The 52,668-nt window shown below is 72.0% G+C and carries 45 protein-coding genes and 1 tRNA gene (1 of these 46 cut by a window edge); 19 read left to right on the top strand and 27 right to left on the bottom strand.

Annotated features, from left to right (window positions below):
• On the bottom strand, positions 1–205 hold a 205-nt coding region (locus I003_RS0118520; protein ID WP_199784319.1), incomplete at its 3' end, for a transposase.
• Between the two features lie 44 nt (positions 206–249).
• Here I003_RS0118520 and I003_RS0118515 point away from each other — a divergent pair.
• Together I003_RS0118515 and I003_RS36940 are read left to right on the top strand one after the other, a co-directional pair.
• Complete coding sequence (locus I003_RS0118515) at positions 250–2,724, top strand: SpoIIE family protein phosphatase (RefSeq protein ID WP_078564151.1); 2,475 nt, start codon at positions 250–252, stop codon at positions 2,722–2,724.
• A 94-nt stretch (positions 2,725–2,818) separates the two neighbouring features.
• A complete protein-coding gene (locus I003_RS36940) occupies positions 2,819–2,944 on the top strand; it encodes a hypothetical protein (protein ID WP_486584280.1) in 126 nt (41 codons plus the stop codon).
• Between the two features lie 40 nt (positions 2,945–2,984).
• Here I003_RS36940 and I003_RS0118505 read toward each other — a convergent pair whose 3' ends face one another.
• Together I003_RS0118505 and I003_RS0118500 are read right to left on the bottom strand one after the other, a co-directional pair.
• Positions 2,985–4,583 carry a hypothetical protein gene (locus I003_RS0118505; protein ID WP_027772864.1) on the bottom strand — a complete coding sequence of 533 codons (1,599 nt, stop codon included), beginning with the start codon at positions 4,581–4,583 and terminating at the stop codon, positions 2,985–2,987.
• A gap of 5 nt (positions 4,584–4,588) precedes the next feature.
• Positions 4,589–6,799 (bottom strand): hypothetical protein, encoded by a 2,211-nt coding sequence (locus I003_RS0118500; RefSeq protein WP_027772863.1) that lies wholly within the window; start codon positions 6,797–6,799, stop codon positions 4,589–4,591.
• 451 nt (positions 6,800–7,250) lie between these two features.
• On the opposite strand from I003_RS0118500, the gene I003_RS0118495 reads away from it, so the two are divergent.
• Together I003_RS0118495 and I003_RS32625 are read left to right on the top strand one after the other, a co-directional pair.
• Entirely contained in the window at positions 7,251–8,303 is a 1,053-nt protein-coding gene (locus I003_RS0118495) for a beta family protein (RefSeq protein WP_027772862.1), read from the top strand.
• Positions 8,304–8,656: 353 nt separating this feature from the next.
• Positions 8,657–8,947 carry a restriction endonuclease gene (locus tag I003_RS32625; RefSeq protein ID WP_051368320.1) on the top strand — a complete coding sequence of 97 codons (291 nt, stop codon included), beginning with the start codon at positions 8,657–8,659 and terminating at the stop codon, positions 8,945–8,947.
• A 313-nt stretch (positions 8,948–9,260) separates the two neighbouring features.
• On the opposite strand, the gene I003_RS32620 is transcribed toward I003_RS32625, so the two are convergent.
• On the bottom strand, positions 9,261–10,010 hold the full coding sequence (locus I003_RS32620; RefSeq protein ID WP_486584279.1) for an SGNH/GDSL hydrolase family protein: 750 nt from the start codon (positions 10,008–10,010) through the stop codon (positions 9,261–9,263).
• Positions 10,011–10,778: 768 nt separating this feature from the next.
• Between I003_RS32620 and I003_RS0118480 the strand changes: the two genes are divergently transcribed.
• The 4 genes from I003_RS0118480 (at position 10,779) to I003_RS0118465 (ending at position 14,471) form a co-directional block, all read left to right on the top strand.
• On the top strand, positions 10,779–11,966 hold the full coding sequence (locus I003_RS0118480; protein WP_486584278.1) for a sensor histidine kinase: 1,188 nt from the start codon (positions 10,779–10,781) through the stop codon (positions 11,964–11,966).
• On the top strand, positions 11,963–12,631 hold the full coding sequence (locus tag I003_RS0118475; protein ID WP_027772860.1) for a response regulator transcription factor: 669 nt from the start codon (positions 11,963–11,965) through the stop codon (positions 12,629–12,631). Before I003_RS0118480 ends, I003_RS0118475 begins: the two co-directional genes overlap by 4 nt.
• 86 nt (positions 12,632–12,717) lie before the next feature.
• Positions 12,718–13,641 (top strand): ATP-binding cassette domain-containing protein, encoded by a 924-nt coding sequence (locus I003_RS0118470; protein WP_027772859.1) that lies wholly within the window; start codon positions 12,718–12,720, stop codon positions 13,639–13,641.
• Complete coding sequence (locus I003_RS0118465) at positions 13,641–14,471, top strand: ABC transporter permease (protein WP_027772858.1); 831 nt, start codon at positions 13,641–13,643, stop codon at positions 14,469–14,471. The genes I003_RS0118470 and I003_RS0118465 overlap by 1 nt, the downstream gene beginning before the upstream one ends.
• Positions 14,472–14,634: 163 nt before the next feature.
• On the opposite strand, the gene I003_RS0118460 is transcribed toward I003_RS0118465, so the two are convergent.
• Complete coding sequence (locus I003_RS0118460; RefSeq protein WP_027772857.1) at positions 14,635–15,012, bottom strand: winged helix-turn-helix transcriptional regulator; 378 nt, start codon at positions 15,010–15,012, stop codon at positions 14,635–14,637.
• 79 nt (positions 15,013–15,091) lie between these two features.
• Between I003_RS0118460 and I003_RS0118455 the strand changes: the two genes are divergently transcribed.
• Positions 15,092–15,778: an NAD(P)-binding domain-containing protein gene (locus tag I003_RS0118455; protein WP_199784321.1), complete on the top strand. Its 687-nt coding sequence runs from the start codon at positions 15,092–15,094 to the stop codon at positions 15,776–15,778.
• A gap of 304 nt (positions 15,779–16,082) precedes the next feature.
• On the opposite strand, the gene I003_RS0118450 is transcribed toward I003_RS0118455, so the two are convergent.
• Both I003_RS0118450 and I003_RS0118445 read right to left on the bottom strand, forming a co-directional pair.
• Positions 16,083–16,526 (bottom strand): hypothetical protein, encoded by a 444-nt coding sequence (locus I003_RS0118450; RefSeq protein WP_486584277.1) that lies wholly within the window; start codon positions 16,524–16,526, stop codon positions 16,083–16,085.
• A 144-nt stretch (positions 16,527–16,670) separates the two neighbouring features.
• Positions 16,671–16,744: transfer RNA gene (locus tag I003_RS0118445), tRNA-Gly, on the bottom strand.
• Positions 16,745–16,946: 202 nt separating this feature from the next.
• Between I003_RS0118445 and I003_RS36495 the strand changes: the two genes are divergently transcribed.
• Positions 16,947–17,117 carry a hypothetical protein gene (locus tag I003_RS36495; protein WP_199784318.1) on the top strand — a complete coding sequence of 57 codons (171 nt, stop codon included), beginning with the start codon at positions 16,947–16,949 and terminating at the stop codon, positions 17,115–17,117.
• Positions 17,118–17,145: 28 nt separating this feature from the next.
• A complete protein-coding gene (gene dcd, locus I003_RS0118435) occupies positions 17,146–17,721 on the top strand; it encodes a dCTP deaminase (protein WP_027772854.1) in 576 nt (191 codons plus the stop codon).
• A 38-nt stretch (positions 17,722–17,759) separates the two neighbouring features.
• On the opposite strand, the gene I003_RS0118430 is transcribed toward dcd, so the two are convergent.
• The 5 genes from I003_RS0118430 to I003_RS0118410 all read right to left on the bottom strand — a co-directional run bounded on the left by I003_RS0118430 (position 17,760) and on the right by I003_RS0118410 (position 24,991).
• Entirely contained in the window at positions 17,760–18,638 is an 879-nt protein-coding gene (locus I003_RS0118430; protein ID WP_027772853.1) for a Yip1 family protein, read from the bottom strand.
• A gap of 315 nt (positions 18,639–18,953) precedes the next feature.
• Positions 18,954–20,417, bottom strand: a complete 1,464-nt coding sequence (locus tag I003_RS0118425; RefSeq protein ID WP_027772852.1) for an FG-GAP and VCBS repeat-containing protein — start codon at positions 20,415–20,417, stop codon at positions 18,954–18,956.
• A gap of 138 nt (positions 20,418–20,555) precedes the next feature.
• A complete protein-coding gene (locus tag I003_RS0118420) occupies positions 20,556–20,909 on the bottom strand; it encodes a hypothetical protein (protein ID WP_027772851.1) in 354 nt (117 codons plus the stop codon).
• A 45-nt stretch (positions 20,910–20,954) separates the two neighbouring features.
• Positions 20,955–22,487 (bottom strand): integrin alpha, encoded by a 1,533-nt coding sequence (locus I003_RS0118415; RefSeq protein ID WP_027772850.1) that lies wholly within the window; start codon positions 22,485–22,487, stop codon positions 20,955–20,957.
• A 203-nt stretch (positions 22,488–22,690) separates the two neighbouring features.
• Positions 22,691–24,991: a (Fe-S)-binding protein gene (locus I003_RS0118410; RefSeq protein ID WP_027772849.1), complete on the bottom strand. Its 2,301-nt coding sequence runs from the start codon at positions 24,989–24,991 to the stop codon at positions 22,691–22,693.
• A gap of 398 nt (positions 24,992–25,389) precedes the next feature.
• On the opposite strand from I003_RS0118410, the gene dnaK reads away from it, so the two are divergent.
• Genes dnaK through I003_RS0118390 form a run of 4 tightly spaced genes read left to right on the top strand, consistent with a single transcriptional unit; the run spans position 25,390 to position 29,740 of the window.
• Complete coding sequence (dnaK, locus tag I003_RS0118405) at positions 25,390–27,255, top strand: molecular chaperone DnaK (RefSeq protein WP_027772848.1); 1,866 nt, start codon at positions 25,390–25,392, stop codon at positions 27,253–27,255.
• On the top strand, positions 27,252–28,043 hold the full coding sequence (grpE, locus tag I003_RS0118400) for a nucleotide exchange factor GrpE (RefSeq protein ID WP_027772847.1): 792 nt from the start codon (positions 27,252–27,254) through the stop codon (positions 28,041–28,043). The genes dnaK and grpE overlap by 4 nt, the downstream gene beginning before the upstream one ends.
• 39 nt (positions 28,044–28,082) lie before the next feature.
• A complete protein-coding gene (gene dnaJ, locus I003_RS0118395; protein WP_027772846.1) occupies positions 28,083–29,267 on the top strand; it encodes a molecular chaperone DnaJ in 1,185 nt (394 codons plus the stop codon).
• 5 nt (positions 29,268–29,272) lie between these two features.
• Positions 29,273–29,740: a heat shock protein transcriptional repressor HspR gene (locus I003_RS0118390; RefSeq protein WP_027772845.1), complete on the top strand. Its 468-nt coding sequence runs from the start codon at positions 29,273–29,275 to the stop codon at positions 29,738–29,740.
• Here I003_RS0118390 and I003_RS0118385 read toward each other — a convergent pair.
• Positions 29,737–32,991, bottom strand: coding sequence for an NACHT N-terminal Helical domain 1-containing protein (locus tag I003_RS0118385; protein ID WP_027772844.1), 3,255 nt, complete (start codon positions 32,989–32,991; stop codon positions 29,737–29,739). The two genes, I003_RS0118390 and I003_RS0118385, sit on opposite strands and share 4 nt — an antisense overlap.
• Before the next feature lie 220 nt (positions 32,992–33,211).
• Here I003_RS0118385 and I003_RS0118380 point away from each other — a divergent pair, with 220 nt between their 5' ends.
• Positions 33,212–33,529, top strand: a complete 318-nt coding sequence (locus I003_RS0118380) for a helix-turn-helix domain-containing protein (protein WP_486584276.1) — start codon at positions 33,212–33,214, stop codon at positions 33,527–33,529.
• A gap of 156 nt (positions 33,530–33,685) precedes the next feature.
• Here I003_RS0118380 and I003_RS0118375 read toward each other — a convergent pair whose 3' ends face one another.
• From I003_RS0118375 to I003_RS0118360, 4 genes are all read right to left on the bottom strand, one after another.
• Positions 33,686–34,651: a hypothetical protein gene (locus I003_RS0118375; RefSeq protein ID WP_027772842.1), complete on the bottom strand. Its 966-nt coding sequence runs from the start codon at positions 34,649–34,651 to the stop codon at positions 33,686–33,688.
• A gap of 123 nt (positions 34,652–34,774) precedes the next feature.
• Entirely contained in the window at positions 34,775–35,740 is a 966-nt protein-coding gene (locus I003_RS0118370; protein ID WP_027772841.1) for a hypothetical protein, read from the bottom strand.
• Positions 35,741–35,747: 7 nt separating this feature from the next.
• Positions 35,748–36,728: a hypothetical protein gene (locus I003_RS0118365; RefSeq protein WP_027772840.1), complete on the bottom strand. Its 981-nt coding sequence runs from the start codon at positions 36,726–36,728 to the stop codon at positions 35,748–35,750.
• 32 nt (positions 36,729–36,760) lie between these two features.
• Positions 36,761–37,762: a hypothetical protein gene (locus tag I003_RS0118360; RefSeq protein ID WP_078564147.1), complete on the bottom strand. Its 1,002-nt coding sequence runs from the start codon at positions 37,760–37,762 to the stop codon at positions 36,761–36,763.
• A gap of 890 nt (positions 37,763–38,652) precedes the next feature.
• Between I003_RS0118360 and clpB the strand changes: the two genes are divergently transcribed.
• Together clpB and I003_RS0118350 are read left to right on the top strand one after the other, a co-directional pair.
• Positions 38,653–41,259: an ATP-dependent chaperone ClpB gene (clpB, locus tag I003_RS0118355; protein ID WP_027772838.1), complete on the top strand. Its 2,607-nt coding sequence runs from the start codon at positions 38,653–38,655 to the stop codon at positions 41,257–41,259.
• Positions 41,260–41,430: 171 nt separating this feature from the next.
• Positions 41,431–42,015 (top strand): type III secretion system chaperone family protein, encoded by a 585-nt coding sequence (locus tag I003_RS0118350; protein WP_027772837.1) that lies wholly within the window; start codon positions 41,431–41,433, stop codon positions 42,013–42,015.
• 14 nt (positions 42,016–42,029) lie between these two features.
• Here I003_RS0118350 and I003_RS0118345 read toward each other — a convergent pair whose 3' ends face one another.
• The 4 genes from I003_RS0118345 to I003_RS0118330 all read right to left on the bottom strand — a co-directional run bounded on the left by I003_RS0118345 (position 42,030) and on the right by I003_RS0118330 (position 45,827).
• A complete protein-coding gene (locus I003_RS0118345; RefSeq protein ID WP_027772836.1) occupies positions 42,030–42,773 on the bottom strand; it encodes an alpha/beta hydrolase in 744 nt (247 codons plus the stop codon).
• Positions 42,760–44,187 carry a kynureninase gene (gene kynU / locus I003_RS0118340; RefSeq protein ID WP_078564145.1) on the bottom strand — a complete coding sequence of 476 codons (1,428 nt, stop codon included), beginning with the start codon at positions 44,185–44,187 and terminating at the stop codon, positions 42,760–42,762. The genes I003_RS0118345 and kynU overlap by 14 nt, the downstream gene beginning before the upstream one ends.
• Complete coding sequence (locus I003_RS0118335) at positions 44,180–45,061, bottom strand: tryptophan 2,3-dioxygenase family protein (protein WP_027772834.1); 882 nt, start codon at positions 45,059–45,061, stop codon at positions 44,180–44,182. The genes kynU and I003_RS0118335 overlap by 8 nt, the downstream gene beginning before the upstream one ends.
• Positions 45,062–45,413: 352 nt before the next feature.
• On the bottom strand, positions 45,414–45,827 hold the full coding sequence (locus I003_RS0118330) for a DUF3151 domain-containing protein (protein ID WP_027772833.1): 414 nt from the start codon (positions 45,825–45,827) through the stop codon (positions 45,414–45,416).
• Positions 45,828–46,088: 261 nt separating this feature from the next.
• Between I003_RS0118330 and I003_RS0118325 the strand changes: the two genes are divergently transcribed.
• Positions 46,089–46,496: a hypothetical protein gene (locus tag I003_RS0118325; protein WP_486584275.1), complete on the top strand. Its 408-nt coding sequence runs from the start codon at positions 46,089–46,091 to the stop codon at positions 46,494–46,496.
• A gap of 206 nt (positions 46,497–46,702) precedes the next feature.
• Here the strand turns inward: I003_RS0118325 and fbaA are convergent, their stop codons facing one another.
• The 6 genes from fbaA to I003_RS0118295 form a co-directional block, all read right to left on the bottom strand.
• Positions 46,703–47,725 (bottom strand): class II fructose-bisphosphate aldolase, encoded by a 1,023-nt coding sequence (gene fbaA, locus I003_RS0118320; protein WP_027772831.1) that lies wholly within the window; start codon positions 47,723–47,725, stop codon positions 46,703–46,705.
• A gap of 163 nt (positions 47,726–47,888) precedes the next feature.
• Complete coding sequence (gene pyrE / locus I003_RS0118315; RefSeq protein WP_027772830.1) at positions 47,889–48,446, bottom strand: orotate phosphoribosyltransferase; 558 nt, start codon at positions 48,444–48,446, stop codon at positions 47,889–47,891.
• 10 nt (positions 48,447–48,456) lie between these two features.
• Complete coding sequence (locus tag I003_RS0118310; RefSeq protein ID WP_037721118.1) at positions 48,457–49,206, bottom strand: aldose epimerase family protein; 750 nt, start codon at positions 49,204–49,206, stop codon at positions 48,457–48,459.
• A gap of 253 nt (positions 49,207–49,459) precedes the next feature.
• Positions 49,460–50,434: an SRPBCC family protein gene (locus I003_RS0118305; RefSeq protein WP_027772828.1), complete on the bottom strand. Its 975-nt coding sequence runs from the start codon at positions 50,432–50,434 to the stop codon at positions 49,460–49,462.
• A gap of 166 nt (positions 50,435–50,600) precedes the next feature.
• Positions 50,601–52,193, bottom strand: a complete 1,593-nt coding sequence (locus I003_RS0118300) for a polyamine aminopropyltransferase (RefSeq protein WP_027772827.1) — start codon at positions 52,191–52,193, stop codon at positions 50,601–50,603.
• Positions 52,194–52,307: 114 nt separating this feature from the next.
• Positions 52,308–52,668, bottom strand: the 3' portion of a protein-coding gene (locus I003_RS0118295) for a DUF2617 family protein (RefSeq protein WP_027772826.1). It continues 158 nt past the right edge of the window; the window shows 361 of its 519 coding nt (coding positions 159–519); its start codon lies beyond the right edge, outside the window; the stop codon is at positions 52,308–52,310.

Raw genomic sequence — 52,668 nt, 5'->3', positions numbered from 1 at the left:
CCCACTCCCGCGGGCGGTAGCCGTTGCGGTGGTTGACCCGCTCGTCGCTGACCTGCCCGTATTCGGCGTTGCAGAGGGCGTCGGCCTCCGCGGACATGAGCGCGTCGGCGAAGGTTTTCACCATCACGCGCAGCAGGTCGGGACTCGCCGCGGCGAGGTTGTCTTCGGTCAGGGCGTGCAGGGGCACACTGTCAGGTGCGGTCATCGTGCTGATCTCCTTCGAGCCTTCGACATCTCGAAGATCAGCCGGTGGCCGTTCGTCTATGCGGGACTCATCCCGACGCCGGAACAAACCCCCGGAACAGGTCGAACCCGTACACCACTACCGAGGACGCAACCGCCGCGATCGTGGTGGGCCCACAGGGCTTGGTGCAGTTCTGGAACGGTGGCGCAGAGGCGCTCCTCGGCTACGCTGCGTCGGAGGCGATCTCACACCCTGTCACGGAGTTCCTGGAGGTCCCCTGGCATGAGCGCTGGGAGAGAGCCGAACGGAACCTGGCCGGAAGAGGATGGACGGGGACCTTCACGGCGCACCCCCGGGACGGCAGCCGCCTCGACGTCAGGGCGCAGGCGTGCCCGCTGGGGCGTGAACAGCAGGCGAGCTGGCTCATTGTGGCCACCGACCTCGCCACCGCACAGGCGCGGGAAAGCGAGCAGGCGATCCTGCGCGAGCTGTTCACCCAGTCCCCGTTCGGGCTGGCGGTCGTCGACCCGCAACTGAGACTCGTCATGATCAACCCCGCGCTGGAACGCATGGAGGGCGTGCCCGCACGGCTCCAGCTGGGCCGCGCCCTGGCCGACACCGTTCCCGAGGAGTCCGGTCCCGTCACGGAAGCCCGCGCCCGGGAGGTGCTGGAGTCCGGTGAACCGCAGGTCGCCGTCTCCCACGTCGAACCCCCGGTCGCTTCCTCCTCCCATCTGCCGCACGTCCGCTCCCGCTCGTCCTTCAGGCTTCAGGACCTCACCGGCCACACCCTGGGCATGGGCCAGGCGGTGCTCGACGTCACCAGCTACTACCAGGTACGACGGCACCTCACCCTGATCAGCGAGGCCGGTATCCGCATCGGCAGCACGCTGGATCTCGAACGGACCGCCCAGGAACTCGCCGAGGTGCTGGTGCCGCAGGTCGCCGACTTCGTCGCCGTCGACCTCACCGCCGCCGTCATCGACGGCCACGAGCCCGACCCCGTCCTGACCGCCGGTTCCGCCGAACTGATCCGGCGCGCTCAGCAGTCCATCCGCGTGGAGCTCCCGGAATCCGGGGCCGCGCTGGGGGCACCGGTCACCTACTCCGAGACGTCGCCCCAGCACCGTTGCGTGACCACGGGCCGGCCCGTGCTGGACCCCACCGTGGACCTGTCGACCCCCTGGCTGTCCCAGGACGCCGCGCGTTCGGACAAGCTGAGGGAAGTCGGCATCCACTCCCACCTGGTGGTGCCCCTGCGCGCCCGCGGCGTCACCATGGGGGTGGTCACCCTGGTGCGCTGGAAGAACCCCGAAGCCTTCGACGCCGACGACCTGCTCCTCGTCGAGGAACTCGCCGCCCACACCTCCGTCTGCATCGACAACGCCCGGCGCTTCGGCCGCGAACACCGCGCCGCCCTGTCCCTCCAGCGCCACCTCCTTCCCAAGGACCTGCCGACCCCCACCGGCGTGGAAGCCGCCTACCGCTACCTGCCGGCCGACACCCACGCGGGCGTCGGCGGAGACTGGTTCGACGTGCTGCCCCTGTCCGGCGCACGCGTCGGGCTGGTCGTCGGCGACGTCGTCGGCCACGGCATGACCGCGGCAGCCACCATGGGACGCCTCCGCACCGCCGTCCAGACCCTCGCCGCCCTCGACCTGCCGCCCGACGAACTCGTCGCCCACCTCGACGACCTGGTCGCCCAACTCGACGAAGCGGAGACCTCGGACCGCCATATCCCCGGCGTGATCGGGGCCACCTGCCTGTACTGCGTGTACGACCCCGTCTCCCGCACCGCGGACATCACCCGCGCGGGACACCCCCCGCCCGCCATCGCCCACCCCGACAAAGCCGTCGAGTTCCTGGACATCCCGGCAGGACCCCCGCTCGGGCTCGGCGGCCTGCCCTTCGAATGCACGCACCTCAAGATCCCGGAAGGCAGCGTCCTCGCCTTCTACACGGACGGTCTCATCACCGCCTCCCAGGACCGCGACATCGATCTCGGCTTCACCCGGCTGGCTTTCGCCCTGGCGTACCCCGACCGCCCGCTGGAGGAGATCTGCGAAGTCATGGAGCGCCTGCTGCTCCCGGACCGCCCCCGTGACGACGTCGCGTTCCTCGTCGCCCGACCGCGTTCCATCAAGGAGGAGAACGTCGCGACCTGGCGCCTGCCCTGCGAACTCACCGCGGTCGGCCAGGCCCGGTCCCTCACCGCCGGGCAACTCGACGCCTGGCATCTGGACGACCTCACCTTCACCGCCGAACTGATCGTCAGCGAACTGGTGACCAACGCCATCCGTCACGCCTCCGGCCCCGTCGACCTGCGCCTCATCCGCGACGTCAACCTGATCCTCGAAGTCTCCGACGGCAGCAACACCTCCCCCCACCTGCGCCAGGCCCAGGCCGACGACGAAGGCGGCCGCGGACTGTTCCTGGTCGCCCAGTACGCCCAGGGCTGGGGAACCCGCTACACGGGCGACGGCAAAACCATCTGGGCCGAACAACTCCTCCCCCGCACGGCCACAAGCCCCTCCGCCTGACACTGACCCGGCTCGACGAGAGTCGCCCCCACACCGCACATCAACCTGCCGGACGGCTCGGCCCGGCCGGCCGAGCCCTGGGAGCCAACCCCCGGTGGAACCCCGTGATCTCCTCGGCGCACCGGGCGCCTGGTACGCGGAGCAGTGCGACGGCACCCCCCGGCTCCCCACCGGCCGGTCCCGGCGTTGCGACATGCCGAACACCGTGCTGACGCTGTGATCGCGCACGGCAGCGCCCGGTCTGCCGCATGCCCTCCGGGCTACCCGCTGGGGATGACGCAGTCTTTCGGCTGGGGAGCGCCGGTGGGCCAGCCCAGACCCACGTACTTGAGCTGGCCGCGGCCCTCCGTGCCCGGATCGAGCTGGACCACCGCGGCCGGCTTGTCGTACGGATTGCCGCTGCTGGTCAGACAGATCAGGCCGCTGGAGCCGCGGACCCGCAGCCGGGACTGCAGCAGCGGCCACTGGCCGCCGACGTCGCGGGTGCTCGGCACGTCCTCAGGGCTGCCCTGCTGCACCTGGTGCAGCGCCTGGCCGATGGTGACGAGGCCGTCGTAGACGAGCATGGTGCGGGAGTCGCGGAGGTCGGGGGCGGCGCCGAGGGAGATGTTCTCGTCCTCCACGGCCTCGATCTCCTCCTCCAGCTCCCGCAGGGCGTCCCTGGGCTCCGTGAGGTACTGGGGGAGCGGTTCGTCCCCGTGCTCTCCCGGCCACTCCGCGATCTCCGTATCCCACGCGTCCGGGTGCGCCGGCGCGGCGTACTGCACCTTCACCTTCGGCTCCCCGTCCTCACCCCGCAGGCCCTCCCAGTCCGACTCGGACATGTTCTGCCGCAGGGAGGCGGCGTCGGAGCCGCTGATGATGGTGTACTTGCGCTCGCCGCACTCCACCGCGGCGAGTTTGAGCGCGAAGATCCGCAGGTGCAGGGTGCGGCCCGCGAAGTAGACCGTGTCGGCACGGGAGCCGCAGATGCTGTTGGCGATGTGGCCGAACTGGTTGCCGGTCGTGCCGGGTTCGTCCAGGGCCGGGGACTCGAACGGGATCGCCGCCTGGCCCGCCGGGCCCACCTCCTCGATGCTGCTGAACGCATCCGCCAGCGACTCCACGTAGCTGTCCTCGCGGGAGTCGTAGACCAGCACGGTCCGCTCGTCCCTGCGGCCCTGCTCGCCGTTGAAGTCCGCCAGCGCCTGGGCGGCGGCGCCGTTGGTGGGGATGATCCGGGCCAGGCCGGGGAAGGTCAGCCGGCCCGTGCCGTCCGCATTGTCCTTGTTCGCGAGCTGATCGCCGCTGATCCGGGAGCCGAGGACCGGGATCCGGTGTTCGGTCAGGCGCTTGATGGCCGCCTCGGTGGTGTCGAGGCTGAGGTTGAAGCCGGTGACGGCGCGCAGCCGGTCCGACTTCGACCGGGCCATCTCCAGGAGGGTGTCGACTATCTGCTCCTGGTGGCGGTAGTAGCGGCCGGGGTTGGCGAGCACCAGGCGGATCTTCGGAGGCTCGCCCACGCCCTTGTTGGCGTGCCGCTGGCCCAGGTAGGCGCCCTGGAGGTCGCTGCGGATCTGCCGTCGCGTCGCGGGCGTGTCCGACTGGAGCGGGAGCATCATGGCGACGGTGACATGCGGCTTGTCCTCGATCCGCCTGTTCTCGGCGGCGATGGCGCGGGCCACGTCGCGGATCTCCGGCGTGCTGAAGTCATAACCCTCCGCGGTGACGCCGATGCATTCCCCGTCGATCTTCTCGACCCCCTCGGCGCAGGTGTCCGGCTTCTGGGCCTCGTCGTAGAGCGTCTTCGCGCCCCAGCCGGCCACCACCGCGGCGGCCACGGCCAGCAGTCCGATGAGCAGCTTCAACCACCTGGGCATCCGCGTTACCTCCTCCGGCCCATCTGATCAGTGCACGTGCAGCGCAGCAGCGGCTGCTGATTGGCCACCAGACCGGGCCAGTCGGCCGTGGCGGCGCCGAGCCGCCCCGCCCCGTCGAAGCGCATGGTCCCGAGCAGGTTCAGCAGCGAGGTCAGCGTGCGGGCCATCGCCTCCCCGGTCGGGCGGGTGCGCTCCTCGCACAGCCACACCGCGTGCAGCAGCCGGTCGACGGTGACGTCCAGCGGCTCGCCCTCCATCGGCACCCGGCCGAGAGCCCGCTGCCTGCGGGCGTCCGCCCCCAGGGGGTACGGGGCCTGGGCGATCTCGAGCAGCTCCGCGCACCACGCCTCCGGCCGGCCGGGGAGCCGGCGTACCAGGTGGCGGACCACGTCCGGTACGCCGCCGGAGACCAGGTGGTGGTTGAGGTGGTGGGCCGTGGGGGAGCGGAAGGCGGGGGGCGTTTCCTCCGGCGGCGACGGCGGCGAGGGCTGCGGGGCGGCGAGGTCGGCCGCGGCTGCCGGTTCCGGTTCGTAGTGGTCGCGCAGCAACTGATGGTCGGCGTTCCACGCGGCGCCGTCGGGGAGCAGCCCGTACAACCGGTGCAGCAGCAGTTGGCGCAGCCCGAAGTCCCCGATGAAGTGCCGCTCGCAGCGCGGCCAGCCGGTATCGACAAGCAGCCTGGAGACCTGGTCCGCGGTCAGCGGGTCGACGTGGCCGTGCTGGTAGTGGCGGAGCAGGACGTCCGCACACGCGCGGTCGTGGGCGATCGACAGATGGGTGAGCAGGTCCAGCCAGTGCTCCTCGTGCTGATCCGGCAGCTCCGTCGGCAACTCCCGCTCGATCAGCTCCTCAAGCAGGACGTCCGCGACCGGCCGCTCGACGGCTCCGCTCTCGCGCAGCGGGGCGGCGAGCAGGTCGCGGTCGTTGGCGTCGGGCGGCATCTGGAAGGACATGGCTGCGGCGGCCAGGCGCGTCACCGAGTGCGGCCGCCCGCCGCTCAGCCGCTCCACCGCGGCGTCGAGGCGCAGGGCGTTGGCGCCGCCGGTCGGCACGCCGTGGCTGCGCAGCCGCGCGGTCTCCTCGCCGATCTGAACGCCGCTGAGATAAGGCATGCGCACCTGCAGCACCCCGTCCGCGAGCACCGCCTGATCGGCGCCGCCCGGAGCGCCCGCCGTCCGCCTGGTCCACGTTGCCGGATAGCCGTCTGCCGGCCGGAACGACGCCGGCGGCTCCACCCGGTCCGAGGGCAGCCCGGCGTGCAGGAACTCTCCGCCGTCCGCACGGCGCGCCGTACCGACGACCACCGTGCGGTCACGCTGCCCGTCGCGGCGGTCGGCGAGCACGGCCCGTAACAGCCCCTGGCCGAGCGGCGCGTCGGCGTGGTCGAGGAGCAGGCCGGGGCGGCCGACGCGGCGCATATAGCCGCTCGCCGACGCGTAGTTGGCCTCCAGGTCCTCGCGCAGCACGCGGAAGAGGAAGTCCTCGGCGGGCCGGCGGTCCTCGCCGCCGGCGTGGAAGTCGGCGGCGAGGTTCATCAGCCCGTGCTTGGGCTGCCCGGCGGCCCCGGGGTACGCGCCGTAGATCCGCTCCAGCTCCGCCCGGCCGCGGTGCGCGGACTGCTTGATCAGCTCGTCCGCCAGGGCACTCAGGACGGCCGCCGGATACGGGCCGAGGGCCTGCCCTGCCAAGGTCATCAGCAGACTGCGGACCCCTCCTTGAATGACGCCACTCCAGAAGTCGCCCGCCCGCAGCCCGAGGCGCCGCCGCCGCTGGGCTATCTGCTCGTACCGCTCGACCTCCGTCGCCACCGCCCCCGCGGTGCCTTGGCGCACGCCGGTCGCGAGCACCGCCAGGCCCGGGAAGAGCCGCGGAAAGGTGAACGAGCCACCCGTTCCCCTCCACGTCCGCAGCCGCTCGGCCACCTCGAACAGCGCCTCGGTCGCCGCCGACCGGGCGTCGGGCTCGGCGCGGGCGCGGGCGGCGTACACCTCCAGGCGGCAGTCCAGGTATATCACCGGCACCTCGGTCGCGAAGCGGTCGCGCACGGCGTGCAGCAGGCGCGTCTTGTCCATGCCGGGACCACCGTTGAGGAGCACCACGGGGAGGTCGTCCTCGTAGAGCAACTTCCGCCCGGAGCCCGACGGCGACCGGCCGAAGAGGTGGGCGAAGAAGCCCCTGTCGCCCAGAAGGCCGCCGAACTCCACTTCTCCAGGCACGCCCTCTCCCCCCGGGGCTGCGGCCCCGCGTGGACGGGGCGGACGAGTGACCCATGTGGCAGAGAACGTTAGCGAACAGCATCGAACATGTCTGGCAAATACCCACCTCGACAGGGGAGTTGACGCATTCACACCTCCTTCGCCCGGGCCCGCCTGCAGGGGCGGGAAGCGGAGGGAGGCCGGTCTCACGCCGGCCCGTCGCGCAGGCAGATCCAAGGCTGCGCGTACGCCGCGCGCAGCCGCGGGGGCGCCGAAGAGGGCGCGGTCGCCGAAGTTCCCTGGTCGCGGCACATCGGACCTCGTTCGCCCCGGGTGCCTCCTGCAGCACACTATTGACCAGTAAAAGGGCGAATGACTGGTTTTCCCCCTGTCGTGCTGTTGCCGCGTCCCGCACTCTCGAACCGAGACGGCAGCCGAGGCGGCCGGCCTCATCGGTGTCCCGGGAGCGGCCATGGCGTACGTTCCGATACTCAAGGGCAAACGCGGTGAGTTCACCGCACTCGGCCACATGGGAGCGGAGGTCCAGGCAGCGGTGCGGCCCGTCATGGAGGTCGTGCCGGACAAGGCGGTGCGGGACGTCCTGGAGACGTTCCGCAAGAACGCCTGGAAGCATCTGCCGCCCGGCCTCGACCTCGCGGTGGACTGCGGAGCACTCTGGCGGCACGGGCCGGTGGGGGGAGTCTGGCAGGGCCCTCCGCTGAGCTGGCTCAGCGAGGCGTTCGGCGCCTGGCTGCTCACCTTGGTACCGGTCTTCCGGCCCTGCGATCCCCCGCGTGCGCTCGCCGAGGTACGGGACGTCCACCGCGCGCACGGGGGCGGCGCGGTGATGCGCGTGGGCGTGGACCGGCTGCCCGCCGACTTGGCGCCGGCCGACCGGCTGACAGCGAGAACCCTGCGTGGGCTGTCCCTGGCGGCCGAGGAGACCGACCTGCTTCTGGACGGGGGTTACGTCTCCGGAGACACGGCGGTCGCCGACGCCGTACCGCGGATGCTCCACGCCCTGCGCTGGGCGAGCCGGACTTCCTGGCGTTCCGTGACCCTGGCGTCCGGAGCATTTCCCCGTACACTCCGCGGACTGGCCCGCGAGCGCCTGCACCCCTTCCGCCGATGGGACGCCGCACTCTGGCGGAAGGCCGCCCATGCCTTCCACGGCCCCACGCCGCACTTCGGGGACTACGGGATCACCCACACGGCCATGAGCGTCGCAGCGAGGCGCCGCACGCCACCCAACCTCCGCTACACCGTGGGCGGGGACTGGGCGGTGTCGATGGCGCACAACCACCACGCGGGCAACGACGGCTTCTTCCTCCTCTGCGAGGATCTCGTGCGCTCCGACCTCTGGCCCGTGCGCGGAGAGTCCCTCTCCTGGGGAGACGCTCAACTCGCCGTATGCGCCCGGAGGCTGCGCCGAAAAGCCGGCGGTCCCGCCGACTGGCGCGCCTGGGCCACGTCGCATCACCTGGCTGTCGTGACGGAATCCCTGCGCACCATGGGCGTGCCGTGAGACCGGGCGGTCACTGACATGCCGAAAACCACGCAGGCCCGGTGCGCGCAGCGTGCCGCCCAGGGCAGCGATCGGGCCGTGCTCTCGCAGCCCCGGGCGAACCGGTGGAATCAGGGACTCGGGAGCCGGGAACTCACGGGTCCACCATCCAGGTCGATCTGCCCGGCACGAGCAAGGACGGCGTCACCCTTGCGCCTGATGTGGAAGAAGGCGTCGACGGCTCGTGGCTGCACAGATCCGCGGATGGCCGCATCCTGCGGGTCGCATGCGGCCCCAGGGATCTGGAAAGAGCCGTTCGTGCGGCACTGGATTTCCTCTCGACCTGAGCGCCGGGGTCCTGCGCGCGAGCGGCGATGAACACCGACCCGGTGATGAAGGGCCTGTGCATCATCCAAGCCAAGGGCACCAAGCACGTCGTGCCGTTCTGTACCGTCTCGGCGCTGGCCGGCGTCGTGGAACACAAACGTGCGGCCAAGGGCATTCTCGTCACCACCTCCTGGTTCGATCGCGCCAGCGAGGCATTCGCGAACGATCACGGCCGCCTGGAACTCCTCGACGGCGCGAACCTCGTCCACCTGTTCAAGGAGCACATGAACCTCGACGTCATCCCCGGCCCCGTGCCACCCAAGCGCAAACCGCGATAGGGCATAACGCCTGTGCGGCGTCCGAGGCCCGCCGGCGCCCGCGGGCGTGCACCTGCAACGGAGCTGTGTGGAAGCTGCGCGATGCCACTGCGACCACCTCGACGTCGGGGCGTGTGAGAGCGACGCGTCGCCATGGAGACGGCCCCGCGCGGCCGACTGTGACCCGGGGCTGAGACTCCCCTCACGGCTCCATACCCGGACGACAGCCTGATCGGCAGGCTCAACGTCCCTCCGCAAGCCTGTCGATGGAGACTGGCACCAGTTTCGCGTTCGTGATCACATCACGGGCGGTCCACCTCGTGCGGTCCCGCGGTCAGGCGCACAGCACGTGCGCAGGTGTGGCACACGCGGTCGGGGCCGCGGAGTCGCCGACGTGGCCGGGTGCCGGGAGGAGAGCGTCGTACCAGACCGTGGCCATCTTGCTGTAGCCGCCGGCGTTGGGGTGGACGCCGTCCGCCAGGTCGGCTGTGGTCAGCGCGCTGTACATGTCGACCTGGTGCACGTTCTTGCCGGCGTTGGCCGCGTTCTCCACGATTCCCGGGATCGTCGCGTTGAACGCCCGCACGACGGAGTCGTTGAAGCCCAGCGGGATGATCGTCGCCACGTAGAGGTTCGCGTCTGGCGCCTGCGCGGTGATGTGGTCGACCAGGCCGGCGAGCCGTTGCGGCGCTCCAGCGGGGTCGCCGCCGTACATGTCGTTGGTGCCGATGTGGAGCAGGATGGTGTCAGGGGTGTAAGTGGCCAGCCAGGCTGAGATGTTCTGGTCGATCTGAGAGATCGTCCATCCGGAGTGGCCTTCGTGATCCTTGTCGCCGAGGCTGTCGGGGCCGTTGGACTGGGAGCCGACGAAGTCGACGTCCTGACCGCCTGCCACGAGCTTCTCCCACAGGTCGATGCGGTAGCCGCCGGGGACCGTGAAGCCGTCGGTGATCGAGTCGCCGAGCGGCATGACCCGCACTCCGGCACCGGGCTGGGCATGGGCGGCGCCGGAGGTGGGCACCAGGGCTGCAATGAGTGCCAGCAGGGTGATCAAGCCGGCGAGAGCGTGCCTGCGTCGTAACACGTGTGGTCGCTTCCTCTCGAGGTCGGATGGTCGCTGCCCAGACGCTGTCGTCGGGGACGGTCAAGGTGATCTCGCGGCTTCGAGCGGGGCCAGTTCGTTCCACTGCTGCTGCCGGACGACCTATGCATGGCCGATGCCTCTCTGGCGGGGAGTCAGAGGGAGCGGTCGCGTTCTGGGAGCGCTCCCATTTGTATAGCGCGAAGCGATGCTTGCGTAAATGCTTCCGGCAGTGAGCCCATCGTGGAACTGGATTCTCGCGGTCGACGTACGGGGTCCTGGCGGTGGGATGATCGTCAGGACGCACATCGAAGGAAGTAAGCCTGACCTGTGTCCAGGGGCGACTTGTGTCGGCCTCGGGGTTTATGGCACGCGGATGGCACGCGGCTTCCATTGGTCCAGACAACTCATCATCCCCAGGTCGCCGACCTGGGGATTCGTTATGGAGCGGGCGACGGGAATCGAACCCGCGCTCTGAGCTTGGGAAGCACCGGACCCTTTAGCGCATCCGATGCGCTGACCAGAGAGAACGCGACTCGCCCGTGCTTGCTCGGCATGCCTCTGGTGACCGCTGTTGACCTTCGCTGACCACCCTGACGGGCACGCATCGGGCACGACCAGGCGATTGTTGCGCACGCCATGAGATAGCAACTGCGAGGACAGCTTCCACCAGGGCACGTGATCCCGGCAGGTCGCTCCTCCTGTGGTGGTACGTTCCGGCTCCCTCTGTGGGGGGACGTGCCACCGGGGGTTGCTTCCTAGCGTGGAAGCGTGAACCGGGTGGAGGCGCGGGTGGGCAGGTGGGCGCGGGTGGGGCGGCGTTTGCCGGGGTGGGTTGCCGACGCCGCGCTGGGGTTGCTGATGGGCGCCGGTGTGCTGGGCCGGGGACTGGACGAGGCGCGGAGCCCGGTCGTGCCCGTCGCGGCGCTGCTGGCCGCCGCCGGCGTGGGGTTGTGGCGCCGGTTGCCGAGTGCCGCGCTGGCGCTGGCGTGCGGCGCCGGCGTACTGGTGACGGCGCTCCGGATGGCGGAGCCGGGGCTGGTCGCGGTGGGGCTCACCGGCTACCGGGTCGGCGTCGTGAGCGGGCGGCGGACCGTGCTGCGGTCCGGCGTGGCGGCGGTCGTGGGGCTGTCGGCGGGGGTTCCGCTCGCCGAGGCGGCAGTCGGCGCGAACAGCACCGAGGGGCCACTGCTGCTCATCGCCGTGCTGGCGGCGGCTCTCGCCGGCGGCAACGGCGTGCGCGGCAGACGGGCCCTGGAGGTGGCGCGGCGGGAACGGGAACGGCGGCAGGCGGCGGAGCAGCGGCTGCACATCGCGCGTGAACTGCACGACTCGGTGGGGCACCACATCGCGGTGATCAACGTGCAGGCGGGAGTCGCCTCGCTGCATCTGCGGTCGCGGCCCGAGCAGGCGGAGGAGGCGCTGGAGCACGTCCAGCACGCCGCACGCACCGTGCTGGGCGAGCTGACGGCGGTGCTCGGGGTGCTCCGTGACCCCGACGGCCGTGATGCCGGCGAGGAGCCCGTGCGGCCACCGGCCGGGCTGGCGGACCTGGAGCGGCTGGTGGCCGACGCGAGGACGGCCGGGATGCGGGTGGAGTCGAGTGTGTCCGGCGAACCCCGGGAGCTGCCGCCGGCCGTCGGTCTGTCGGCGTACCGCGTGATCCAGGAGTCATTGACGAACGCGGGCAAGCACGGCAGCCGCCACGGGGTCGTACGGCTGCGGTTGTCGTACCGTCCGGACGAGTTGTGCATCGACGTACAGAACCGGGCTGCACGGCCTCCCGGTAGGGTGAACGGCGCAGGTGAGAGCGCGGACAGACCTTCTGGCTACGGGCTGGCCGGCATGGCCGAGCGGGTCGCCGCCGTCGGCGGCACGCTGCATGCCGGGCCGCGCGGCGGCGCAGAGTTCGGGGTGCTGGCCCGGCTGCCGACGGGCGGAGAGGAGAGCGGCGGATGACGGTCCGTGTCGTGCTCGCCGACGATCAGACGCTGATTCGCGCGGGGGTCAGCTCCCTCATCGACGCGGCCGACGGCCTTGAGGTGGTCGGTGAGGCGGCGAACGGCGTCGAGGCGGTGGAACTGGCCCGCAGCACCCGCCCCGACGTGGTGGTGATGGACATCCGGATGCCGGAGCTGGACGGTCTTGAGGCCACCCGCCAGATCGTCGCGGACGATGGTCTTGCCGGGGTCCGGGTGCTGGTGCTGACAACCTTCGAAGTGGACGAGTACGTGCTGCGGGCGCTGCGCGCCGGTGCCAGCGGCTTCCTGGGCAAGGGCGTCGGGCCGCGTGAACTCGCCGACGCGATCCGGCTGGTGGCACGCGGGGACGCGCTGCTGTCTCCTACGGCGACCCGCGGCCTGATCACCCGGTTTCTGGCCCGGCCAGACCGTACGGACGGTGCGGTCCCGGAGTTGCTGAAGGTGCTGACCCAGCGGGAGCGGGAGATCGTCGCGCTGGTGGCCACGGGGATGAGCAACGACGAGATCGCCGAGCGGCTCTTCCTCGCCGAGTCCACGGTCAAGACGCACCTCAAGCGGTCCATGGCCAAGCTAGGGGCACGGGACCGGGCGCAGGTCGTGGTCATCGCGTTCCAGACCGGCCTGGTGACGGCCTCGGGCTGAGTCTGCCCGTACCACCCGCGGGGCAGGCCCGACTGACCCCGGTGAGGGGACGCCGGCGACACCCGGCTCCCGGCACCGTGGCTCCCATGATTGAAGTCACCGAACTCACCAAACGCTACGGGTCCACCGCCGCCGTGGACCGGCTGTCCTTCAGCGTCCGGCCCGGGATCGTCACCGGCTTCCTCGGCCCCAACGGCTCCGGGAAGTCCACCACCATGCGCGTCATCCTCGGCCTGGCCGCCCCGACCGCCGGCACCGTGCGGGTAGGCGGATGCGCCCCCAACGAGCACCCGGCCCCGCTGCGGGAGATCGGGGCACTGCTGGAAGCCGGGGGCGGGCACCCGGGCCGGTCGGCGTTCGATCACCTGCACGCGCTGGCGGCCACGAACGGCATCGGCAGGCGACGTGTCTCTCAGGTGCTCGACCTGGCCGGGCTGACCGACGTGGCCCGGCGCCGGGCAGGCAGCTTCTCCCTCGGCATGTCGCAGCGCCTGGGCATCGCCGCGGCGCTGCTCGGCGATCCGGGGACCGTCGTGCTCGACGAGCCGGTCAACGGGCTGGACCCGGAGGGCATCCTGTGGATCCGCGACCTGCTGAACCGGCTCGCGGGAGAAGGCCGCACCGTCTTCGTCTCCTCGCATCTGATGCGGGAGATGGCCGAGATCGCCGAGCACGTCATCGTCATCGGCCGCGGCCGGCTGCTGGCCGACCTGCCGGCCGAGGATTTCACCGGCACCCTGTCCGGACGCCGGGTGTCGGTACGCACCCCACAGGCCGACCGGCTGGAAAAACTGCTCCTCGGCCCCGACGTCACCGTCACCACCGCCGGGCGGAACGAACTCTCGGTCGAAGGCGTCGCCGCCGAGCGGATCGGCGACCTCGCCGCCGCGCACCAGATCCCCGTCCACCAGCTCACCACCTCACAGGCATCACTGGAGGAGGCGTTCATGGAACTGACCCGTGACGCGGTGGAGTACCGCGCGCCGGAACCCGCCGGGAGGGCGGCCTGATGACCGTACTCACGACCGATGGCGGCGCGGACACCCGACGCCCCGGCGTCACCCTGCCCCGGGTGCTGCACTCCGAGTGGATCAAGCTCCGCTCGGTCCGTGCCCTGACCGTCGGCCTGGCCGCGACGGCAGTGCTGCTCATGGCCCTGGGCCCGCTCTCCTCCTCCGCCATGGCCAAGACGTTCGCGGCGGGCACCGAGATCGACGACGCACCGTTCGTCCCCACCACCCCGGTCGGGGCCGTCCTGGGCGGCGTGTTCTTCGCCCAACTGCTCACCGGAGCGCTGGGGGTGCTCTTCATGTCCACCGAGTACGCCACCGGCATGATCCGTGCCAGCCTCGCCGCCGTGCCCACGCGCCTGCCCCTGCTCTGGGGGAAGGCCCTGGTCTTCGGCGCGGTCGTGGCCACCGTGGGCGCGATCTCCGTGGCGGTCTCCTTCCTCGGCTCCGTACCGCTGCTGGACGGTCACGGCGTCGCCCCGTCGCTGTCCGACCCCGGTGTGCTGCGCGCCCTGGCGGCCACCCCCGCCTACCTCGCCGGCATCGGCCTGATCGGCGTCGCCCTGGCCGTGCTCATGCGCAGCACCGCGCTGGCCGTCACCACGGTGTGCTTCGCGGTCTTCCTGCTCGACTCGCTGGCCGGCCTGCTGCCGGCCTCGCTCGCCGACGAGGTGACGCCCTATCTGCCCGCGACCACGGGCAAGGCCATGCTGACGGTCCAGAACCAGCCCGACCTCCTCGACCCGCTTCCGGCCTGCCTGGTCTTCGCCGGCTACGTCATCGCAAGCCTGGCCGCCGCGGGAGTGGCACTGGCGCGCCGCGACGCGTGACGTGCGCCACGCGCAGGACACCGGTCGTCGGCGACATCTGCCGAACCGGTGCATGGTCGGGGCCGGTCCACGCCTCCTCTGTTGTTCGGCGGGGTGAAGTAGATCCACTCGGGCGGTGAGACCGGGATCCGACGTTGCACTCAGCCGCTGGCGACGCCTGCGGTCACTGTGAGGAAGGTCCACGGGTGGCGGTGCAGTGGGCTTCTTGCGCAGCCATGACGTCGTCTCCGTGCTCGAACGCCCAGGCACCGACGGCGTCGATGGGCGCCAGCAAGGAACGGCCGAGTGCGGTGAGCTGGTAGTCGACCCGCGGTGGTGCCGCCCCGGGGTGTGCCTGGCGGTGGACGAGCCCGTTGAACTGCAGGCGCCGCAGTGTCTCGGTGAGGACCTTGGAGCTGATACCCCCGATCTGTGCGCGCAGGTCGACCGGGCGCCGAGGGCCTTCGCGCAGCGCCCAGAGCACGACCGCGTTCCAGGTGTTGGACAGCAGGTCGAAGGCCAGGCGGGCGCGGCAGTCGGCGAGGAGAGGGTCGGTGGTCACGTACCACATGGTGCCCGACAAGCCCCATAGCGTCGTCGTGACGGTCGAAGCAGAAGCAGTCCTGGGAGGGAACCGCGCGATGAGAATCGGTGTGCTGGGGACGGGCAACATGGCGGACGCGCTTGCCACCCACTGGGCGCGAGCCGGCCATGACGTGGCCATCGGGGGACGGGATATGACCAAGGCGGAGCGGCTCGCGGCGCGGATCGGGGACGGTGCTCAGCCTGCCGGTCTGGATGCCGCGGCCGAGTTCGGTGAGGTGGTGCTGGCCGCGCTGCCCTTCGGCGCGGGAGCAGAGGTGGTGCGGGAACTGCGGGCCGCCCTGGACGGCAAGGCACTGATTGATTGTTCCAATCCGGTCGGGCCGGGCTTCCGGTTGCTGACGCCCGGCGGCAGTTCTGCCGCTGAGCAGTTGGCTGCGGCGGCGCCAGGAGCGCAGGTCGTCAAGGCGTTCAATCTCTGTCACGAGGATGTGTGGCGCATGGCGCCGCCCGTCTTCGACGGGCGGCGGCTGGCCGTTCCGGTCTGCGGGGACGACGAAGCGGCGCTGGCGCAGGTGCGTGCGTTGGTGCGGGACGCCGGCTGCCGGCCCGTGGCAGGCGGTGGCCTCGACCGAGCGGGCCTCCTGGAAGCGACCGCCGCGCTGTTCATCGGCCTGTGGGTCGGCGAAGGCGCCGACGTGCAGGCGATCGCACCCCCACTGGCGTACGCAACAGGACCGGGCCCGCAGGAATCGGGCCGCAATGTGGTGGGGTCGAGCACCTGAACATCGATCAGACGCGAGATGGCCGAAGCCCACCTCGACAAGCTCGACGACCTGGACACGGAGGTGCAGCAGGCGGTCGAGGAGAGGGCGAGGCGGTGTTCGTCGCCGCCAGGTCCGGTGCCGATCACCTCGCCGTTCGTGCCGGCGGCGCCCGGCGGCACGGCGGTCGCCGAGACGCGGGTGTACGCCATCGCTCTCAGGGCCGTGTTCGTCCTGTTGGCGGTCCCGTCCCTGATCCTGCTTCGTGCGCCCGCCGTGCACCACTCCGGCCAGACCCGGAGGGCTCCAAGACAGGAGGGCGTGATCACCGCCGCTTGCGGGGGACCTGCGCCGGGACGGCGCGTACCAGTGCGTTGACGACGCGGTCGGGCGTGTCCCGGCCGTTGCCGTCGTCGGTCACGTTCACCAGCAGGCGCGTCAGGTACCGCATGGCGGCGGGCGAGGTGACGATGCGGCGGCTGAGGAACGAGGTGAAGGCGGGCTTGGTCTGGAGGTCCGCCCAGAGGTTGCCCAGCCGGTAGTAACGGCCCAGGCGGCGGTGGATCTCCAGCGGGTAGCGCTGGAGCACCCGCTCGCGCGAAGGGCCGGCGGGGCGGGTGATCTTGGATGCGGGGTGCGGTCCTCTGGGGTTCAACTCCAGCGGGAGGGCGCGGCGTCGCTGCTCGACAAGGGTCTGGAGTCGGTAGAGGCGGGCGAGGGGCCCGACGGGGTGGAGGTGGAGGCCACCGACTGCGTCGTGGGAGCACACGCGGAGGGCGTGCTCCTGGGGGTGTCCGTTGCGAGATCACTGTGCGAGCGACCGACGGTCCCATGTGGCACGGATCTGGCACGCGGACCTGCGCTGACCCCGCCCAGCAAACAACCCCCGGGCTTCTGGCCTGGGGGTTTGTCGTGGAGCGGGCGACGGGAATCGAACCCGCGCTCTGAGCTTGGGAAGCTCATGTTCTACCATTAAACTACGCCCGCGTAAGACGCCCCGAAGGGCGCTGCGCTGCCACTCTACCGTATCCGTGCCCCCCGGCGAGGTCGCCGGGGGGTTGCTTCGTGTGGCGGTGTGGATGTGGGGGGTGGGGGCGGGAGTTGGGGTCTACGGTGGGTGGGGGTGGCGTGGGGTGGTGGGGGGTTGGTCCCGTAGTGTGGCTTTTGTTGCGTTACGGGAAGGAGTCTGATGAAGACCACCGTCGTCCGATGTGCCGAAGGGCACGTCTTCAGCACCGCCTCGCTGCCGATGCAGAACGTCGGTGCGGCCCGGCGGATCGGGTCCGGCGGGCTCGTGCGGTGTCCGCGGTGTGCGCGGCTGCGGAACGTCGTGCCGGTGGGTAAGGGCGAGACGCGGTAGCCGGGAGGGCAGCCGGTAGGGTCGGGGCGTGCTGCTCTCTGACAAGGACATCCGGACCGAAGTCGACGCCGGGCGGGTACGGATCGAGCCCTTCGACGACGCAATGATCCAGCCCTCCAGCGTGGACGTACGCCTCGACCGCTACTTCCGGGTGTTCGAGAACCACCGCTATCCGCACATCGACCCCGCCGTCGAACAGAGCGACCTCACGCGGCTCGTGGAGCCCGAGGGCGACGAGTGCTTCATCCTGCACCCGGGGGAGTTCGTGCTGGCCTCGACGTACGAGGTCATCTCCCTGCCCGACGACATCGCCTCCCGGCTCGAAGGCAAGTCCAGCCTCGGGCGGCTCGGGCTGCTCACGCACTCCACCGCCGGCTTCATCGACCCCGGTTTCAGCGGGCACGTGACGCTGGAGCTCTCCAACGTCGCCACGCTGCCCATCAAGCTGTGGCCGGGCATGAAGATCGGGCAGCTCTGCATGTTCCGGCTCAGCTCACCCGCGGAGCACCCCTACGGATCGGCGAAGTACGGCTCCCGGTACCAGGGGCAGCGCGGGCCCACGCCTTCGCGCTCGTACCTCAACTTTCACCGCACCGTCGTCTGACGCGGGGGCCGCGTCTTCGCCCGGCGCCGGGGTCCGCGTCAGAGCGTGCCCAGTTTGAACAGCGCCAGCAGCGCCACCAACTGGATCGAGCACGCCCCCAGCGCCCGCGGCCACGGCAGGTCGTGCGACTTGCTCACCATCGACGTCAGCAGCACGCCCGCCGCCAGCCACGTCAGCCAGCCCACGCCCTGCGCGAACGGGGCCTCGCCGCCGACGAACATCGCGACCACCAGCCGCGGCGCATCCGTGATCGCCACGATCAGCATCGCCAGCCCCACCGTCGGCGCCAGCGCGCCCGCGCCGCCCATCTGGCGGGCGAGGGTGTGCGTGACCGTGCCCATCACCAGGCCGCTGAGCGTCACGGCGATGCCCGTGGCGATGATCCACGGGATGCTCGCGGAGATCGTGGAGTTGAGCACCTCGTCGCGCGCCTGCTCCAGGCCGAAGACCGCGAGCAGGCCGTAGAGGAAGCTGACGGTCAGCGCGGGGCCCCACATGCTGTGGTCCCGCATCTGCCAGAACGTGCGGCTGGAGTGGAAGACGATCCCTCTGAGCAGGTCCTTCCAGTGCAGCCGCGGGCCTACGGGCGGGGCCGCCGCCTCGCCGGCGCGGTAGACGTCACCGTCGTGGTACGGGCCGTAGTCGCCGGGGCCGACGCCGACGCCGTACGGCTGGGTGTTGCCGGGGCGGTCGGCGGCGTACGGGTCGTGGCCGCCGGCGTAGTACTCGGGGCCCGCGCCGTGGCTGCCGCGGGGCTGCTGCCACTGGCCGCCGTACGGCTGCCCCTGTCCCTGCCCGTGCGGCGGCGGGGGACCGCCGTACCGCGGTCCGCCGTAGGGCGGGGGGCCGCCCTGGGGCGGGCCCTGCTGCCGACTGCCGTGGGGCTGGTGTCCCCGGCCCCTTCTGAATCCTGCCACGCGATCGAACGTACCTGGTCTTGCCCGCCGAGGTCACCGGGCCCCGGGAATACGGGGGATGTTTACGGCCACGACGGTACGTCCCGTAGGGGATCCGCCTTACGGGCCGGGGGCGGGCGGGAAGGCGGGGGACGCGGGCGGGGGCGTGGGACCCGGGCGGGGCGCGTGGGGCGTGAGCCGGGAGCGTGGGCCGGGTGCCGCGGGCTCGGGTGCCCTCGTCGGGGCGGGCGGGTGTGGGCAGGCGCCCCGGGTGTGGGCCAGGGCCCGGCCGGGGGAGGTCCGGGCCCTGGCCGTCTCTGCGGCGGGGTGACGCCGTCAGCCGGCGGTCTCCGACCCGTACCCCGGCCTGCCCGTCGTCGGCATCCCCACCGACGACGGGTAGATCCCCACCGCCCCGTCCGCCGCGATCCCCGCGGCGTCCGAGCGCAGGGCGTAGACGGCGCCGTTGCCGTCGTTCTCGCCGGCCGTGCCGACCGTCAGGTCGTCGAAGCCGTCGCCGTTGAGGTCGGCGAGGAGGAGCGCGGTGCCGAAGCGGTCGCGGGTTTCGTTGCTTCCGGGGACGCCCGGGGCGTTCTGGTGGACCAGCGTCGCGCCTGCGCCGCCGATGCCCGAGCCGTCCGCCGCGCCCCGGAGCACCGCGACGGTGCCGGCGGACTCGACGCCGCCGAGGTTCTCGTTCGCCGCGGCGACGGCCAGGTCCAGGTGCCCGTCGCCGTCCGCGTCGCCGAGGGCCAGCTCGCCGCCGAAGGAGTCGCCGGGCTCCGCCGTCCCGGGCACGCCGGGGCTGGCCTGGCTGAGGACGGTGGTGTGCGCGGGGCCGTGGACCGAGCCGCGGGTGATGCTGATCTTGCCGCCCGGCAGGGGGTCGGTGGCGGGCCCGCTCTCCTCGGCCTGGCCGGTGATGACATCGTCGTAGCCGTCGCCGTCGACGTCCCCGATGACGGTCGAGTCGCCGCCGCTGAGCGACGTCTCGGGGATGGTCAGGCCGCGATCGGAGCCCGGGGTGTAGGTGGCGGCGTTGGTCTCGTGCTTGGAGCCGTCGACGACGAGGTCGTCCGAGCCGTCGCCGTTGACGTCGCCGGCGGCCAGGTCCGAGGGGCCCCAGATCTTCCCGTGCTGGAGCTGCGCGTCGAACGTGTACCACCCGCCGTGGTCGCCTTTCGTCCGGCCGAAGCCGCCCTCGAAGACGTCGACGTACGAACTCGTGGAGGCGACGGCGAGGTCCGTCGCGCCGTCGCCGTTGAAGTCCCCGGCCGCCAGCCCGCGGCCGAAGAGGTCGTGCTCGTCCGGGCGCGGGTCGGGCAGCGTCGTACCGCCGGCGAGGCCGTCGGGACCGCCCCACAGGAGCTGCACGGTGCCGCCGAGGAGGTCGCCGCCGACCGCCTCTCCCGGGGCGGCGACGGCGAGGTCGGTGTACCCGTCGCCGTCGAAGTCCGCGGGCGCGGTCCAGCCGCCCCAGCCGTCGCCGTCCTCGGCGGTGCCGGGGACGCCGGCGCTGTGCTGGCTGAGCCGCTTGGCGCGGCTGCCGGAGATACCGGCGACGGTGCCGTCGTTCTCCGTGCCGTAATGGGCGACGACCTGGCCGGCGCCCCTCACCCCGGCGACGTACGCCTGCGGTGCGGAGACGGCGACGTCGCGGATCCCGTCGCCGTTGAAGTCGACGACCGGGCCGGGCGGTTCGGCGGCCCCGGCGCCGGCGGCGGAGGACGCGGCGAGCAGACCGCCGGAGAGGGCGGCCGCGGTCGCGGCGGCGAGGGTGGTGCGGAGTCGGTGGTGCATGCGGCAGCTCCCGGACAAGCGGTCGGAGTCGGTGATCAGAAGACCCCCGACTCCGGCCAAAGGTTGTATGAATACGGCTAGTTGGTTGATACGGCGACAGAAGATGTCATTCCGCCTGTGGGGACGACGCCCCGCCCACTACTCCGCGATCGTCTCCGGGAACGTCGCGTTCGTCCCGTTCGCGCCCACCGACGCCCCGTTGAACGTCCACGACCCGTCCGCCGTCAGCCCGCCGCCGCCGGACTGCAGCACCCATGCGTACCCGTGCCCGGCGTTCTCGCCCGGCGCGCCCGCGACAAGGCCCGACCGGCCGTCGCGGCCGGCGTCGTGCAGCTTGACGCCGGCGCCGAAGAGGTCGCCGTCCTCGGCGGCGCCCGGGACGCCGGCGGTGTCCTGGTTGACGTGCTGTACCCCGCCCGTGGTCAGCCCGTCGGCCGACCCGCGCAGCAGCCGGACCGCGCCCGCGTACGTTCTTCCGCACTTGTTGCGCAATGACCCCTGTTCAGCGGGTTCCTGCCGGCCCGGCGGGACGGCCGGTCACTCCCCGCCGCTCAGGTAGTGACCCGCGTCCTCGTCCGCGAACCCGGCGCCGAACCGGGCACCCGCACCCGTCCCCGGCCCCTCGAAGTTGTCCGGGCTGAACGCCACCGACCCCGTCGCCGTCAGCCCGCCCGCGGCGCCGCGCAGCGACCAGATCGCGCCCGTCCCGTTCTCCAACGGCGCACCCACCGCCAGCTCCGCCCGCCCGTCGTCCGTGACGTCCCCGAACGCCAGCGCCGCGCCGAACCGGTCTCCGGCCTCCGCCACGCCCTTCACGCCGGACGTGTCCTGGTGGAACGCCTGCGCTCCGGCGGCCGTCAGCCCGCCGGAGCCGCCCTTGAGCAGCACCACGGCGCCCGCGGCCTGCTTGCTGCCGATGGCCTCGTACGGCACGCCCACGGCGAGGTCGGCGAAGCCGTCGCCGTTGGCGTCGCCCGTGTCGAGCCGCGCGCCGAACTGGTCGCCGCGCTCGCCGGTGCCGGGGACGCCGGGGGTGTCCTGGGTGAAGGTCTGGCGCCGCGTTTCGCTGGGGCCGTTCGCGGTGCCGTAGACGACCTTGACCGTGCCCTCGTCGTAGGGGAAGTCCTCGACGCTCACGCCGATCGAGCGGTACGCGAGGTCACCCTTGCCGTCGCCGTCGAAGTCGCCGATCGTCGGCGAACCGCCGTTGGGCAGCTCGGCGTCGTCGACGCCCCGCGTCGGCCCGTCGGGGCCGCCCTGCCAGAACCAGCCGCCCTCGGCGTTGCCCTGGTAGCTGAAGAACGCCACCAGGTCGTCGGCGCCGTCGCCGGTGACGTCCCCGACGGCCATGCCGTCGATGGTGTCCTCCGGCTTCATCTCGATCAGCGCGCTCTCGCGCGCGGGCACGCCCTCGCGGCTGAACGGGCCGAAGAGCACGCTGTACGCCTCGGCGCTGTCGCTGCGGGTGTTGGGCACCAGCAGGTCGCCCACGCCGTCGCCGTCGAAGTCGCCGGCGTGCAGGTCGTGCCCGAGACCACCGCCCCCGGGCACCTGCACGCGCGTGGCGCCGGCGCCGGTCAGGCCGCCCTCGCGCCCCCACAGGACGGTGACGGAGCCCCTCCAGTCGCCGTCCGCGCCGTCCTCGGCGCGGGCGGCGACGGCGAGGTCGGTGAGCCCGTCGCCGTCGAGGTCGCGGGCGGCGAGCCGGTCGCCGAAGCGGTCGCCCTCGCCGGGGTCGCCGGGGACGCCGGCGGTGTGCTGCCCGAGGACCGTGGACTCCGCGGCGCCGATGCCGTCCGCGGAGCCGTAGCTGACGAGGACGTAGCCGGCCTCGGCGTGGCCGCCGGCGGTGCCGCCGGGGGCGCCGGTGGCGAGGTCGGGGTAGCCGTCGCCGTTGAAGTCGGTCCGTACGGTACGGGCGTCGGCGACGCCCGGGGCGGCGGCCGTGCCGGCCGGCACCGCGCGTGCCCCGCCGTCCGGCTCCTCCGCGCCTGTGGCCTGGGCGGTCACGGCGGCGGTGCCGGCGGCGGCCAGGCAGACGGTGAGGGCGGCGAGGGTGCGGATGCGCATGGGGGGTCCTTCCGGCGACGGCCTGACGAGCGGGTTGCGTTCACTCCCGCGTCATACGACACGCTCCGCACCGCGATGGTTGTACCAACGCTTGCGCCAACACCCCCACGGCCGACCCCGTATGGCTCACGGGGCCGGCCGCCGTGGGGGGTTGCCTGTGGCGTCCCGCGGTGCCGTCGTCCGTACCGCGTACTGCTCCCCTGCTAGGTCGCCGGCTGCGGCTCCGGCTCGCTCTCCGCCGCCGCGGCGCCGTCCGCGGGCGGCTCCTCCGCCGGCGTCTTCACCGAGTCGAGCAGGAGCTGCGCCACGTCCACGACGGCCAGCGACTCCTTTGCCGTTCCCGCGTTCTTCTTGCCGTTTACGGAGTCCGTAAGCATCACGAGGCAGAAAGGGCACGCCGTGGACAGAATGTCCGGGTTCAGCGAGAGCGCCTCGTCCACGCGCTCGTCGTTGATCCGCTTGCCGATGCGCTCCTCCATCCACATGCGTGCGCCGCCCGCGCCGCAGCAGAAACCGCGCTCCTTGTGCCGGTGCATCTCCTCGTTCCGTACGCCCGGGACCTTGGCGATGATCTCGCGCGGCGGCGTGTAGACCTTGTTGTGCCGGCCCAGGTAGCAGGGGTCGTGGTACGTGATGATCCCCTCGACCGGCGTCACCGGGACCAGCCGGCCCTCGTCCACGAGGTGCTGGAGCAACTGCGTGTGGTGGATGACCTCGTAGTCCCCGCCGAGCTGCGGGTACTCGTTGGCGATGGTGTTGAAGCAGTGCGGGCAGGTGGCGACGATCTTCTTCTTCGCCTTCTCGACCGTCACCCCTTCCTCTTCGTCCTCACCGAACGCCATGTTGAGCATCGCGACGTTCTCCTCGCCCAGTTGCTGGAAGAGGAACTCGTTGCCCAGGCGCCGCGGCGAGTCGCCGGTGCACTTCTCGTCGCCGCCCATGATCGCGAACTTCACGCCGGCGATGTGGAGCAGCTCCGCGAACGCCTTGGTGGTCTTCTTCGCCCGGTCCTCCAGCGCGCCGGCGCAGCCGACCCAGTACAGGTAGTCGACCTCGGAGAGATCTTCGACGTCCTTGCCGACGACCGGGATCTCGATGCCCGTGTCCGCCGCCAGCTCCTTGGTCCACTCCAGGCGCTGCTTCTTGGCGAGCCCCCAGGGGTTGCCCTTCTTCTCCAGGTTCTTCAGCATGGTGCCCGCCTCGGAGGGGAACGAGCTCTCGATCATCACCTGGTAGCGGCGCATGTCGACGATGTGGTCGACGTGCTCGATGTCGACCGGGCACTGCTCGACGCACGCGCCGCAGGTGGTGCACGACCACAGCACGTCGGGGTCGATGACGCCCTGCTCCGCGGCGGTCCCGACCAGCGGGCGCTCCGCCTCGGCGAGCGCGTCGGCCGGTACGTCCGCGAGCTGTTCGGCGGTGGCCTTCTCCTCGCCCTCGGCCGACTTGCCGCCGCCGGCGAGCAGGTACGGCGCCTTGGCGGCGGCGTGCTCGCGCAGCGACATGACGAGCAGCTTGGGCGACAGCGGCTTGCCGGTGTTCCAGGCCGGGCACTGCGACTGGCAGCGCCCGCACTCCGTGCAGGTGGAGAAGTCGAGGATGCCCTTCCAGGAGAAGTGCTCGACCTGGCTGACGCCGAAGACGGTCTCCTCGCCGTCCTCGTCGTCGAAGACGGTCTCGAAGTCGATGGGCTTGCCGCCGGAGACCATCGGCTGGAGCGCGCCGAGGGCGACCGCGCCGTCGGCGTTGCGCTTGAACCAGATGTTGGGGAAGGCGAGGAAGCGGTGCCAGGCCACGCCCATCGTGTAGTTGAGGCCGAGGACGGTCGCCCAGATGAAGGAGACCGAGATCTTGATCATCGCGACGAGGTAGACGAGGTTCTGGACGGTGCCGGTGCTCAGCCCGTCGACCGCGGCGGTGATCGGGTACGACACGAAGTACGCGGCCTCGTAGCCGTCGACGTGGTGCAGCGAGCCCTCCAGCCCGCGCAGCACCAGGATGCAGATCCCGATGACGAGGATGACGTACTCGACGAAGTACGCCTGCCACATCGTGGAGCCCGCGAAGCGGGACTTGCGGCCGGCCTGCGACGGCAGGCTGAGCTGCCGGATCACGATCAGCGTGGCGATGCCGATCGTCGTCATCAGGGCCAGGAACTCCACGTACATCTCGTAGACGATCCAGTCGCCGATCACCGGCAGCAGCCAGTCGGCGACGAACACCTGCCCGAAGGCGTTGACGAGGGTCAGCACCAGGGTGAGGAAGCCGATGGCGACGAACCAGTGGGCGAAGCCGATGACGCCCCAGCGGTTCATCCGGGTGTGGCCGAGGAACTCCTTGGTCAGCGTGATGCTGCGCGCGACCGGGTCGTTCGTGCGGCTGCCGGCGGGCAGGGGCTTGCCGAGCTTGACGAAGCCGATGATCTGCCCGATGGCGCGCGAGAAGAGCGCGGTGCCGACCGCGGTGATCACCAGCGATACGACGATGGCGGTGAGCTGCATGGAGGGCTCCTCGGCCAGTCTGCTCTGCGTGTCTGCTCTGTGTCTGCTCGGGAAGTCTGCGTACCGGGACCGCCGCGTGCGTACCGTCTGCCGTGTACGTACCGCTGCATGCCCCGTACTGGGCCTACCCAGCTACTACTAAGCGGTAACTTACCGCTTCTCCGCCTGAGGGTACCCGGGTCTCCCCGGCCCTCTGAAGCCGCCCGGCCGGTGATGTGCGTCGCGCTTCCGGCGGCGCCGCGCCCCTCGGCCCGCAGCCGGAGAACCTGCCCCCACCTGCGGTGACGCACAAAACTTGAGTGGGCGAGGCTCAGGTGAATTGCGCCCGGCGTGGTCGCCATGGCACTCTTGAGCCTGACCAGCTCAAGGCAGAGCATCTGATCCGGAGGATAGACAACATGGCACGTGCGGTCGGCATCGACCTGGGCACGACGAACTCTGTCGTCAGTGTTCTCGAGGGCGGTGAACCCAGCGTCATCACCAACGCCGAGGGCGCCAGGACCACGCCGTCCGTCGTCGCCTTCGCCAAGAACGGCGAGGTGCTCGTCGGCGAGGTGGCGAAGCGCCAGGCGGTCACCAACGTCGAGCGGACCATCCGGTCGGTCAAGCGCCACATGGGCACCGACTGGAAGCAGCCGATCGACGAGAAGGAGTTCACCCCCCAGCAGATCTCCGCGTTCATCCTGCAGAAGCTGAAGCGGGACGCGGAGGCGTACCTGGGCGAGAAGGTGACCGACGCGGTCATCACCGTCCCGGCGTACTTCAACGACTCCGAGCGCCAGGCGACCAAGGAGGCCGGCGAGATCGCGGGCCTGAACGTCCTGCGCATCGTCAACGAGCCCACCGCGGCCGCCCTCGCCTACGGCATGGAGAAGGAAGACCAGACCATCCTGGTCTTCGACCTCGGCGGCGGCACCTTCGACGTCTCGCTGCTGGAGATCGGCGAGGGCGTCGTGGAGGTCCGGGCCACCAACGGTGACAACCACCTCGGCGGTGACGACTGGGACCAGCGCGTCGTCGACTACCTGGTCAAGCAGTTCCAGAACGGCCACGGCGTGGACCTGGCCAAGGACAAGATGGCGCTGCAGCGGCTCCGCGAGGCCGCTGAGAAGGCGAAGATCGAGCTGTCCTCGTCCTCCGAGACGACGATCAACCTCCCGTACATCACCGCCTCCGCCGAGGGCCCGCTGCACCTCGACGAGAAGCTGACCCGGGCGCAGTTCCAGCAGCTCACCCAGGACCTCCTGGAGCGCTGCAAGACGCCGTTCCACAACGTCATCAAGGACGCCCGGATCGAGCTGAGCGAGATCGACCACGTCGTCCTCGTCGGCGGCTCCACCCGTATGCCGGCCGTCGCCGAGCTGGTCAAGGAGCTGACCAGCGGCAAGGAGGCCAACAAGGGCGTCAACCCGGACGAGGTCGTCGCCGTCGGCGCCGCCCTCCAGGCCGGCGTGCTCAAGGGCGAGGTCAAGGACGTCCTGCTGCTCGACGTCACCCCGCTGTCCCTCGGCATCGAGACCAAGGGCGGCATCATGACCAAGCTCATCGAGCGCAACACCACGATCCCGACGAAGCGCTCCGAGACCTTCACCACGGCCGAGGACAACCAGCCGTCGGTGCAGATCCAGGTCTTCCAGGGCGAGCGCGAGATCGCGGCGTACAACAAGAAGCTCGGCATGTTCGAGCTGACCGGCCTGCCGCCGGCCCCGCGGAACGTGCCGCAGATCGAGGTCACGTTCGACATCGACGCCAACGGCATCATGCACGTGGCCGCGAAGGACCTCGGCACGGGCAAGGAGCAGAAGATGACCGTCACCGGCGGCTCCGCGCTGCCGAAGGACGACATCGAGCGCATGATGCGCGACGCCGAGCAGTACGCGGAGGAGGACCACAAGCGCCGCGAGGCGGCCGAGACCCGCAACCAGGGCGAGCAGGTCGTCTACACCACCGAGAAGTTCCTCAAGGACAACGAGGACAAGGTGCCCGGCGACGTGAAGTCCGAGGTCGAGGCCGCGGTCGCCGACCTCAAGGAGGCGCTGAAGGGCGAGGACACCGCGGCGATCCGCGAGGCGACGGAGAAGGCCGCGGCCACCAGCCAGAAGCTCGGCCAGGCGCTCTACGCGGACGCCCAGGCGTCCGGCGGCGCCGCGGCCGGCGGCGAGGGCGCGCAGCAGGCGCAGAAGGATGCGCCCGCCGGCGGCGACGACGACGTCGTCGACGCCGAGATCGTGGACGACGACAAGCCTAAGGACGGTGCCGCGTGACGGAGGAGACCCCGGGCTTCGAGGAGAAGCCCGACGTCCCCACCGACGCACAGACAGCGGAGGCGCAGCAGGGCGGCCCGGACGGGGCGGGCGGCTCGCCCGCCGGCGCACGGCGCGCCGAGGGAACCGGGCCCGGTGCCTCCGGGGACGGGGACGCGAACAGCTCACTTGCAGGTCGTCTGGAGGAGACCCGCAAGGCGCTCGACGAGCGGACGAAGGATCTGCAGCGGCTGCAGGCGGAGTACCAGAACTACCGCCGGCGGGTGGAGCGGGACCGGGTCGCGGTCAAGGAGATCGCGAACGCCAACCTGCTCACCGAGCTGCTGCCGGTCCTCGACGACATCGGCCGGGCCCGGGACCACGAGGAGCTGGTCGGCGGGTTCAAGTCGGTCGCCGAGTCGCTGGAGACCGTCGTGGCCAAGATGGGCCTCATGCAGTTCGGCAAGGAGGGCGAGCCCTTCGACCCGCTGATCCACGAGGCGCTGATGCACAGCTACTCGCCGGATGTCTCCGAGACGACGTGCGTGCAGATTCTCCAGCCTGGGTATCGGATCGGCGAGCGTACGATCCGACCGGCGCGGGTCGCCGTGGCGGAGCCGCAGCCGGGCGCGTCGTCGGGGTCGCAGGCCAAGGAGGGCGAGAAGCCGGACGAGAACCAGGCCGACACGGACGACGGCGGACCGGAGTCCGCCGGCTCCGCGGACGCCGGCGGCCCGGACGCCTCCGGATCCGCGAAGGGCGAGTCCGGCAGGGGAGAGACGGACAGCGGTGGCCCGGACGAGGGGTGACGCCGTAGCAGCCGAGGGACGAGAGGAGGGACGCCGGGAATGAGCACGAAGGACTTCATCGAGAAGGACTACTACAAGGTTCTCGGCGTCCCGAAGGACGCCACCGAGGCCGAGATCAAGAAGGCGTACCGCAAGCTCGCCCGGCAGTACCACCCGGACGCCAACAAGGGTGACGCCGCGGCCGAGGAGCGCTTCAAGGAGGTCTCCGAGGCCAACGACGTGCTCGGCGACCCCCAGCGGCGCAAGGAGTACGACGAGGCGCGCACCCTCTTCGGCAACGGCGGCTTCCGTCCGGGTCCGGGCGGGGGCGGCAACGGCTCGTTCAACTTCGACCTCGGCGACCTCTTCGGCGGCTCGGGTCCGGGCGGCGGCGGCCAGACCACCACCGGCGGCTTCGGCGGCGGGCTGGGCGACGTCTTCGGCGGGCTGTTCAACCGCGGCAGCGGCGGGCGTACCCAGCCGCGCCGCGGCCAGGACATCGAATCGGAGGTCACGCTCAGCTTCACGGAGGCCATCGAGGGCGCCACGGTGCCGCTGCGGATGTCGTCGTCGGCCCCCTGCAAGACGTGCGCCGGCACGGGTGACAAGAACGGCTCCCCCCGGGTCTGCCCGACCTGCGTGGGCACCGGCCAGGTCTCCCGCGGCGGCGGTGGCGGCTTCTCGCTCACCGACCCGTGCGTGGACTGCAAGGGCCGCGGGCTCATCGCCCAGGACCCCTGCGACGTCTGCAAGGGCAGCGGCCGCGCCAAGTCGTCCCGCACCATGCAGGTCCGCATCCCCGCGGGGGTGCAGGACGGGCAGCGGATACGGCTGCGCGGCAAGGGCGGCCCGGGCGAACGCGGCGGCCCCGGCGGCGACCTGTACGTCGTCGTGCACGTCGACGGCCACCCGGTCTTCGGCCGCAAGGGCGACAACCTGCTGGTGACGGTCCCCGTCACGTTCCCGGAGGCGGCCCTCGGCGGGGACATCAAGGTGCCCACGCTCGGCGGCCCGCCGGTCACCCTGAAGCTGCCGCCGGGCACGCCCAACGGACGTACGATGCGCGCCCGCGGCAAGGGCGCCGTCCGCAAGGACGGCACCCGCGGGGACCTGCTCGTCACCGTCGAGGTGGCGGTACCGAAGGAGACGGACGACCCGGCGCGCGAGGCACTGGAGTCGTACCGGAAGGCGACCGCGGGCGCGGACCCGCGCGCGGAGCTGTTCAAGGCCGCGAAGGGAGCTTGACGACGATGGACGGCAGGAACGGCGGACGGGGCCCCCGCGGCCGCAACCCGTACGAGCTGACCGAGGAGACGCCGGTCTACGTCATCTCCGTGGCCGCCGAACTCTCCGGCCTCCACCCGCAGACCCTCCGCCAGTACGACCGCCTCGGCCTGGTCTCCCCGGACCGCACGGCCGGGCGCGGCCGGCGCTACTCGGCGCGGGACATCGCGCTGCTGCGGCAGGTCCAGTCGCTGAGCCAGGACGAGGGCATCAACCTGGCCGGGATCAAGCGGATCATCGAGCTGGAGACGCAGGTCGCGGCGCTGCAGGCGAAGGTCGCGGAGCTGACGGACGCGCTGGACGGCGCGGCGTCGGCGATGGCGCAGCGGGAGGCGCAGGTGCACGCCTCGTACCGGCGGGACCTGGTGCCGTACCAGCAGGTGCAGCAGACGAGTGCGCTGGTGGTGTGGAAGCCGAAGAAGAAGCGGGGTTAGCCGCCGGCCCGGTCGGCGAGGAACGTGACCGCCACGTGGGGTGGGAGCCCGGCGTGGCGGTTTCTCATGTCCTCCCGCAGGGAGACCTGACGCAGGGTGGCGATCCCGGCCAGCGGCGAGAGGTCCAGGGGACGGCTGCCCGCCGGCAGGTCGAGGACGAGGCGGTCCAGCCGCGGGAAGAGCCGCGGCAGCCGGCCCACGACGTCCTCGTCCGCGGGGCGGTCGTCGACCAGGCCCAGGGACCGGACACCCGGCAGCGTGGCGCCGGCGGGGGCGGCGGTCGGCAGGTCCGGCCGGGACCGCAGCGCTTCGAGCCGGGGGAGAGCGGCGAGCGCCGGCCAGTCGTCCCTCCTGGCCTCGTGGCGCCAGCCCAGGTAGAGCTGGGCGAGCCGGGAGTGCCGGGCCAGCGGGCGCAGTCCGGAGGTCCGGGCCGTCAGCAGGTTGAGGGTCTCCAGCTCCGGCAGCGGCGGCAGCGCGTCGAGATCGACCAGGCGCGTCCGCTCCGGCGACAGGGACAGCCACTGCAGCCGCGGCAGTGCGGCGAGCAGCCCGGGAGCGCTGTCCGCGAGGCCCGGCACCCCGTCGAGGATCAGGGCGCGCAGCGGCAGGCCGGCGAGGGCCCGGGCGTCCTGCAGGCCGAGACATTCGGTGAGCCGCAGCTCGCTCAGCTCGCCCTGGCCGCGCAGGAATTCCAGGTCCCGCAGCCCGTGCTGACTGCGGATGATCAGCTTGGTGAGGCGGGTCGCGGCGAGGCCGTCGTGCAGCTCGGCGGGGTCGAGCGGACCGCCGCGCACATCGAGCATCGGGCGTCCGCCGAGCCGGCGCAGGGCCCGTAGCCCGGCGTCGGAGGTGACGGTGAAGTACAGCTCGTCCGGATCGAGGCGGGCGATGACCTCGTCCGCGTACTCCTCGGTGTCGAAGCGCTGCCATGCCCAGACGAGTTGGCGGCGCACGGCCGGCGAGGGATGGGCGGCGTAGCGGGCGAGGAACGGGATGGCGCGGTCCGACTCCACGTAACTCGCCGCGACGGCGACCAGGGTCGCCGTCTCGTCGTCCGCCGCCTCCTCCGGGCCCGGCAGCAGCTCCAGCACCAGCGGGCCCGCCGCGCCCAGCGCCCGTGCCTCCAGCGTCGTCGCCGGCGGGATCAGCGCCTCCGTCGCCCGCTCCACCGCCTCCCGCACCGCGGGCGCCAGCTCCGCCGCGTGCTCCAGGCACGCCGCCGCCAGCAGGCGGATCCGTACCCCCTCGACCCCTTCCCGGGTCTCCGCCGCCCGCAGCAGCTCCCGCAGGATCTCCTCGCGCTCCCGCGGGCGGCCCTGCGCCACCGCCATGCGGATGACGTCCTCCCACTGGTCGTCCGCCGCATGCGCCGCCAGGACGCCGATGTCGCCCTCCTCCACCGCCGCGCGGGCGCCCAGGTAGTCCTGGAACGTGCGGTGGACGAAGTCCACCGCACCCGGGCCCGGTTCGCGCAGGAGGCCGCTGCGGTCGCGGAAGTGCTCCAGGACCGCCGCGGCGTCGCCGAGGGCGGCGACCTCCGGGACCGCCGGGAGGGCGTCGGTGATGATGCGCTCCGCCCGGGCGCGGTCCAGTTCCGTGCGGCCGTTGCGGATCAGCCAGTACGCCAGCCGCTGGAGCACCTGGAGCTGGGGCTCCTCGCGCAGGTCGGGGACGGCCATGTCGCGTTCGCGGTCGCGGCGGGTGAGCAGCATCGACAGGGCGGCCTCGTACAGCTCCTTGCGCCCGCGCGGGAGGTGGCCGCGGCGGGCGCGGTTCAGGGCGCACATGAGGCCGCACATCAGCGGGTTGGTGGCCAGCCGGCCGAGGTCGGAGGTGTGCCGTACGGCGGCGGTGAGCTGCTGTTCGTACGCCGCCAACTGCGCGGCGTCCGCCGCCGGGTCGCCGGTGCGTACGGCCGCGTGCCAGCGGGCGATGAAGCGGGCGAGGTCGGCGGGGCGCATGGGGGCGAGGGTCAGCTCGCTGAAGCCCTCGGCGGCGAGCCAGTCCTCGCCGACGGCGGAGGGGCGGGAGGTGACGAGCCAGCGGTTGCCCGGATAGGCGTCGATGAGGTCGGAGAGCCAGCGGCGGGCGCGGTCGCGTTCGGCGCGGGGGACCTCGTCGACGCCGTCGACGAGGAGGAGCCCGCGGCGGGCGGTGAGCACGCGGTGCTCCCAGCCGTCGGGCTGCGCGCCGGCGAGCGGGCTGCCGGTGGCGGAGAGGAAGTCGCGCGGGACGGGCAGGCGCTGGCCGTGGCGGGTGAGGGTGCGCAGGGGCAGGACGAAGGGGACGCGGCCGGTGAGGTAGTCCATGGCGTGTTCCGCGCCGGTGCCGGCGCGGGCGGCGGAGAGGGCGAGCCACTGCACGAGGGTGGTCTTGCCGGAGCCGGCGGCGCCGCGCAGAAGGACCCGCTCGTAGGTGGCGAGAGCCTGGTCCGCGGGGAGCACCGGGTCGGGGAGGGGATCGCCGCCGGCGAAGTCGTAGCCGTCGGGGGCGGCCGGCGAGGCGCCGACGCGGTGCTCGGCGGACGCCTCCAGCCGCAGATACGCCACGTCCAGGGGCCATTTCGCGGGGGAGTCGGCGAGGTCGACGCCGTAGATGGTGAGCTTGCCGTGCTTCTTGGCGACGTAGGCGGAGTACTCGCGCTCGAAGGCCGCGTCCCGGGCGGCGGGGAGGGGCGTGCGGGCGATGAGGGCGTCGAGGCGGGCTATCTGGTCGGCCTGGCGGCGGGACTGCTCGACGAGGGTGCGGGCGACGAAGGTGGAGCGCTGGCTGAAGAAATGCAGGATGTGCAGGCAGGCGGTGTCGAGGAGGGCGTCGTGGAAGTGGGCGGCGTCGGCGGAGAGCTCGCGTACGGGGGCGCCGCCTCGGGCGGCGGCCCTGCGCAGCCGGCGGGCGAGAGCCTCGGGGCCGAGCTGGACGGCCTGTACGTCGTCGAGGTCGAGGTCGCCGAGGGCGGCGAGACTGCGGGCCAGCGCGCCGGCGACCGCCGCGGCCTCGCCGGCGGGAACGGGGGCGTCGTGCCCGTGCTCACCGCCGGTGCCGCGCAGCGCACGCCGTACGAGCGCCTCCGCCAGCACGCGCAGGTCCCCCTCGGTCAACTCCCGCTGCTCGCCGCGGAACGACACCAGCGCCGCCATCCGCACCGGCCGCTCCGCCAGCCCCGCCCCGGGCCCCTCACTGCGGAACAGCCGCCGCACGAGGGGCGCGACGACGGCCGACGCGAGCCTGACGCCGACGGCTGCGGGTTCCATGCGCAAAGACGATATAGCGGTCGGCCACGGGCCACCGGCGGCGCTCGCCGAAGGTCCGTTTCGAGGGGGTATGTACACCCTCATCATCCTGAAAATCAGGAAGATGATGCTCGGTTCGGGTGGAGTTGATACGGACCGTAGGCCAATGTACTGGTGAAGACCGAGGGGCAAGCCGCCGGACGTCGTACACGTCCGACTCAGTGGTCCGGGAGTTCATACTGTGAGTTCTTACGGTTCGGCCAACGCGACGCGACACACAACGCCGGTCGGTCTCGCGCTGCTTTCCGACCGGGAACGAGAAGTGCTTTTCCTGCTCGCCGACGGCCCGACCAACCGCCGGCTGGCGTCACAACTGGGCGTGGCCGAGCGCACGGTCCGCGCCCATCTGACCAGCATCTGCCGGAAGCTCAACGTGGAGTCGCGGGTCCAGGCCGCCCTGGTCGCCGACCGCCACCGCCGGTCCCTGCTGCCGGTCGCGGCGGGCACGGACCGGGTTGCCGCAAGAGACAATGGCGAGGACCGCCGCGTTCCAGAATGATGGGGTCCGGTGCCCGCAGGTAAGGCGGAGGCGACCTGCCCCCGCCTCCGGCGAGAGCCCGCGAGCGGTACCCCTCGGACGGAGCGCTGGTGCGTTCGCTTCCCGGCTTCCTGCGCACCAGCGTCTCCGTTCCCCCGCCCGCACACCCGGCGGCGGTCAGCCGTCGTCGACGATCCCGGAGCGCGCGAGCAGGTAGCCGAGCTGAACGCGGCTGTCGCTGCCGAGTACCGAGCCGAGCCGGGCGATGTGGGCGCGGCAGGTGCGGACGTTCATGCCGAGGCGGCGGGCGATGGCCTCGTCGAGATGGCCCTCCACGAGCAGCCGGGCGATCTTGAGCTGAACGCCGGTGATCCCCTCGGGGGTGTCCTGGTACCGGACCCGGTGCTCCCACGGGACGGCGAACTGCCACAACCGCTCGAAGACGCCGACCAGATACCAGACCAGGCCGGGGTGCCGGATCTCCAGCGCCTTCTCACGATCGGGCTGGACGGGCACGAACGCAACGGCGCGGTCGATGATGAGGAGTCTCTCCGCGGTCTCCTCCATGGTGCGCACTTCGAGGCCGGTGTCCTTGAGGGCGTCGAGGTACGCGAGCGTGGCGGGATGGTGCCGGTAGGTGTGGTTGTACAGCGTCCGCTGGGTGATACCGCGTTCGTGCAGTTCCCGGACACGTTGCGCGGTCGCGCGGATCTTCTCGGCGGTGCGGTCGGTCCGGCCGGCGGCGGGCTGGATCGCGAGGAACTCCTCGGTGCCGTCGTCGAGGGCGCGCAGCAGCGCGGCTTCGATCTGCTCCTTGCCCTTCCAGACGGTGAGCAGGGACGGCGCCGCCCCGTCCGGAGTGGGTGTGGTGAGCTGTTCGACCGTGTCCGCGAGGGCTGTGGCGAACCGCCGGTACTCGGACAGCTCCCGCTCCAGCGGACGGACGAGGTCGGCGACGGCCTCGGACGGCGGTGCGGGGATGAGCCAGTGGGGGTCACCGGGGTCGCGGCGCAGGAGGCCCAGGTCGAGCAGACACGGTGCGGAACCTGTCGCCTCGCGGGAGAGCAGGCCGGTCCGCAGCGCTGAGGCGTAGAGCCTTCTGCCCACGTCGCAGAGGGCGGTTTCGGGGTGGGGGTGGTCCATGCTGCCAGGTCTCCTTGGGTGTACCCAGAGCGGTCGGCGGGTGTCCGCGGTCTTTCGCGCTCTGACGCCTCGGGCGGCGGTGTTGTGACATCCCCCGGACCCGACCGAGGCGTGCGCCAGCCGTCACGGCTCGTCGAGGATGCCGGAGCGCGCGAGTAGGTAGCCGAGCTGGACGCGGCTGTCGCTGCCGAGTGCCGTGCCGAGCCGGGCGATGTGGGCGCGGCAGGTGCGGACGTTCATGCCGAGGCGGCGGGCGATGGCCTCGTCGAGATGGCCCTCCACGAGCAGCCGGGCGATGCTCCGCTGGACTGTCGTGATCCCCTCAGGGCTGTCGCGTTCGGGGAGCCGGTGTTCCCAGGGGACTCCCAGCTCCCAGAAATGCTCGAAGACCGTGCGCAGGAACCAGACCAGGCCCGGGTGGCGTATCTCGATCGCCACCTCGCGGTTGGGCTGGGCCGGGACGAAGGCGACTTCCCGGTCGACGAGGAGGAGCCGCTCGGGCATCTCCTCCAGGGTGCGCACCTCCAGACCGGTGTCGCTCAGCTCGTCCAGGTAGGCGAGCTGAGCCGGGTGGTGCCGGTAGGTGTGGTTGTACAAGGTCCGCTGGGAGACGCCGCGTTCGCTCATCCGTCGTACGCGGTGAGCGGTGGCACGCATCACCGCGACATTCCAGTTGGTCCTGCCGCTGGCCGGCTGGATGGCGAGGAACTGCTCCGTGCAGCCCTCCAGGGCCCGCACGAGTGCGGCGTCGATGCGCTCCTTTCCTGTCCAGACGGTGAACGCGGCAGCGGCCGGGGCGCCCCGGCCGGCCGGCGTCGCCCGCTCGACGGTGTCGGCCAGCGCCGCCACGAAGAGCCGGTACTCGCTCAGTTCCCGTTCCAGGGGCTTGGCGAGCCCGGTGAGCGCCTGCATCGGAGGCGTCGGTACCAGCCAGTCGTCGGTGCCGGGCTCGGGACGTAAGAGGCCCCGGTCGACGAGGCAGGGCGCGACAGCCGCCGCCTCGTGGGAGATGCGGCCGGAGCGCAGAGCGGATGCGTAGAGCTTCCTGCCCGGGGCGCAGAGACCGGTTGTGTGGTGGGGGCGCGACATGTCTCTCTCAGGTCTCTTCGAGGATGCCGGAGCGAGCGATGAGGTAGCCGAGTTGGGTGCGGCTGCTGCTGCCGAGGATGCCCGCGAGTTTGGCGATGTGGGCGCGGCAGGTACGGACGTTCATGCCGAGGCGGCGCGCGATGTTCTGGTCGAGGTGTCCCTCGACCAGGAGCCGGGCGATGCTGTGCTGGACGCCGGTGATGCCCTCATGGGTGGCTGCCGTATATGCGGCTTCCTCCATGGGCGTGGCCAGTTGCCAGAACTGCTCGAAGACGCCGACGACGTAGGACACGAGACCCGGGTGGCGGAGTTCCAGCGCGACCCGGCGGTCGGGGCGGGCGGGCAGGAAGGCCACCTGGCGGTCGACGATGATCAGGCGCTCGATGATCTCTTCGAGCGTTCTGACCTCGACGTGCTGCGGGCCGACGAACCGCAGGTAGGCCAGTGTCATCGGAGCTTCACGCGCCGCGTGCTGGTAGAGGGTGCGCATCCGTACGCCGCGCTCGGTGAGAGGGCGGACCCGTTGCAGGGCCTCCCCGAGGGCGCGGGCGCCGCGGGTGGTCGCTTCGGGCTGGATGGTGAGCAGTTCGTGCGTGCACTCATCGACCGCCATGTCCAGCGCGGTGTTGATCGTACCGAGGCCCTCCAGCACCACGATCGGTGCGTTGCCGGAGGCGACTTCCATGTCGATTTCGATGAACCGGCTGAAACTCTTGGCGAGATCGGCCGCATGCTGCTGCCGCTCCCGGATCTCCCGTTCCCGGGAGACCAGAAGCCCCATCATGGCGTCGGATGCGGGAACCGGCAGCAGCCATTCCGGGGCGTCGGGGTCGGGATGGAGGAGGGCGAGGTCGTTCAGGCACGGGACGAGCCGCGCGTCTGCGGCCGCTATTCGGCCGTCTCGCACGGCGACGGCGTAAGCCTCGCGGGCGGCCGGGCAGGGCTCCTGGAGGCTGTGCCCGTGGTCGTGATCGTGACCTGCGTGCATCTCCGTGTACTCCCTGGCGCGCGGTGATCGGGTCAGGACTGGTCGAGGATGCCGGAGCGGGCGATGAGGTAGCCCAGTTGGGCCCGGCCGTTGCTGCCGAGGACGGTGGCGAGTTTGGCGATGTGGGCGCGGCAGGTGCGTACGTTCATTCCGAGCCGGTCGGCGATGATCTCGTCGACGTGCCCTTCGACGAGCAGCTTGGCGATACTGCGCTGGACACCGGTTATTCCGTCCGGCTCCGGATGCTCGTAGTGCACGTCTTCGTCGAGGGGTGTCCCGAGCTGCCACAGGTGATGGAACACGCCGACGAAGTACTCGACGAGACCGGGGTGCCGTACCTCCACCGCCGTGTCCCGGTTCAACTTGACGGGCCGGTCCCGGTGTGCGGGAACAAACGCTACTTTCCGGTCGATGATGATCAGGCGGTCCACCAGTTCCTCAAGGGTGCGCAACTCCATGAGGTCGTTGCCGACCCGCTCCTGGTAGGCGAGCAGGCCGTAGTTGTGCCGGGCGGTGTGCTGGTAGAGGCTGCGGATGCGTACGCCGCGGTCGACCAGCGGACGCACGCGGTCCACGGCCTTGTCGAGGAGAGCCGGCGGACGGGTCCCGCCGGGCTGGACGGTCAGGAGTTCCTTCTCGCACTCCGCCGTCGCTCTGCCGACGATCGCGTCGATGTTGGTCACTCCGGTCAGCTCGGTGATCGCGCTGCTGACGGTGGTCCGTCCCTGGCTGATGGACAGGAACGGCTCGAACGCGTCCGCCAGTGCCAGAGTCTGGTCCCTGCGCTCCTGAATCTCGCGCTCAATGGGGTGTTCAAGCCTGGCCAGGGCGGCGGTCGGAGGCACGGGGCGGAGCCATCCTGCGTCGTCCGGGTCGGGGAGGAGCAGCATCAAGTCGATCAGGCACGGCACGTTCTCGCCCTCCGACCGGGAGACGCGCCCGGCCCGCAGCGCGCGGGCGTAGAGCTCCGTACTCGCGGCACAGAGGTCGACGTATCCGTGAGGATGATCTGATTCGCCTTGATTTGTACCCATTTATCCTTCCCACAGGAAGATGTGATTCAGGAACATGATGCAGTGCAGAGGTGGTGAACAGCCTTCGCGTGAGGCACCTTCTTCTGTGGGAAGCGGAATCAAGGGAGGCCGGGACTCCCAATGGCAAAAAGACTTACGCGGTGGGCAGTCGCATTCGTGACTGCGGCTGTACTCGGCGTCATAGCAAGTCCCTTTGGTGCAGGCTCCGATGCCGGTCCGAGCGAGCAGGACGCGAGCCGGGCGGCAGTGGCGGCGCAGCAGGACCCGACCTGGGGCTAGCCCGGGACTGGACATTGACAACCTCAGACAGACAAGGACTTCCTCAGACACAGGTATCACGATGAACCCAGACCACCGCCGAAAGACGGAGAACCATTGGCACTCCGTCGATCTCGCTACGGCGGTGCCCCGTCCCGGAGACAGGTTGGCGGTTGCCCTCCTCGGAGAGCCCCTCACCATCCTGCGTGACGGAAGCGGGGTCGTCCAGGCCTTCCGCCGGAGGTCGGGGCGTTATGTGCGCTGCGTGGTGCGCTGCGGCGTGATCTTCGTCAATCTTGGCGAAGAGGATCACGTGCCAGTAGCAGCCGACGGCGTACCTGATAGCGAGAGCATCACCCCCCACTGTGCCTGACCGGGCGGTATCCCCCGTGTCCAGATCGCCCGAAGGCACACCAGCGGTGCCATCGCGGACGCAACCCCGCGATGGCACCGCTTTTGCGTGCGCGGACGCGCATGCTTGGGGGCGGCGGTCGCGTCGCGGTCGCGGGCGGGCGGTGCCGGGTTCAGGTTGAGTGTCGTAGACTCAACTTAGCTTACGTAGCCTCAGGCACGCCGGGCGCGGGCCGAGGCGTACCCACGACCGGCACCCCGGCAAGGAGGAGCACACAGCAGTGGACGCGGAGCTGACCAACAAGAGCCAGGAAGCGATCGCCGGCGCCAACAGCCGCGCCGTGTCCGGCGGGCATCCGGACATCACCCCTGTGCACCTGCTGCTCGCGCTGCTCGAAGTGGAGGGCAACGAGAACCTTCAGGACCTGCTGGCCGCCGTCGACGCCGATCAGGCGGCCGTGCGGTCCGGGGCCGAGCGGCTGCTCGGCGGGCTGCCCAGCGTGCAGGGGGCCACCGTGTCCCCGCCGCAGGCGAACCGGGAGTTGCTGGCTGTCGTCGCCGATGCCGCCGCCCGGGCGAAGAAGCTCGGCGACCAGTACGTGTCGACCGAGCATCTGCTCATCGGGGTCGCCGCCGAGGGCGGGGCGGCCAAGGAGCTGCTGAGGAAGCAGGGTGCGAGCGCCCGGGCGCTCGTCCAGGCGTTCGAGAAGATCCGTGGCGACCGGCGCGTGACCACGAGGAACCCGGAGGGTACGTACCAGGCCCTCGGCAAGTTCGGCACCGACCTCACCGCCGCCGCCCGCGACGGCAAGCTCGATCCCGTCATCGGGCGGGATCAGGAGATCCGCCGTGTCGTGCAGGTGCTCTCCCGGCGTACGAAGAACAACCCCGTCCTCATCGGCGAGCCGGGTGTCGGCAAGACCGCTGTCGTCGAGGGGCTCGCGCAGCGGATCGTGAAGGGCGACGTACCGGAGAGCCTGAAGAACAAGCGGCTCGTCGCGCTCGACCTCGGTGCCATGGTCGCCGGGGCGAAGTACCGCGGTGAGTTCGAGGAGCGGCTGAAGACCGTGCTCGCCGAGATCCGGGAGAGCGAGGGCGAGGTCATCACGTTCATCGACGAGCTGCACACCGTCGTCGGCGCCGGCGCGGGCGGCGAGTCCGCGATGGACGCGGGCAACATGCTCAAGCCCATGCTCGCCCGCGGCGAGCTGCGCATGGTCGGCGCGACGACCCTCGACGAGTACCGCGAGCGGATCGAGAAGGACGCCGCCCTGGAGCGCCGGTTCCAGCAGGTACTCGTCGCCGAGCCGACCGTCGAGGACACCATCGCCATCCTCCGCGGCCTCAAGGGGCGCTACGAGGCACACCACAAGGTCGCCATCGCCGACTCCGCTCTCGTGGCCGCCGCCACCCTCTCCGACCGCTACATCACCTCCCGTTTCCTCCCCGACAAGGCCATCGACCTCGTCGACGAGGCCGCCTCCCGGCTCCGGATGGAGATCGATTCCTCGCCCACCGAGATCGACGAGCTGCAGCGTGCCGTCGACCGCCTGCGGATGGAGGAGCTGGCGCTCAAGAACGAGTCCGACGTCGCCTCCCGCGAGCGGCTGGAGCGGCTGCAGCGCGACCTCGCGGACAAGGAGGAGGAGCTGCGCGGCCTCACCGCCCGCTGGGAGAAGGAGAAGCAGGGCCTCAACCGCGTCGGTGAGCTGAAGGAGCGGCTGGACGAACTGCGCGGCGCCGTCGAGCGCGCCCGGCGCGACAACGACCTGGACACCGCCTCCAAGCTCCTCTACGGCGAACTGCCCGCCCTCGAACGTGAGCTGGAGGAGGCGTCCGCCGTCGAGGAGGAGGTCAAGCGGGACACGATGGTCAAGGAGGAGGTCGGCTCCGACGACATCGCCGACGTCATCTCCTCCTGGACCGGCATCCCCGCCGGGCGGCTGCTGGAGGGCGAGACCCGGAAGCTGCTGCGCATGGAGGAGGAGCTGGGCAGGCGCCTCATCGGCCAGGACGAGGCGGTACGGGCCGTCTCCGACGCCGTACGCCGCACCCGCGCCGGCATCTCCGACCCCAACCGGCCGACGGGCTCGTTCCTCTTCCTCGGCCCCACCGGCGTCGGCAAGACCGAGCTGGCCAAGGCGCTCGCCGACTTCCTCTTCGACGACGAGCGGGCCATGGTCCGCATCGACATGAGCGAATACGGCGAGAAGCACTCCGTCTCCCGCCTGGTCGGCGCGCCCCCCGGGTACGTCGGGTACGAGGAGGGCGGACAGCTCACGGAGGCCGTACGGCGGCGCCCGTACTCGGTGATCCTGCTGGACGAGATGGAGAAGGCGCACAACGAGGTCTTCGACATCCTGCTGCAGGTGCTGGACGACGGACGGCTGACGGACGGTCAGGGCCGCACCGTCGACTTCCGCAACACCATCCTCATCCTCACCTCCAACCTCGGCTCCACCTTCCTCGTCGACCCGATGATCAAGGAGGAGCAGAAGCGGGAGGGGGTGCTGGAGACGGTGCGGAAGGTCTTCCGCCCCGAGTTCCTCAACCGGCTCGACGACCTCGTCGTCTTCCACGCCCTCGGCAGCGACCAGCTCAAGCGCATCGCCGCCATCCAGCTCGCCCATCTGCAGGAACGGCTCGCCGAGCGCCGGCTCACGCTGGAGGTCAGCGACGAGGCGCTGGCCTGGCTGGCGCGCCTCGGCGTGCCCATGGACGAGCCGGAGCCGGACTTCAGCTACGGGGCGCGGCCGCTGCGGCGGCTGGTGCAGACGGCGATCGGTGACCAGCTCGCGAAGGAGATCCTGGCGGGCGAGGTGCGGGACGGGGACACCGTGCGGGTGGACGTGTTCGGCGACCAGTTGCTGGTCGGCGGGGCGTCGTAGGAGCGCACAGCGGAGGGGCGTGGTGCTGCGCGCCTTGCCCCGCCGGGCGGTGGTGCCGCCCGGCGGCCTTGCTCCGCCGCGGCGAGTTGTCCCCAGGGTGTCGTCGCCGGGTTGCGGGCACGGCCCCCCGGTGGGGGAGGATGGGCGGGAACCGTTCGAAGGGAACCCCACGTGAGCATCGACCCGTCCTCGATTCCGAACTTCGGGGGCCAGCAGCCCGAATCCCGCGGCAGCGGGGGCCCGCAGGGGCCCATCGTGCCCGACCAGGATCTGGTCAAGCAGCTCCTGGACCAGATGGAGCTGAAGTACGTCGTCGACGAGGAGGGGGACCTCGCGGCGCCCTGGGAGCACTTCCGCACGTACTTCATGTTCCGCGGTGAGGGGGACCAGCAGCTCTACTCGGTGCGTACCTTCTACGACCGCCAGCACTCCCTGGACGACAAGCCGGAGCTGCAGGAGGCCATCGACGACTGGAACCGCCGCACGCTGTGGCCGAAGGTCTACACGCACACGCACGACGACGGCTCCGTCCGGCTGATCGGCGAGGCGCAGATGCTGATCAGCACGGGCGTGGCGCTGGAGCACTTCGTGTCGAGCACCGTGAGCTGGGTGCGGGCCTCGATCGAGTTCGACAAGTGGCTGGTGGAGACGCTGGGCCTGCAGCAGGAGCTGGACAGCGACAAGCCGGACAACGTCGACGGCGAGGGCGGGAGCGGGCCGGAGGGCGCGGGGGACGACGGGCCGAAGGAGAGCTGAGAGCGGGCCGGCCGTCAGCTCCCCGCCACGGCGGCGAGCAGCGCCTCGTACGCCCGGGTGCCGGGGGTGACGGGCGCGTAGTGGCCGGTGCCGGGCAGCTCCACCAGGTGCGCACCCACGGCGTGGGCGTAGCGGCGGGACAGCTCCGCCGGTACGTCGGCGTCGGCCTCGCCGTGGACCAGCACCACCGGCGCCGCCGGGGCCGGCATCCGCATCGGGTCCGTCTCGTCGAGCCGGTCCGCCACGCGCGCGGCGCCGCCGAGGAGTCCGGCGACGGCGCCGTCGCTGAGGCCCAGATCGTGAGCGCGGGCCAGGTCCGCGACCGCGGCGATCCCGACGACGCGCGAGACGGCGGTGGGGCACCGCGAGGCGGCCCAGAGCGCGAGGTGGCCGCCCGCGGAGTGCCCGGCGAGCACCACAGGCCCGGCCCCGGGCAGCGCGGCGAGCGCGGGCGGCAGGTCGTCGAACGTCGCGGGGAACCCCCCGCCGCCGCCCACCCGGCGGTACTCGACGAGCGCCACGCACCCGTTCAGCTCCTGCGCCAGCGCCGCCGCCAGCGGGGTCAGGTAGCCGCGGTCGTAGCGCTCCCGCCAGAAGCCGCCGTGGAGCAGGGCGACGACGGGCCGCGCGGAGGTGTTCCCGTACAGGTCGACGACCTGCGACGGGTGGTCCCCGTACACCAGCGTGCGGATGGGCGCGACGCGCTTCAGGGCGAACAGCGTGCGGGCCTCGTCGTCCCGTTCGTCAACGGCGGTCATGCAGCACCTCTCCCAGCACTCCGGCAGCGCGGTATATGTCCGAGAACGAGGTATACAGCGGTGTCACGCCGAAGCGGAGCACATCCGGCGGCCGGAAGTCGCCGACCACGCCGCGGGCGATCAGCTCGCCCATCACCTCCTCCGCGCCCGCGCACCGCAGCGCGACCTGGCTGCCGCGCTCGGCGTGCGGGAGCGGGGTGAGCGGGGTCAGCGCGGGCCCGCCCGGCAGGGCGGCGACGCACTGAAGGAAGAAGTCCGACAGCGCCAGGCTCTTCGTCCGTACCGCCTCGATCGCCACGCCGTCCCACACCTCCAGCGCCGCTTCCAGCGCCAGCATCGACAGGATGTCCGGCGTTCCGACCCGCCCGCGCACGGCGCCGTCCGCCGGGCGGTAGCCGGCGGACATGGCGAAGGGGTCGGCGTGCGAGTTCCAGCCGGGCAGCGGGGAGTCGAAGCGGGGCTGGAGGTCGCGTCGTACGTAGAGGTACGCGGGTGAACCCGGGCCGCCGTTGAGGAACTTGTACGTACACCCCACCGCCAGGTCCACCCCGTGCACGTCGAGCCCGACCGGGAGCGCGCCGGCGCTGTGGCACAGGTCCCACACGGCGAGCGCGCCCGCCGCGTGCAGCGCCGCGGTGGTGCCGGGCAGGTCGTGGAGCCGGCCGGTGCGGTAGTCGACGTGGTTGACCAGCGCGACGGCGGTCCGCGGGCCGGCGGCGGCGGCGATCTCGTGCGGCTTCACGGCCCGCAGCGTGCAGCCGGTCAGCCGGGCGGCGGACTCGGCGACGTAGCCGTCGGTGGGGAACGTCGTCGCGTCCACCAGCACCTCGTCCCGGGCCGCCCCCGCACCGGACCGCGCGATGCGCACCCCGGCGACGACGGCCTTGAGGACGTTGACGCTGGTGGAGTCGCCGACGACCACCTGCCCGGGCGCGGCGCCCAGCAGCGGCGCGATCCGGTCGCCGATCCGCTCGGGCGCGGTCCACCACGCGGACTCCGTCCACGACCGGATCCGCAGCCGCCCCCACTCGTGCGAGACGACATCCGCGACCCGGGCGGGGACGGCGGCGGGCAGGGCGCCGAGGGAGTTGCCGTCGAGGTACACGACCGGCGGGCCGGCGGGCGCCGCACGCGACGGCCCCGCCCCCGGCCACCCCGGGCCGGGCTGCTGCGGGCCGGGCGGGCCGGCGCCCTGCCGCGGCGGGCCGGGATGCTCCGCGTCGTCGAGGACGAACTCCGTCCGCTTCGCCCGCAGCGGGTCCGCCAGGTCCAGCTCCGCCGCCCGCTTCGCCAGCGCCGCGAACGCGCCCGCCGCGCCGGCACCGTCGCCGGAGCCTCCGTCGCCGGGGCCGCCGCCGGCGCCGTCCCGCGCGCCGCCCGGGAGGTCCGCACCGGGCCCGCACGCCTCAGACATGGCTGCGCGCCGTCCACAGCTCGGGGAACACCTGCTTCGCCGCGCGCTTCTCCAGCCACGCCACCCCGGCCGAGCCGCCCGTGCCGACCTTGCCGCCCATCGCGCGGCGGGTCGCCACCAGGTGGTCGTTGCGCCAGCGCCACACCAGTTCGGCGATGTCCGTCAGCACCTCGCCCAGCTCGATCAGACCGGAGTCCTGCGGCCCCGCGTAGACCTCCGCCCACGCGGCCTCGACCTCGGGGTGCGGCTCGTACCGCAGCTTCCGGTCGCGGTCCAGGACGGCGGCCGGGAGGCGGTGGCCCTTGGCGTCGAGGTAGCGCAGCACCTCGTCGTAGAGGCTGGGCTCGCCGAGCTGCTTCTCCAGCTCGTCGTGGACCCGCGGGGCGCCGCGGTGAGGCACGAGCATCGACGCGGACTTCTCGCCGAGCAGGAACTCCATCCGCCGGTACATCGCCGACTGGAAGCCGGAGCCCTCGCCGAGCGCGGCGCGGTAGGAGTTGAACTGCCGCGGTGTGAGCCGTGCCAGCGGCTCCCAGGAGGCGTTCAGCGAGCGCAGCTCGTACGTGCTGCGCCGCAGCGCCGCCAGCGCGACCGGGAGGTCGTCGCCGCGCAGCGCCTCGGCGGAGGTCTCCCACTCGTGCACGATGACGGTGAACCACAGCTCCATGACCTGCGTGGTCACCAGGAAGACCAGCTCGCCGGGGTCGTCCGAGAGCGGGTGCTGCAGATGGGTGAGGACGTCCGCCTGGACGTAGTCCTCGTAGGGAGTGGTGCCCCGGAAGTCGAGGTTCGGGGGCTGGTTCCCGTCGGAGGGCCCGTCCGGCCGGTGAGCCTCGGTCTCCGCGGGCAGGGGGTTGTGAGCACGGCTTTCCATGAGCTGTCTCCACGCAAGAGCCACCGGGTAGCGGTCCGCCCCTTCCTGCCGGCAACAGGGCCCCGGTCCCCTCGGGTACGGCCGCATCCGTGCGCCGTACCCACGTCGCATCATCCGCGGCCCGGCGGCGGTAGGCAAGAGCGGCCGACGCGGCGGGGCGGGCCCGCGCCCGGCCCCGCGACGACCGCCGCGTCAGCCCTCCGCCGGCGCAGCGACGCCACCGTGACCTGCGCTTCGATGGATCTCGATCAGCCCTCGGCGGCCCAAGCGTCCGGTCTGCGGCGGCTCTTGGCCGGCCCGCCGCCTGCCCTGCCGGTCCTGCGCCCGCCCCTGCCCGTCCTCCGGCCGCCCGTCAGGACAGGGTTTCCGCGGCGGTCGGCGAGCTGTCACGCAGAAATGTGCTGCAGCGCTCGTACTCCTCGGTCTCCCCGATGGCCTGTGCCGCGCGGGCGAGCGCGGCGAGGGCGCGCAGGAAGCCGCGGTTGGGCTCGTGCTCCCACGGCACCGGGCCGTGGCCCTTCCAGCCGTTGCGGCGCAGGGCGTCCAGGCCCCGGTGGTATCCGGTGCGCGCGTACGCGTACGACTCGACGGTGCGGCCGGCTTCGAATGCCTCGTCCGCGAGCTGTGCCCAGGCCAGCGAGGAAGCCGGGTACTGCGCGGCCACCTCGGTCGGGGCGGCGCCGCTCGCGAGCAGGTCGCGCGGCCCGGGGTCCTCGGGCAGATGGGTGGGGGGTGGTCCGCCGAGGAGGTTTTCATGAATCGCCATGGGTTCCAGCCTGCCACGACCGCGCCGGAGGGTGACCGCCGCGGTCGGTATGCACGGCGGTTCCCGCCAGGGTCCTCACCACGGACGGCCCTGCCCCGGCGATGCGGGGTCACCCGGTTGCCCGCCGTGCCGCCGCGGTCGCGCCGAAAGTTCGGCGACGCGGGGCGTGTCTTGACGAAGCGGCTCGGGGCGAGGGGTAAAAAGGGCGCTAAGTGGTGTGATGACTGGCATTCACACCCAAACACAGAAAGTAGGGACGGCATGCGCAAGCTTCGTCAGGCCGTGGTTGTCGGCGCGATGCTCGGCAGCATCACCATGCTCGGCGCCGGTGTGGCCTCCGCCGACGACACCGCCACCACCCCCAAGCACGGGGTTACCTCGTCCGAGGAAACCACCGCTGCGCCCAAGTCGGCGCCCAAGAGCGGCCACGACAAGGGCAACGACTACGAGATCATCACGGCCGTCGAGTGCGAGCAGGAGATCGACAACAGCGTCGAGCGTAACCAGAACGGCCTGATCAACGTGGGCGACATCACGGTGCCGATCCTGGGTTCGGGCAACGCGGACTCGTCTGCCAGCCAGAACGTCTGCGGCGTCGGCAACGACAAGAACTACAGCGGCAGCGAGGCCGACACCGAGAACGACGGCGACCTGCTGGACCTCCTCTGAGGTCGTTGCTCGGTAGACCTCTTGCTCGGGAAGAGGTCTGATGGGATGAACTCGGTGTCGGCGGTGCCCGCAGGGCACGCACCGGCGCCGAGTTCTTCCCTGTCTCCCGCCCGTTGATGCGCCGTTCCTCGATCAGCCGGGGCGGACACCCCCCGACCGGGGGCCGGCCCGCCGTGCGGCCCGGCCGGGGCGGTGTCCGCGCGGTGTCACTTCAGCTTCGTACCCGTCGAGCGCAGGTGCTCGCAGGCGGTCTGGACGCGCTCGGCCATCGACGCCTCGGCGAGCTTGCCCCAGGAGCGCGGGTCGTACGCCTTCTTGTTGCCCACCTCGCCGTCGACCTTCAGCACGCCGTCGTAGTTCTGGAACATGTGCCCCGCGACCGGGCGGGTGAAGGCGTACTGCGTGTCGGTGTCGATGTTCATCTTGACCACGCCGTTGTCCAGCGCCGTGGCGATCTCCTCCTCGGAGGAGCCGGAGCCACCGTGGAAGACGAAGTCGAACGGGCTCTGCTTGCCGTACTTCGCGCCGACGCCCTCCTGCAGGTCCTTCAGCAGCTCCGGACGAAGGACGACGTTCCCCGGCTTGTAGACCCCGTGCACGTTGCCGAAGGAGGCCGCCAGCAGGTAGCGGCCCTGCTCGCCCAGGCCCAGCGCCTCGGCCGTGCGCAGCGCGTCGTCCACCGTCGTGTACAGCTCGTCGTTGATCTCGTGGGTGACGCCGTCCTCCTCGCCGCCCGTCGGGGTGATCTCGACCTCCAGGATGATCTTCGCGGCGGCGGCGCGGGGCAGCAGCTCCTGCGCGATCGACAGGTTGTCCGCGAGGGTCTCGGCGGAGCCGTCCCACATGTGCGACTGGAACAGCGGGTTCTCCCCGCGGGCGACCCGCTCCTCGGAGGCGGCGAGCAGCGGGCGTACGAACCCGTCGAGCTTGTCCTTGGGGCAGTGGTCGGTGTGCAGCGCGACGTTGACCGGGTACTTCTTGGCGACGATCGCCGCGTACTCGGCGAGGGCGACCGCGCCCGTGACCATGTCCTTGCTGTACTGCCCGCCCAGGAACTCGGCGCCGCCTGTGGAGATCTGGACGATCCCGTCGCTCTCGGCCTCGGCGAAGCCGCGCAGCGCGGCGTGCAAGGTCTGCGACGAGGTGACGTTGATGGCCGGGTAGGCGAACTTGCCTGCCTTCGCCCGGTCCAGCATCTCGTTGTAGACCTCGGGGGTTGCGATGGGCATCTGTCCGCTCCTTGGAGACGTGCGGGTGTCTGCATGGGTGTACGAGTGCGGCCGGCTCCGTTGCCGTGGCGCCCCTGGAGTGCCCCCATCCTCCCAGATGTGCGCCCGCGCTTCCCCGCCCTGTGGATAACGCCGCGCCGCGCGGCGGGCCGTTCCGCGCGGCTCAGCCCAGACCCAGGTCCGCGAGCCCGTAGGCGTAGAGGTACGGCACGCCCGCGGTGTCGCGCACCCGCTCCGCCGCGCCCGTGTCGCGGTCCACGATCGTGGCGACCGCGACCACCTCCGCGCCCGCCTCGCGCACCGCCTCCACGGCGGTCAGCGCGGAGCCGCCCGTCGTCGAGGTGTCCTCCACGACCAGCACCCGGCGGCCCGCGATGTCCGGGCCCTCGATGCGGCGTTGCATGCCGTGCGTCTTGCTCGCCTTGCGCACGACGAAGGCGTCGAGCGGGCGCTCGCGGTCCCCCGCGGCGGCGGAGGCGTGCAGCATGGCGTCGGCGATGGGGTCGGCGCCGAGGGTGAGGCCGCCGACGGCGTCGTAGGCGAAGTCCTTCGCGAGGTCGAGCATGACGCGGCCGACGAGCGGCGCGGCGGCGCCGTCCAGCGTGATCCGGCGCAGGTCGAGGTAGTAGTCGGCCTCCATGCCGGAGGAGAGGGTCACCTTGCCGTGCACGACGGCCTTGTCCTTGATCTGACCCAGCAGGTCGGCATGTGCGTCGCTCATGGCGGTGAGCCTAACCGAGCGTGCGCCACGCCCAGGTGGTCGATACCTCCAGCGGCTCGATGGGGGTGACGAGGTGCGGATGGGTGTTGAGCCCGTTGGGCGGGCCGGACTGCGGCTCGACGCACACGGCCTCGGGCTGCTCGTCGTAGACGACGACCCACTCCGCGCGGCTGGTGACGGTCAGCTCCAGCCGGCCGGGCCAGGTGAGCGTCACCTCGACACCGTCGGGCATGCCGAAGCAGTCGTCCCACGGGCCGGGCCGCGGCTCGATGCGCTTGCCGGTGGGGAGGTGGTCCTCGCCGCGCTGCTCCTGCCAGGCGGCGGTGAAGCCGAGGCGTACGCCGGGATCGCCCTCCGAGAGGTGGCGTACGAACCAGGGGTGCCAGCCCGCCTGCGCGGGGAAGGAGTCGCCGGCGGCCTCCACGGCGAGCGTGAGCGTCACCCGCTCCGGCTCCAGCTCGACCAGTTGGGTCACGCGCCCCGGGTACGGCCAGGGGTCGGCGAGGTCGTACGAGAACGCCGCGGCGGCGTCGTCGGCGCGCAGGGTGCGCCAGGCGGTGCTGCGGCCGGTGCCGTGGATGGCGTGCGGCGGGGCGTCCAGGGGGAGGCGGTGCTTGACCCCGCCGTTGCGGAACGCGCCCCGCTCCAGGCGACCGCAGAAGGGGACCATGGGGAAGCAGCCGTAGTGGTCGCCGGCCCGCAGCAGCTCGGCGCCGGCCACGCGGAGGCTCGCGACCCGGCAGCCGTTGCGGGGATCCATCGTCAACTCGGCGTCACCGGCGGTGAGACGTGTGGGCACGCGTCGAGCCTAGACGAGGAGCGGGCGGGGCCGGCACCCAGCACCGGCCTCGGCGGGCCGGGCCCGGCGGCGCGCGGGGGCGGCGGGAGCGCGTGGGGCGCCGGCGCCGGCGGTGGGCGCAGGAGCGGGCGGTCGTGGGCGCGCGGGCGGACCCGGGCCGCGGTACAACCGCCGCCGCCCCGGCGCCCTGTGGTGTCCGCCCCGGTGGAGCCGGTCAGCGGCGGCGGCGCAGGGCCCGGCCGAGGATGACCGCCGTGGCCACCGCGACCGCCGCGGCCGGCGCCAGCCAGCGCAGCCCCGGCGAGGAGAGGGGCGCGTCGGCGGAGGGAGTCGGCGCGTACCGGCCGCGCGGCGGGGCGTGGTCGACCTCCTCCGCGCTGCGGCCGATCATCGTGCGCCGGGCGTGCGCGGCCTCCGGCTCCTCCAGCAGGTCGTCGGACGGCTCGTCCGTGTCCTCCTCCTCGTCGGACAGGGCGTCGATCACGTCGTCGGAGAGCGGGTCGAGCGACGGCGGCGGCACCTCGGTGCCGAAGACCTTGCCGGTGCCGGGCGGGGTCTCGTCGCCGTGCTCGGGGGCCGGGATGCCGGGGATGGCCCGCTCGTTGTCGTCGCCGAGCCCGGCGTCGGCGCCGTCGGCCGGCTGCACCGCGTCGTCCGGATGGTCCGTCTCGACCACCTCCACCGTCTCGACCGTGTCGGCCGTCTCCGCCGTGCCGGCCGGCTCCCCGGGCCCCGCCGCGAGCGGCTCGGCCAGCAGGCCCGCCGCAAGGCTCTCGGCGAAGCGCTCCAGCAGCCGTCCGCCCGCCGCCTCCGCCTGCGCGTCCTCGACGGCCGCCAGCCGCCCCGTGCTCACCACCGTGCCCGCGCACAGCAGCACCGTCGTCCCCGCCTCGTCCGCCTCCCGGGGCGTGAGGGTCAGCGACGCCGTCACCTCCCCGCTGCCGCGCGACTCCTTGCCCTCGGCCTCCACGGCGACGGAATCGCCCCGGGGCGTCAGCCGCAGCGTGCCCCGGTACGTGATGCTGGAGCCGGCGACGCGAAGCCGCAGCCGGCCGTGCAGCGTGCCCGGGTCCTCCGCCGGGCCGTCGTCGAGCGTCAGCCCGGGGGCGCTGCGGGCGACCCGCTCGGCGTCGGACAGGGCGCGGCGAACGGTTTCAGCGGGCTGCGGTACGTGCACCTCTCGCTCCATGGACCGGAGCCTACCCACGGGGAACCTGCCCGGCACAGGGTTCTGCGGCGGGTGGGCGAACAGGTCACTCCACCGCCCCCGCGGCCCGTCGCACCCACCCCGACCAGCGGAAAGTAGCGCGTGGTCCGGCGCGGCAGCCCTCCGGGACGGGACGCACCCGCCGCCCTCACCCCGGATACGCCGGGTGCAGCAGCGTCGACGGCTCCAGGTCCGCCGCCTCCGGCGGGGCGGCCAGCAGGGTGGCGCCCGGGGGCAGCGCCGGGGTGAGGGGCCGGCGGGCGGCGAGGACGAAGCCCCAGCGGTCGTCGCCGTCGCCCGCCTCGTACACGGACGGGGTCAGCCCCGCGGCCCGCACGGTCGCCGCCACCGTCCACAGGCTGTGCGCCGCGCCCCCGGAGCCCGGCCCCGCACCCGCCCCGGCCCCGCCGTCCGGCCCCGGCCCACGCCACGACGCCGCGTGCACCACCAGCCGCCCCCCGTCCGCCAGCGCCCGCCGCGCCAGCCCGTAGAACTCCTGCGCGTACAGCTTCGTGCTCCCGGTGTTCCGCGGCCCCGGCAGATCGGACACGATCACGTCGTACCGCCCCCGCGGCGCCGACCGCCGCAGCCAGTCGAACGCCTCCGCGTGCGCCACCCGCAGCCGCGGGTCGGCGTACGCGTGCTCGTTGAGCCTCGTCAGCCGCGGGTCCTCGGCCGCCAGCCGGCTCAGCTCCCGGTCCACCTCGACGACCGTCACCTCCGCGACGTCCGCGTGCCGCAGGGCCTCGCGGGCCGCCAGCCCGTCGCCGCCGCCGAGGACGAGGATCCGCCGCCGCGCGTCCGGCGCGGCCAGCGCAGGCCGCGTCAGCGCCTCGTGGTAGCGGCGCTCGTCCGCGGAGTCGACGCGCACCTGCCCGTCGAGGTACAGGGCAACGGAGCCGTCCTCGTCCGCCGTGAGCACGATTTCCTGGACGTCGGTCTGCTCCGCGACGCGCACCCCGGAGCCGTAGACGGCGTTTCTGGCCGCAGTTTCGAAGGGGGCGGACAGGAGCGCCGCGAGCGCGAGGAGCGCGAGGACGGTCGCGTTCCCCGCGAACAGCGCCCAGCGCGCACGCCGGCTCAGGTCATGCCGGAAGAGATAGAGCACGAGCGCGCACCCCGCCGTGGCGTTGACCGCCCCCGTGATGAGCGCGCTGGAGAGCTGGCCGAGCCAGGGGAGCAGCACGAACGGGAAGGCCAGCCCGCCGGCCAGTGCCCCCACGTAGTCCGCGGCGAACAGGTCGGCCACCGCGCCGCCCGGGTCCTGCCGCCTGACGCGCTGGATCAGCGTCATCAGCAGCGGCACCTCGGCGCCGATCAGCACGCCGATCGCCAGCGCGTACGCCACGAGCACGAACCGCGGCTGCCCGAACCACGCGAAGCACGCGTGCAGCGCCATCGCCGACAGCCCGCCGAGCAGCGCGAGCACCGCCTCGACCGCGCCGAAGGCGACCGCGGCCCGGATCCGCAGCCGCTTGGCCAGCAGCGATCCGACGCCCATCGCGAAGACCATGACGGAGAGCACGACGGACGCCTGGGTGACGGAGTCGCCGATGAGGTACGAACCGAGGGCGACCAGCTCCAGCTCGTACACCAACCCGCAGGCGGCGCAGACGAAGACCGTCGCGAGCACGAGAAACCGCCCGGTGGCGGGGGGCACCGGGAGCGCGGGCGGCGGCGCGCCCGGCAGCGCGGGGGCGCCGCCGGGAGCACGCGTCGTCTGCTCGTACGGTTCGATCACGGAGGAACGATACGTTTGCGCTGGTGCCGCCCTTTGTCACCCACACGTGTGCAATACGCCCTGGAGGCAGGCGAATTATCACTTTCAGGGCATCGGGGGCGCCCGGCGACCGTCCTAGACCGGCTCCGCGACCCGCGCGGCCATCGTCGTCCGCGTCGTCACCAGGCGTCCTTCCTGCGGATACGAGTGCCACGTGCGCCATCCGACGACGTCACCCTGGCGGTGCACCAGCAGCGCGGTGAACGCGTGCGGACTGCCCGGGAACGTGCCGGCGAGCCCGCGCGGGTGGTCGGTGACCAGCGCCAGCAACTCCTGGGCGCGGGACTCGAAGGCGCCCCGGGGCAGCGTCTCGACGCGGGCGGCGAACTCGTACTCCCACCCGGCGACCTGCTTGGCCACGCCGAGAGGGAGTGGCGTGCTGCTGCCCGGCAGACAGGCGACGGTCTCGGAACAGGCCGAGTCGCCGTCTCTGAGC

This window comes from Streptomyces sp. CNQ329, assembly GCF_000482585.1.
This window is presented reverse-complemented; position numbering and strand designations above follow the sequence as displayed.

Excerpts from the sequence above, each read along its gene's own strand:
- I003_RS0118505 (WP_027772864.1), bottom strand. The coding sequence starts at position 4,583 with ATGCCCAGGTGGTTGAAGCTGCTCATCGGACTGCTGGCCGTGGCCGCC.
- I003_RS0118495 (WP_027772862.1), top strand. The coding sequence starts at position 7,251 with ATGGCGTACGTTCCGATACTCAAGGGCAAACGCGGTGAGTTCACCGCA.
- I003_RS32625 (WP_051368320.1), top strand. The coding sequence starts at position 8,657 with ATGAACACCGACCCGGTGATGAAGGGCCTGTGCATCATCCAAGCCAAG.
- I003_RS0118475 (WP_027772860.1), top strand. The coding sequence starts at position 11,963 with ATGACGGTCCGTGTCGTGCTCGCCGACGATCAGACGCTGATTCGCGCG.
- I003_RS0118470 (WP_027772859.1), top strand. The coding sequence starts at position 12,718 with ATGATTGAAGTCACCGAACTCACCAAACGCTACGGGTCCACCGCCGCC.
- I003_RS0118465 (WP_027772858.1), top strand. The coding sequence starts at position 13,641 with ATGACCGTACTCACGACCGATGGCGGCGCGGACACCCGACGCCCCGGC.
- I003_RS0118455 (WP_199784321.1), top strand. The coding sequence starts at position 15,092 with ATGAGAATCGGTGTGCTGGGGACGGGCAACATGGCGGACGCGCTTGCC.
- I003_RS36495 (WP_199784318.1), top strand. The coding sequence starts at position 16,947 with ATGAAGACCACCGTCGTCCGATGTGCCGAAGGGCACGTCTTCAGCACC.
- I003_RS0118425 (WP_027772852.1), bottom strand. The coding sequence starts at position 20,417 with ATGCACCACCGACTCCGCACCACCCTCGCCGCCGCGACCGCGGCCGCC.
- I003_RS0118415 (WP_027772850.1), bottom strand. The coding sequence starts at position 22,487 with ATGCGCATCCGCACCCTCGCCGCCCTCACCGTCTGCCTGGCCGCCGCC.
- I003_RS0118410 (WP_027772849.1), bottom strand. The coding sequence starts at position 24,991 with ATGCAGCTCACCGCCATCGTCGTATCGCTGGTGATCACCGCGGTCGGC.
- dnaK (WP_027772848.1), top strand. The coding sequence starts at position 25,390 with ATGGCACGTGCGGTCGGCATCGACCTGGGCACGACGAACTCTGTCGTC.
- dnaJ (WP_027772846.1), top strand. The coding sequence starts at position 28,083 with ATGAGCACGAAGGACTTCATCGAGAAGGACTACTACAAGGTTCTCGGC.
- I003_RS0118390 (WP_027772845.1), top strand. The coding sequence starts at position 29,273 with ATGGACGGCAGGAACGGCGGACGGGGCCCCCGCGGCCGCAACCCGTAC.
- I003_RS0118385 (WP_027772844.1), bottom strand. The coding sequence starts at position 32,991 with ATGGAACCCGCAGCCGTCGGCGTCAGGCTCGCGTCGGCCGTCGTCGCG.
- I003_RS0118375 (WP_027772842.1), bottom strand. The coding sequence starts at position 34,651 with ATGGACCACCCCCACCCCGAAACCGCCCTCTGCGACGTGGGCAGAAGG.
- I003_RS0118370 (WP_027772841.1), bottom strand. The coding sequence starts at position 35,740 with ATGTCGCGCCCCCACCACACAACCGGTCTCTGCGCCCCGGGCAGGAAG.
- I003_RS0118365 (WP_027772840.1), bottom strand. The coding sequence starts at position 36,728 with ATGCACGCAGGTCACGATCACGACCACGGGCACAGCCTCCAGGAGCCC.
- I003_RS0118360 (WP_078564147.1), bottom strand. The coding sequence starts at position 37,762 with ATGGGTACAAATCAAGGCGAATCAGATCATCCTCACGGATACGTCGAC.
- I003_RS0118345 (WP_027772836.1), bottom strand. The coding sequence starts at position 42,773 with ATGACCGCCGTTGACGAACGGGACGACGAGGCCCGCACGCTGTTCGCC.
- kynU (WP_078564145.1), bottom strand. The coding sequence starts at position 44,187 with ATGTCTGAGGCGTGCGGGCCCGGTGCGGACCTCCCGGGCGGCGCGCGG.
- I003_RS0118335 (WP_027772834.1), bottom strand. The coding sequence starts at position 45,061 with ATGGAAAGCCGTGCTCACAACCCCCTGCCCGCGGAGACCGAGGCTCAC.
- I003_RS0118330 (WP_027772833.1), bottom strand. The coding sequence starts at position 45,827 with ATGGCGATTCATGAAAACCTCCTCGGCGGACCACCCCCCACCCATCTG.
- I003_RS0118325 (WP_486584275.1), top strand. The coding sequence starts at position 46,089 with ATGCGCAAGCTTCGTCAGGCCGTGGTTGTCGGCGCGATGCTCGGCAGC.
- fbaA (WP_027772831.1), bottom strand. The coding sequence starts at position 47,725 with ATGCCCATCGCAACCCCCGAGGTCTACAACGAGATGCTGGACCGGGCG.
- pyrE (WP_027772830.1), bottom strand. The coding sequence starts at position 48,446 with ATGAGCGACGCACATGCCGACCTGCTGGGTCAGATCAAGGACAAGGCC.
- I003_RS0118310 (WP_037721118.1), bottom strand. The coding sequence starts at position 49,206 with ATGGATCCCCGCAACGGCTGCCGGGTCGCGAGCCTCCGCGTGGCCGGC.
- I003_RS0118305 (WP_027772828.1), bottom strand. The coding sequence starts at position 50,434 with ATGGAGCGAGAGGTGCACGTACCGCAGCCCGCTGAAACCGTTCGCCGC.